This window comes from Microbacterium sp. NPDC055910, from assembly GCF_042271185.1.
Taxonomy (GTDB): Bacteria; Actinomycetota; Actinomycetes; order Actinomycetales; family Microbacteriaceae; genus Microbacterium.
In genome coordinates this window covers 84,817-127,154 of the sequence record NZ_JBHJZS010000005.1, presented here as the reverse complement: position 1 = coordinate 127,154, position 42,338 = coordinate 84,817, and the positions used below count along the sequence as shown (strand labels likewise).

General features: G+C 70.3%; 47 protein-coding genes (1 of these 47 running past the window's edge). 40 read left to right on the top strand and 7 right to left on the bottom strand.

Features of this window, described 5'->3' with window-relative positions; all coding sequences use genetic code 11:
* The 3 genes from ACFC3F_RS04345 to ACFC3F_RS04335 all read left to right on the top strand — a co-directional run.
* A partial coding sequence (locus ACFC3F_RS04345) for an ABC transporter permease (RefSeq protein ID WP_376127053.1) occupies positions 1–851 on the top strand: 851 nt, incomplete at its 5' end.
* Positions 848–1,957 carry a Gfo/Idh/MocA family protein gene (locus ACFC3F_RS04340; protein ID WP_376127051.1) on the top strand — a complete coding sequence of 370 codons (1,110 nt, stop codon included), beginning with the start codon at positions 848–850 and terminating at the stop codon, positions 1,955–1,957. The genes ACFC3F_RS04345 and ACFC3F_RS04340, both read left to right, overlap by 4 nt.
* Positions 1,954–2,967: a sugar phosphate isomerase/epimerase family protein gene (locus tag ACFC3F_RS04335; protein WP_376127049.1), complete on the top strand. Its 1,014-nt coding sequence runs from the start codon at positions 1,954–1,956 to the stop codon at positions 2,965–2,967. The genes ACFC3F_RS04340 and ACFC3F_RS04335 overlap by 4 nt, the downstream gene beginning before the upstream one ends.
* A gap of 20 nt (positions 2,968–2,987) precedes the next feature.
* Here ACFC3F_RS04335 and ACFC3F_RS04330 read toward each other — a convergent pair whose 3' ends face one another.
* The gene (locus ACFC3F_RS04330) at positions 2,988–3,383 is read right to left on the bottom strand and encodes a PPOX class F420-dependent oxidoreductase (protein WP_376127047.1); all 396 of its coding nucleotides are present in this window, start codon (positions 3,381–3,383) and stop codon (positions 2,988–2,990) included.
* 86 nt (positions 3,384–3,469) lie between these two features.
* Here ACFC3F_RS04330 and ACFC3F_RS04325 point away from each other — a divergent pair, with 86 nt between their 5' ends.
* From ACFC3F_RS04325 to ACFC3F_RS04270, 12 genes are all read left to right on the top strand, one after another.
* Entirely contained in the window at positions 3,470–4,159 is a 690-nt protein-coding gene (locus tag ACFC3F_RS04325; RefSeq protein ID WP_376127045.1) for a hypothetical protein, read from the top strand.
* Positions 4,152–4,448 carry a transcriptional regulator gene (locus ACFC3F_RS04320; protein WP_376127043.1) on the top strand — a complete coding sequence of 99 codons (297 nt, stop codon included), beginning with the start codon at positions 4,152–4,154 and terminating at the stop codon, positions 4,446–4,448. Before ACFC3F_RS04325 ends, ACFC3F_RS04320 begins: the two co-directional genes overlap by 8 nt.
* Complete coding sequence (locus tag ACFC3F_RS04315; RefSeq protein WP_376127041.1) at positions 4,445–5,368, top strand: ABC transporter ATP-binding protein; 924 nt, start codon at positions 4,445–4,447, stop codon at positions 5,366–5,368. Before ACFC3F_RS04320 ends, ACFC3F_RS04315 begins: the two co-directional genes overlap by 4 nt.
* Positions 5,365–6,168: an ABC transporter permease gene (locus ACFC3F_RS04310; RefSeq protein ID WP_376127039.1), complete on the top strand. Its 804-nt coding sequence runs from the start codon at positions 5,365–5,367 to the stop codon at positions 6,166–6,168. Before ACFC3F_RS04315 ends, ACFC3F_RS04310 begins: the two co-directional genes overlap by 4 nt.
* Before the next feature lie 88 nt (positions 6,169–6,256).
* Positions 6,257–7,123, top strand: coding sequence for an ATP-binding cassette domain-containing protein (locus ACFC3F_RS04305; RefSeq protein WP_376127037.1), 867 nt, complete (start codon positions 6,257–6,259; stop codon positions 7,121–7,123).
* On the top strand, positions 7,120–7,953 hold the full coding sequence (locus ACFC3F_RS04300) for an ABC transporter permease (protein ID WP_376127036.1): 834 nt from the start codon (positions 7,120–7,122) through the stop codon (positions 7,951–7,953). Before ACFC3F_RS04305 ends, ACFC3F_RS04300 begins: the two co-directional genes overlap by 4 nt.
* 154 nt (positions 7,954–8,107) lie before the next feature.
* Complete coding sequence (locus ACFC3F_RS04295) at positions 8,108–8,677, top strand: NADPH-dependent FMN reductase (protein WP_376127034.1); 570 nt, start codon at positions 8,108–8,110, stop codon at positions 8,675–8,677.
* A gap of 51 nt (positions 8,678–8,728) precedes the next feature.
* A complete protein-coding gene (locus tag ACFC3F_RS04290; RefSeq protein WP_376127032.1) occupies positions 8,729–9,517 on the top strand; it encodes a thioesterase family protein in 789 nt (262 codons plus the stop codon).
* 25 nt (positions 9,518–9,542) lie between these two features.
* Positions 9,543–10,316 (top strand): siderophore-interacting protein, encoded by a 774-nt coding sequence (locus ACFC3F_RS04285; RefSeq protein WP_376127067.1) that lies wholly within the window; start codon positions 9,543–9,545, stop codon positions 10,314–10,316.
* Positions 10,317–10,472: 156 nt separating this feature from the next.
* Complete coding sequence (locus tag ACFC3F_RS04280; RefSeq protein ID WP_376127030.1) at positions 10,473–12,110, top strand: DUF222 domain-containing protein; 1,638 nt, start codon at positions 10,473–10,475, stop codon at positions 12,108–12,110.
* Between the two features lie 103 nt (positions 12,111–12,213).
* Entirely contained in the window at positions 12,214–12,912 is a 699-nt protein-coding gene (locus ACFC3F_RS04275; RefSeq protein ID WP_376127029.1) for an acyl-CoA synthetase, read from the top strand.
* Entirely contained in the window at positions 12,909–13,214 is a 306-nt protein-coding gene (locus ACFC3F_RS04270) for an amino acid transporter (protein WP_376127028.1), read from the top strand. Before ACFC3F_RS04275 ends, ACFC3F_RS04270 begins: the two co-directional genes overlap by 4 nt.
* Here ACFC3F_RS04270 and purB read toward each other — a convergent pair.
* Positions 13,211–14,593, bottom strand: coding sequence for an adenylosuccinate lyase (purB, locus tag ACFC3F_RS04265; protein ID WP_376127026.1), 1,383 nt, complete (start codon positions 14,591–14,593; stop codon positions 13,211–13,213). The two genes, ACFC3F_RS04270 and purB, sit on opposite strands and share 4 nt — an antisense overlap.
* 28 nt (positions 14,594–14,621) lie before the next feature.
* A complete protein-coding gene (locus ACFC3F_RS04260) occupies positions 14,622–15,128 on the bottom strand; it encodes a low molecular weight protein-tyrosine-phosphatase (protein ID WP_376127024.1) in 507 nt (168 codons plus the stop codon).
* Positions 15,129–15,271: 143 nt separating this feature from the next.
* On the opposite strand from ACFC3F_RS04260, the gene ACFC3F_RS04255 reads away from it, so the two are divergent.
* The 3 genes from ACFC3F_RS04255 to ACFC3F_RS04245 all read left to right on the top strand — a co-directional run bounded on the left by ACFC3F_RS04255 (position 15,272) and on the right by ACFC3F_RS04245 (position 19,632).
* Entirely contained in the window at positions 15,272–17,920 is a 2,649-nt protein-coding gene (locus ACFC3F_RS04255; protein WP_376127022.1) for an ExeM/NucH family extracellular endonuclease, read from the top strand.
* A 93-nt stretch (positions 17,921–18,013) separates the two neighbouring features.
* Positions 18,014–18,265 carry a hypothetical protein gene (locus tag ACFC3F_RS04250; protein WP_376127020.1) on the top strand — a complete coding sequence of 84 codons (252 nt, stop codon included), beginning with the start codon at positions 18,014–18,016 and terminating at the stop codon, positions 18,263–18,265.
* Positions 18,262–19,632, top strand: a complete 1,371-nt coding sequence (locus ACFC3F_RS04245) for a hypothetical protein (protein WP_376127018.1) — start codon at positions 18,262–18,264, stop codon at positions 19,630–19,632. The genes ACFC3F_RS04250 and ACFC3F_RS04245 overlap by 4 nt, the downstream gene beginning before the upstream one ends.
* Here ACFC3F_RS04245 and ACFC3F_RS04240 read toward each other — a convergent pair.
* The gene (locus ACFC3F_RS04240; RefSeq protein WP_376127016.1) at positions 19,580–19,978 is read right to left on the bottom strand and encodes a phage holin family protein; all 399 of its coding nucleotides are present in this window, start codon (positions 19,976–19,978) and stop codon (positions 19,580–19,582) included. The two genes, ACFC3F_RS04245 and ACFC3F_RS04240, sit on opposite strands and share 53 nt — an antisense overlap.
* A gap of 119 nt (positions 19,979–20,097) precedes the next feature.
* Between ACFC3F_RS04240 and hisC the strand changes: the two genes are divergently transcribed.
* The 18 genes from hisC (at position 20,098) to ACFC3F_RS04150 (ending at position 36,285) form a co-directional block, all read left to right on the top strand.
* On the top strand, positions 20,098–21,210 hold the full coding sequence (gene hisC, locus ACFC3F_RS04235) for a histidinol-phosphate transaminase (RefSeq protein WP_376127014.1): 1,113 nt from the start codon (positions 20,098–20,100) through the stop codon (positions 21,208–21,210).
* 4 nt (positions 21,211–21,214) lie between these two features.
* The gene (locus ACFC3F_RS04230) at positions 21,215–22,351 is read left to right on the top strand and encodes a thiamine pyrophosphate-dependent dehydrogenase E1 component subunit alpha (protein WP_376127012.1); all 1,137 of its coding nucleotides are present in this window, start codon (positions 21,215–21,217) and stop codon (positions 22,349–22,351) included.
* A complete protein-coding gene (locus ACFC3F_RS04225; protein ID WP_376127011.1) occupies positions 22,348–23,331 on the top strand; it encodes an alpha-ketoacid dehydrogenase subunit beta in 984 nt (327 codons plus the stop codon). Before ACFC3F_RS04230 ends, ACFC3F_RS04225 begins: the two co-directional genes overlap by 4 nt.
* Before the next feature lie 104 nt (positions 23,332–23,435).
* A complete protein-coding gene (locus ACFC3F_RS04220) occupies positions 23,436–24,728 on the top strand; it encodes a dihydrolipoamide acetyltransferase family protein (RefSeq protein WP_376127009.1) in 1,293 nt (430 codons plus the stop codon).
* Between the two features lie 57 nt (positions 24,729–24,785).
* A complete protein-coding gene (locus ACFC3F_RS04215; protein ID WP_376127008.1) occupies positions 24,786–25,745 on the top strand; it encodes a metal ABC transporter solute-binding protein, Zn/Mn family in 960 nt (319 codons plus the stop codon).
* Positions 25,742–26,548 carry a metal ABC transporter ATP-binding protein gene (locus tag ACFC3F_RS04210; RefSeq protein ID WP_376127006.1) on the top strand — a complete coding sequence of 269 codons (807 nt, stop codon included), beginning with the start codon at positions 25,742–25,744 and terminating at the stop codon, positions 26,546–26,548. The genes ACFC3F_RS04215 and ACFC3F_RS04210 overlap by 4 nt, the downstream gene beginning before the upstream one ends.
* Entirely contained in the window at positions 26,545–27,402 is an 858-nt protein-coding gene (locus ACFC3F_RS04205) for a metal ABC transporter permease (protein WP_376127004.1), read from the top strand. Before ACFC3F_RS04210 ends, ACFC3F_RS04205 begins: the two co-directional genes overlap by 4 nt.
* 10 nt (positions 27,403–27,412) lie before the next feature.
* Positions 27,413–27,826: a Fur family transcriptional regulator gene (locus ACFC3F_RS04200; protein WP_376127002.1), complete on the top strand. Its 414-nt coding sequence runs from the start codon at positions 27,413–27,415 to the stop codon at positions 27,824–27,826.
* A 7-nt stretch (positions 27,827–27,833) separates the two neighbouring features.
* Entirely contained in the window at positions 27,834–28,856 is a 1,023-nt protein-coding gene (locus tag ACFC3F_RS04195) for a permease (protein ID WP_376127065.1), read from the top strand.
* Positions 28,849–29,634, top strand: a complete 786-nt coding sequence (locus tag ACFC3F_RS04190) for a TIGR03943 family putative permease subunit (protein ID WP_376127000.1) — start codon at positions 28,849–28,851, stop codon at positions 29,632–29,634. The genes ACFC3F_RS04195 and ACFC3F_RS04190 overlap by 8 nt, the downstream gene beginning before the upstream one ends.
* Positions 29,624–31,018 carry a hypothetical protein gene (locus ACFC3F_RS04185; RefSeq protein ID WP_376126998.1) on the top strand — a complete coding sequence of 465 codons (1,395 nt, stop codon included), beginning with the start codon at positions 29,624–29,626 and terminating at the stop codon, positions 31,016–31,018. The genes ACFC3F_RS04190 and ACFC3F_RS04185 overlap by 11 nt, the downstream gene beginning before the upstream one ends.
* On the top strand, positions 31,015–31,683 hold the full coding sequence (locus ACFC3F_RS04180; RefSeq protein WP_376127063.1) for a DNA-3-methyladenine glycosylase: 669 nt from the start codon (positions 31,015–31,017) through the stop codon (positions 31,681–31,683). Before ACFC3F_RS04185 ends, ACFC3F_RS04180 begins: the two co-directional genes overlap by 4 nt.
* Positions 31,684–31,790: 107 nt before the next feature.
* Entirely contained in the window at positions 31,791–32,027 is a 237-nt protein-coding gene (gene rpmB / locus ACFC3F_RS04175; protein ID WP_376126997.1) for a 50S ribosomal protein L28, read from the top strand.
* A complete protein-coding gene (rpmG, locus tag ACFC3F_RS04170) occupies positions 32,027–32,197 on the top strand; it encodes a 50S ribosomal protein L33 (RefSeq protein ID WP_165140426.1) in 171 nt (56 codons plus the stop codon). The genes rpmB and rpmG overlap by 1 nt, the downstream gene beginning before the upstream one ends.
* 4 nt (positions 32,198–32,201) lie before the next feature.
* The gene (gene rpsN / locus ACFC3F_RS04165) at positions 32,202–32,507 is read left to right on the top strand and encodes a 30S ribosomal protein S14 (protein ID WP_376126996.1); all 306 of its coding nucleotides are present in this window, start codon (positions 32,202–32,204) and stop codon (positions 32,505–32,507) included.
* 79 nt (positions 32,508–32,586) lie between these two features.
* The gene (locus ACFC3F_RS04160; protein ID WP_376126994.1) at positions 32,587–33,726 is read left to right on the top strand and encodes an alpha/beta hydrolase; all 1,140 of its coding nucleotides are present in this window, start codon (positions 32,587–32,589) and stop codon (positions 33,724–33,726) included.
* 97 nt (positions 33,727–33,823) lie between these two features.
* Positions 33,824–34,111, top strand: coding sequence for an HU family DNA-binding protein (locus tag ACFC3F_RS04155; RefSeq protein ID WP_376126992.1), 288 nt, complete (start codon positions 33,824–33,826; stop codon positions 34,109–34,111).
* Between the two features lie 188 nt (positions 34,112–34,299).
* A complete protein-coding gene (locus ACFC3F_RS04150) occupies positions 34,300–36,285 on the top strand; it encodes a cytochrome c oxidase assembly protein (RefSeq protein ID WP_376127061.1) in 1,986 nt (661 codons plus the stop codon).
* Here the strand turns inward: ACFC3F_RS04150 and ACFC3F_RS04145 are convergent.
* Complete coding sequence (locus ACFC3F_RS04145; protein WP_376126991.1) at positions 36,257–37,327, bottom strand: hypothetical protein; 1,071 nt, start codon at positions 37,325–37,327, stop codon at positions 36,257–36,259. The two genes, ACFC3F_RS04150 and ACFC3F_RS04145, sit on opposite strands and share 29 nt — an antisense overlap.
* Before the next feature lie 98 nt (positions 37,328–37,425).
* On the opposite strand from ACFC3F_RS04145, the gene ACFC3F_RS04140 reads away from it, so the two are divergent.
* A complete protein-coding gene (locus tag ACFC3F_RS04140) occupies positions 37,426–38,829 on the top strand; it encodes an ATP-dependent RecD-like DNA helicase (RefSeq protein ID WP_376126989.1) in 1,404 nt (467 codons plus the stop codon).
* Between the two features lie 90 nt (positions 38,830–38,919).
* Here ACFC3F_RS04140 and ACFC3F_RS04135 read toward each other — a convergent pair whose 3' ends face one another.
* Entirely contained in the window at positions 38,920–39,573 is a 654-nt protein-coding gene (locus tag ACFC3F_RS04135) for a heme oxygenase (biliverdin-producing) (protein WP_376126987.1), read from the bottom strand.
* A 67-nt stretch (positions 39,574–39,640) separates the two neighbouring features.
* The gene (locus ACFC3F_RS04130) at positions 39,641–39,952 is read right to left on the bottom strand and encodes a DUF2470 domain-containing protein (RefSeq protein WP_376126985.1); all 312 of its coding nucleotides are present in this window, start codon (positions 39,950–39,952) and stop codon (positions 39,641–39,643) included.
* 72 nt (positions 39,953–40,024) lie between these two features.
* On the opposite strand from ACFC3F_RS04130, the gene ACFC3F_RS04125 reads away from it, so the two are divergent.
* The 3 genes from ACFC3F_RS04125 to ACFC3F_RS04115 all read left to right on the top strand — a co-directional run.
* A complete protein-coding gene (locus ACFC3F_RS04125; RefSeq protein ID WP_376126983.1) occupies positions 40,025–41,302 on the top strand; it encodes a serine hydrolase domain-containing protein in 1,278 nt (425 codons plus the stop codon).
* Positions 41,303–41,463: 161 nt separating this feature from the next.
* A complete protein-coding gene (locus ACFC3F_RS04120; protein WP_376126981.1) occupies positions 41,464–41,787 on the top strand; it encodes a hypothetical protein in 324 nt (107 codons plus the stop codon).
* Positions 41,784–42,338 carry the 5' portion of a hypothetical protein gene (locus tag ACFC3F_RS04115; RefSeq protein ID WP_376126979.1) on the top strand. It continues 414 nt past the right edge of the window, so 555 of the gene's 969 nt are visible here — the first part of the coding sequence; it begins with the start codon at positions 41,784–41,786; its stop codon lies off the right edge, out of view. The genes ACFC3F_RS04120 and ACFC3F_RS04115 overlap by 4 nt, the downstream gene beginning before the upstream one ends.

Genomic DNA, 42,338 nt, shown 5'->3' with positions numbered 1-42,338 from the left:
CCCGGGCCCCCCGCGGCTTCGTGTCCGGCCCTCACCTGCACAATAGGGTGCCCCCGCCGGCGACTCTGGGGTTCTGGGCGTGCGCTTTCCCTTTCGGACCCGCCCACGCCGAGATCGACCTCAGCGTCGGTTCTGTCGCAGGTCTTTCATCGGTCGTCACCGCCATGGCCGTCACGCACTACGGACTGCTTCCGGGCATCCTCGCAGGACTCGCCTCGGGTGCCGTCATCGGCGCGGTCAACGGCGGTCTCGTGGCGTGGCTCAAGATCCCCTCCTTCCTGGTGACGCTCGGGATGCTGGGGCTCGCGGCTGGGCTCGCGCAATGGATCACGGGGTCAGCGCCGCAGCCGATCACTGACCCGGTCTACGTCCTCATCTTCGGTGGCGGAGATTTCGGACCCGTGCCCGGCCTTCTGGTCTGGACGGTGCTCGCCGTCGCCGTCGGTTGGATCGTGATGAACCGCACCCGCTACGGGCGGCAGGTGCTCGCGACCGGCGGCAACCCGACGGCTGCGGCCTACACGGGCATTCGCACGGCGAGGATCAAGTTCACGGTCCTGCTGACATCGGGCGTGGTGGCCGCGCTCGCGGGAATGCTCTACGCCGGCCGTCTGGAATCCGGCCATTTCCAGTGGGGCCAGGGTGACGAACTCACCGTCATCGCCGCGGTCATCCTCGGTGGGACGAGCTTGTTCGGCGGTCGCGGTGCGATCATCGGCACGCTCTTCGGTTCGCTATTCATGGGCCTCGTCAACAACGGTCTGATTCTCGCGGGTCTCGACGTCGCACAGCAGCAAGTCGTCCGCGGTGGGATCATCATCGCGGCAGTCGCCTTGTCGAGGAAGAAGTGACGGCTGTGCGTCCCGTGCGCAGCGGAATCATCGGGACAGGATTCATGGGCGCCGTGCACACCCGCGCCGTACGTGCGGCCGGTGGAACCGTGGCCGCCTATGCGGGCCGCGACCTTGATCGCGTTGCGGATGCCGCCGGGCGCGCCGGCATCGAGCGTGTGCTGACACCGGAGGCACTGATCACCGACCCCGACATCGACGTCGTGCACGTGTGCACACCGAATTCGCAGCACGTTCAGTTCACGGCTGCGGCGATCGCTGCGGGTAAGCACGTGGTGTGCGAGAAGCCCCTCGCGCTGAACGCGGACGACGCGATCGCTCTCGACCGAGCGGCGCGGGCGGCCGGCGTCGTCAATGTCGTTCCGTTCGTCTACCGCTACTATCCGGCGGTGCGGGAGGCTCGTGCCCGAATCGCCCGCACGGATGACCGCATCTGGCTCGCTCACGGACACTACCTGCAGGATTGGCTCGCCGACCGCGACGCCTACAACTGGCGGGTGGGGGAGGGTGAGTCTCGAGCATTTGCCGACATCGGCGTGCACTGGTGCGATCTGTTCGAGTTCATGAGCGGTCACCGAATTTCACGGCTGTCCGCGAGGTCCACTCGCCTTCACGACGCCCGTACCGCTCCACACGGTGAGGTTCCCGTCGAAACGGAGGACGCCGTCACGATGCTCTTCGAGACCGATCGGGGCGCTTCGGGCAGTGTGGTGATCTCACAGGCGAGCCGCGGCCGGAAGAACCGCCTCTGGATCGAGCTGGACGGTGCGGGTTCGTCGTATGCGTTCGATCAGGAGAACCCCGACCGACTTGAGATCGGCACGGCAGAGGGCACCCTCATTGTTCCCAAGGGCGTAGAGACCATGCCCGATCCCGAGGTCGGTCGCTACATCACAACTCCATCGGGACACGCGCAGGGATACCAGGATGCCTTCACGTTGCTTATGAGTGAGATGATCTCGGCTGTGCGCGGACACGCAGTCGGGGGCATGCCCACCTTCGCCGATGGAGTGCGTGCGGCGCGCATCACAGACGCGGTCATCGCCTCTTCGCGCCAGGGGGGGTGGGCCGATCTCGACATCGCCGCGCTTGGGAGGATCGCGTGACTCAGACTTCGCACCCGGTGACGTTGTTCACGGGACAGTGGGCCGACCTGCCTTTGGAAGAGGTGGCCCGCCTCGCCGCCGAATGGGGCTACGACGGGCTCGAGATCGCGGCATCCGGAGATCATCTCGATCTTCGCCGCGCCGACGAGGACGACGCCTACCTCCGGTCGCGCCGGGACGTGCTCGATCGGCACGGCTTGCGGGTGTTCGCGATCTCGAACCACCTCGCAGGTCAGGCCGTCTGCGATGCCCCGATCGATTTCCGACACCAGGCCATCCTGCGCGAGTACGTGTGGGGTGACGGCGAACCTGAGGGCGTGCGCCAGCGGGCCGCCGAGGACATGAAGCGCGCGGCGCGCGTGGCACGCAAGCTCGACGTGGACACGGTGGTCGGATTCACGGGATCTTCGATCTGGCCGTACCTCGCCTTGTTCCCTCCTGTGTCGGCGGAGATTATCGACCACGGCTACGAGGACTTCGCGGAGCGGTGGAACCCGATCCTCGACGTCTTCGACGGGGAGGGCGTGCGGTTCGCGCACGAGGTCCATCCCGGCGAGATCGCCTATGACTATTGGACATCGGTGCGCACGCTGGAGGCGATCGACCACCGCGATGCATTCGGATTCAATTGGGATCCGTCGCACATGATGTGGCAGAACATCGATCCTGTCGGCTTCATCAGCGACTTCCGCGATCGCATTTACCACGTTGATTGCAAAGACACGCGGCTCCGAGCACCCAATGGGCGTGCGGGGGTGCTCGGTTCACACCTCGCGTGGGGTGATCCGCGGCGTCCGTGGGACTTCGTCTCGACGGGCCATGGTGATGTCCCGTGGGAGGACGCGTTTCGGGCGCTGCGCGCCATAGGCTACGACGGCCCGATCTCGATCGAGTGGGAAGACGCCGGAATGGACCGTCTGCACGGTGCAGCCGAAGCCGTGCGATTCGTGCGGTCTCTGCTGTGGAAGAGACCGGACGCATCCTTCGACGCGGCATTCTCACACCAATGAGTGGGTTTCCCTGACGCGCGTCACCCCCACAGCCCGGCCGAGCCGAGCACCTTCGCGGGCGTCAGGCGGATGACGACACGCAGCGGGTTCGGACGCGGCTGCCGGTAGCGGGCGGCGTAGAGCGCGACCGCGTGGGCGACCGCGTCCGGCTCGCGCTCGATGACGGCCGTGCCGGCGATGCTCGCCCACTGCGGGCCCGCCACCTGGGCCACCGTCGCGCGCGGGTCCCGCTCGATGTTGCGCACCTTCTGGCTGCCGTCCGAGGTGATGATGCGGATCACGCCGGCGTCGTCGAGCGTGTAGCCCACGGCGACGACATGGATGCCGGAATCCGGGCCGAGCGTCGAGAGGGTCGCGAGGTGGTATTCGGTGAAGAACCGTCGTCCGTCGTCGGTCAGGGTGGCGAGAGAAGTCATCCGCCCATTCTCTCGCGGCATCCGCGAATCCCGCCGTGAATCCAAACCCCTTGCGCTCACCAACTACTTTGCAGTACAAAGTAGGTATGAACGCACACACGGAAGGCACAGACGAGGACGCACCGCTCGCCCCTGAGCAGATGCTGGCGCTTCTGGAGAACCAGCGGCGCAGCGTCGAGGGCCAGGTCGCGAGCTTCGTCCCGACGATCATCCTGACGTGGGGCATCGCCTGGCTCGCCGGGTTCGGCGTGCTGTGGATGATCGACGGCCTGAAGCCCGATCTCTCGATCCCGCTCCCCGTCGCGGCCACGATCTTCGCGATCCTGATCGTGGGAGCCATCGTGCTCTCGGCGATACTGGGCATCCGTTCCGGCCGGGGCATGCGCGGCAACGCGGGCGACGCCTTCCAAGGCATCGTCTACGGCTGCGCCTGGATGCTCGGCGGCATCGCCATCGCCGTCTTCGGACAGGGTCTGATCGTCAACGGCATGGATCCTGAGGTCGCGAACATCTACTACCCCGTCGCCTACGTGCTCTTCGCGGGGCTCATGTACGTGGTCTCGGGTGCGATGTGGCGCGCCGTGCCGGCTCTGATCCTCGGGGTCTGGACGATCATCGTGGGCCTGGTCGCCCCGTTCTTCGGCTACCCCACGCACTACCTCTTCATGGCGCTGGCCGGCGGGCTCGGACTCATCGCGCTCGCCGTGGCGGCATTCATCCATCTCGCGCGACTGCGTCGCACGATCGCCAGGGCGGGTGAGGTGCGTCGTGGATGAGCTCGACCCCGTCATACACGCACAGGCGCGACTGCGCATCACTTCGGCGCTGGCGACTCTGGATGCCGGTGAGCAGATCGCCTTCCCGCGCCTTCAGGAGCTGCTCGGCATGACCGCCGGCAACCTCTCGACGCACCTGCGCAAGCTCGAGGACGCCGGCTACGTCGCCGTCGAGAAGACGCACGAGCGGCGCACCCCCGTGACGTACATCGCGCTGACCCGCACCGGCCGGCGCGCCTTCGAGGACTATATGGACGCTCTGCGGTCCATGCTGGGAGAGATGAAATGAGCGCTTCGCGACCGCCGCTCGCATCGCTGCGCGGCGTCACCCGCCGTTACGGCGACACGATCGCCGTCGACGATGTCACCCTCGAGATCCAGCCGGGGCAGATCGTCGGCATGCTGGGCCCGAACGGTGCCGGAAAGTCCACGATCCTCTCGCTCATCCAGGGCCTTCGCCGCCCGAGCGCGGGCAGCGTGACGCTCTTCGGCGGCGACCCGCGCGATGCGCCGAACCGGATGCGTCTGGGCGCGACCCCGCAGGAGACGGCGCTGCCCGATGCGCTGCGCGTCGGCGAAGTCATCGACTTCGTCGGGCGTCACTTCGATCGACGCACGCCGCCCGCCGCCCTCGCCGAGCAGTTCGGTCTCACCGATCTGCTGCGCCGCCAGACCGGGTCCCTCTCCGGCGGCCAGAAGCGGCGGCTGGGCGTCGCGCTCGCCTTCGCCGGGACCCCCGACCTCGTCCTCCTCGACGAGCCGACGACAGGGCTCGACATCGACGGGCGCCGGGCCCTGTGGGACGCCATCCGCGCCCAGCACGACACCGGCGTCACGGTCATCGTCACGAGTCACTACCTCGAAGAGATCGAAGCGCTCGCCGAACGCGTCGTCGTCATCGGAGAGGGCCGCGTGCTCGCCGACGACCGGCTCGACGCCGTGCTGGGGCACGTCGGGCGCAGCCGGGTCGCGATGAAGACCGCGGATGCCGCGGCCATCGCACGGCTGGACACCTCCGGCTTCCACAAGACCGACGGCGACACCGAGGTGTTCACGACCACCGACTCGGACCGATTCATCGGCGACCTCGTGCGCAGCGGCATCCCGTTCCGGGATCTGACCGTACGCGGCGCGACCCTCGAAGAGGCGTTCCTCGCGCTCACGCGCACGGCCGACACCGCAACGACGACAGAGAGGCCTGCAGCATGACCACCACGATGGATGCCGCCACCCGGGTCGCCGATGCGCCACGGGCGCCCGCAGTCGCGCGACTGACGGCGCTTCACGCGAAATACACCCTGGTCGAGTTGTCCCGCACGCCGATCGCGATCATCGGGGCGATCGCGTTCCCGTCGCTCGCGCTGCTGTTCTTCGTCGTGCCGAACTCGACGGTCGCCTCGAACCCCGCGTTCGCGACGCAGGCGGTCATCTCGTTGTCGGTGTTCGCCGTCATGGCGAACGGGCTGTTCAGCTTCGGGCTCACGATCGCCGAGAACCGGCAGAAGCCGTGGGACCCGTACTTGCGCACGCTGCCCGCCCCGGGGATCGTGCGCGTGCTCGCGCAGATCTTCTCGACCGGCCTCATGGGGTTCGTCGCGATCCTTCCGGTCATCGTGATCGGCGCGCTCTTCACCGCCGCCGAGGCGTCGGCCGGCGGCATCCTGCTCGGACTCGTCGCCCTTGCCGTATCGGCGCTGCCGTTCATGCTGATCGGCATCTGCATCGGCTACGCGCTGCCCATGGCGGGGGCGATCGCCGTCGTGCAGGTCGTCATGTTCGGCCTCGCGTTCGCGGGCGGGCTGTTCCTGCCGCCCCTCATGTTCGCGGACTGGCTGAACGCGCTGTCGATGTGGTTCCCCTCGCGACAGGCGCGCGAGCTGGTCATCTGGGCCGTGCAGGGCGGTGAGCTGCCGTGGTGGGTCTGGACCGGCATCCTCGTCTGGACCGTGGTGCTGCTCGTCGCGGCGCTGACGCTGTTCCGTCGCGACGAAGGACGCCGCTACCGCTGACGCCCGCACAGGGTCGATTTCGGACGGTCGCGTATCCTTGCGCCATGACCCGCACGCGAAATCGACACGGGCGGGTGCGAGGCGTCGCATGACGGCTGGCAATGTCGTCGAGGTGCGGGGGCTGAGGAAGAGCTATCGCGACATCGAAGCCGTGCGCGGCATCGACTTCGACATCCGCCGCGGCGAGACCTTCGCGCTGCTCGGTCCGAACGGCGCCGGCAAGTCCACGACGATCGAGATCCTCGAGGGATACCGCGACCGCACGGCGGGCGAGGTCAGCGTCCTCGGCACGGATCCGCGCCGCGGCGGGCTCGCCTGGAAGTCCCGTCTGGGCATCGTGCTGCAGTCCAGCGGAGAGACGGGGACGACGACGGTGCGCGAGCAGCTCCGCCACTTCGCGGGCTACTATCCGAACCCGCGCGACGTCGACGAGGTCATCGCGGCGGTCGGGCTCGAGGCCAAGATCGACACGCGCATCTCGAAGCTCTCGGGCGGTCAGAAGCGCCGCGTCGATGTGGCGCTCGGCATCATCGGCCGCCCCGAACTGCTGTTCCTCGATGAGCCGACGACCGGCTTCGACCCCGAGGCCCGCCGCCATTTCTGGCAGCTGATCCGCCTGCTGCGCGACGAGGGCACCTCGATCCTGCTCACGACCCACTATCTCGACGAAGCCCAGCAGCTCTCCGACCGCGGCGGCATCATCGCCGGCGGCGAACTCGTCGCGATCGGCGCGATCGATGAACTGGGCGGAGCACAGGCGCGTATCCCGATCGTCCGATGGAGACAGGACGGGATGCCGCGCCAGGAACGCACGACCGAGCCCGGGCGCTTCGTGGCCGAGCTCCTGGCGCGCGGCGAACCCGAGCGACTCGAGGTCATCCGTCCGAGCCTCGAAGACATCTACCTCGAGCTCGTCGGAGAGACGGCGGCCGATGTCGAGGCGGTCATCTCGTGAGCACGACGGCGGTGCGGTTCGGACCGCTGCGCACGGTCCGGCTGGGCGTCAGGCGCGCCGGCTACGAGATCCGCTCGTACTTCCGGCAAGGCGACACCGTCTTCTTCACGTTCCTGTTCCCCCTGCTGATGCTGACGATCTTCGCCGTCGCCTTCAGCGACGCCGAGTTCGGCCGCACGCCCGACGGCGACGAGATGACGGCAGCGCAGTACTACCTGCCCGCGATGCTCGCCGCCGGTGTGCTGTTGTCGGGGCTGCAGAACATGGCGACCGACATCGCGATGGAGAAGAGCGACGGCACGCTCAAGCGACTCGCGGGCAGCCCGCTGTCGCCGGTCAGCTACTTCCTCGGCAAGATCGGGCAGGTGCTCGTGACGGGCATCCTGCAGGCGGCCGTGCTCATCGTCGTGGCGGCGACGGCCTTCGACGTGCCCCTGCCGACCGAGCCCTCGGCGTGGCTGACCTTCACCTGGGTCTTCCTCCTCGGGGTGACCACGTGCGCGATCCTCGGGATCGGGATGTCGGCCCTGCCCCGATCGGGCAAGAGCGCGACGGCCGTCATCATCCCGACCGTGCTCGTGCTGCAGTTCATCTCGGGCGTCTACATCCAGTTCTCGCTGCTGCCCGACTGGCTGCAGCAGATCGCGAACATCTTCCCGCTCGCGTGGCTCGCGCACGGCATGCGTGCCGTCTTCCTGCCCGAGAGCTACGCCTCGCTCGAGGCGGGGGAAGTGTGGAACCTCGGGGGCGTCGCGATCGTCTGCGGCATCTGGCTCGTCGCCGGACTCATCGTGACGCGACTCACCTTCCGCTGGATCCGCAAGGACTGACGCACGCCGGTCCGCGGCATCCGAGTGGGCAGACGCCGAAGCGCAAGGGGGTTCCCTGCGCGGCTGCCGCGGCGGATGCTGGCACTCAGGCGAACTCGTCGGTGACCGCACCCCCGCGTCATCGTGCCGAGTCGCAGCAACGAATGGAGCAGTGATGGCCACGCACAAAGTCGGCTACTTCGTCGGCAGCCTGTCGTCGACGTCGATCAACCGGACACTGTCGAAAGCCCTGATCCGTCTGGCGCCCGACGGCCTCGAGTTCACCGAGATCCCGATCGGCAACCTTCCGCTGTACAGCCAGGACTACGACGAGAACTACCCGCCCGAGGCGACCGCGCTGAAAGAGGCGATCGCCGCGTCGGACGCGGTGCTGTTCGTCACTCCCGAGTACAACCGATCGATCCCCGGCGCGCTCAAGAACGCGATCGACTGGGCCTCACGGCCGTGGGGTCAGAACTCGTTCGACCACATCCCCGCCGCCGTGATCGGCGCCTCGATCGGGCAGATCGGCACGGCCGTCGCCCAGCAGAGCCTGCGCGGTGTGCTGACGTTCTGCAACGCGCGGCAGATGACCGCTCCCGAGGCGTACATCTACTTCAAGCCCGACGACTACACCGAAGAGGGCGAGGTGACCTCGGAAGAGACCGCCGGGTTCCTGCGCGACTTCATGAACGAGTTCCGCGACCACATCGAACGGGTGCTCACGGTGCTGCCCCGCGACTGAGCGCTGGGCTTGCGCCATGCTGGGAGGAGCCCCCGACTCGAGAGAGACCGCATGCCGCGCGACAGCTACTTCGTCCCCGCTGGACCCGACCGCTACTTGCCGACGGATCACGTCGGCGGCGCGTGGAGCGATGAGGACCTCCACGTCGCCACCGTCGCGGGCCTTCTCGTGCACCACATGGACCGGTGGCGCCGAGAGCACGGCGACGCCGACAAGGTGTTCGGCCGGATCAGCATCGACATCCTGGGCAGACTCACCCGCGGCGACATCGAGCTCGAGACGCGCCTGATCCGGCCGGGGCGCACGATCGAACTGCTCGAGACGACGGCCACGATCGCGGGACGGCCGACCCTGGCTGCTCGCGCGTGGCTGCTGGCGACCGAGGACACGCAGCAGGTCGCCGGTGGAGAGTGGATGCCGCTCCCCGCGCCCGACGCGCAGGCCGTGTACCCGATCGCCGAACTCTGGCGCGGAGGCTACATCAGCAGCATCCGCGCGCTCGCCGTCGGGCCGCGACGGCCCGGTCGTGCCGCGGCCTGGCTCACGACGGAGCTGGATCTCGTGGCGGGGGAGGAGACGAGCGAGCTGGCGCGATTCGTCGCGCTCGTCGACACGGCCAACGGCATCGCCGTGCGCCAGAGTCCCGACGAGTGGCTCTTCCCGAACCTCGACCTGACGCTGCACTTCTTCCGCTCGCCGTCCGGCGCATGGGTGGGGCTCGACACGACCGTGACCTACGGGCCGGCGGGGCTCGGGCTCACGAGCACCGTGCTGCACGATCTCGACGGTCCGGTCGGGACGGCGCAGCAGATCCTCACGGTTCGGAGCCGCGCCACGTAGGCGCGGGTAGCGTGGGATCGTGGCCCTGGCATCCCGTACGTCTCCGCGTCCTCCCCGTCCGTCGGTCGATCTCGTCGTCGTCGCGACCGAGCGGCTCAGCCCCCAGCTCGTGCGCGTGCGCCTCGGCGGTGAGGGTTTCACGGCGTTCGAGAACCGGCCCGAGACCGACAAGTACGTCAAGCTGAAGTTCACCGCTCCCGAGGGGCATCCCGTCACGCGCACCTACACGGTGCGCAGCGTCGACGTCGCCGCCGGCACGCTCGACATCGATTTCGTCGTGCACGGTGACGAGGGCATCGCCGGTCCCTGGGCGGACTCCGTCCAGCCCGGAAGCGCGCTGAGCCTCACGGGGCCCGGCGGCGGATACTCCCCGAATCCGGATGCCGCGTGGTACCTCTTCGTCGGCGACCTGTCGGCGGTTCCCGCGATCGCCGCGGCCTTGGAGGCCCTGCCCGCCGACGCCGTCGGCACGGTGCTCATCGAGGTCGACACCGAGGACGCCGTCATCGAGCTGACGGCCCCGGACGGCGTCGACGTGCAGTGGATCGTCGACCCGGCGCACACGGTCGATCTGCTGGCCGCCGCCGTGGGCCGGATCGACTGGCGCGAGGGGCCCGTCGACGTCTTCGCGCACGGTGAGCGCGAATCGATGAAGGCTCTGCGGCGTGTGCTGTTCGACGAGCGGGCGCTCGAGCGCACGCAGGTGTCGCTGTCGGGCTATTGGGCGCGCGGCCGTGCGGAAGACCGCTTCCAGGCCGAGAAGCGCGAACCGGTGGGGCAGATCTTCCCGTCGATCTGATCGGAGAAATCTTCGAGAAAGTCTTGCGCTCCGGGGAACGGATGTACTATCCTGTGTTCAGGACAGCGTGTCAGGTGAGTAGCGGAGTCTCGATCCACGGGTGTACGGCGACGGAGTTGACGGGGCGGATCATTCTCCACTGATCGGAGTGCGCCGATGTCCTCTCCCACCGCAGCGCTCGAGGCGGCCGTCGCCGTTCTCGCGCGAGCGTGGAGTGACGCGGCCCTTCCTGCCGGCCTCGCTCCCGCCGATGTGCAGACCGCCGTCGACGCGATGTCCGAACCGGGCCTTCTCGCGGTCAACGACGCGCTCGCCGCCCTGCGGCGACAGGTCGACGGCCTCCACGCGAGCGTTGCGGCCGGTATCTCGCGGCGTTCACGACCCGAGCTCGGCAAAGAAGGCCTCGCGCGCAAGACAGGGCACCGCACGGCCGCGAAGCTCATCGCCGCCGCGACAGGCGGCCACGCCGGTGACGCCGCTCGGCTCGTTCAGGTCGGCGAAGCCACGCGCGAACGCGAGCAGCTGTCCGGTGAGCGTGCGCCGGCCCGCCATCCCCACGTCGCCGCCGCCGTCTCAGACGGCCGGGTGAGCATCGCCGCAGCCGCAGCGATCATCGCCATGCTCGACCGCGTGAGCCTGCGGGCCGGACTCGAACGCATCCTCGAGGCAGAGGCGGCGGTCGTCGCGCAGGCGCCGCTGCTGACGCTCGATGAGCTCGCGGTCGTGCTGCGGCGCGCTGAAGCGCTGCTCGACCCCGACGGACTCGAGCCGGTCATCGAAGAGATGCACGCGGAGCGGTCACTGCGGATCTCGCGGGACCGCGCAGGCATGGTCGTGATGACCGCTCGACTCGACCCCGAGACAGCGGCGCCGATCAAGGCGGCTATCGAGTCGATCGTGACGCATCAGCTGCGCACGAGTCGCGGTTCGAACGCGGGCGGCCCGGCGGGCGAGTCGGCCGGTCCGGCCGGCGTCGCGGGCGGCGTGGCCGGCGGCGTGGTCGGGGCGGTCGGCGAGTCGGTCGGTGCGGTCGGTGCGGTCCGTGCGGTCGGCGACGCGGGCGGTCCGGCAGGCGAGTCGGTCGGCTCGGCAGGCGAGTCGGCCGGTCCGGCAGGCGTCGCGGCGGGCCCAGAGGACGGCGCGGGTGGCGTCGCGGTCGGGCCGGCAGCGGTCGCGCCCGAGACGCGTTCGATCCCGCAGATGCAGGCCGACGCGCTCGCGATGATCTGCCGCCACCTGCTCGGGTGCACCGATGACCGCGTACCGGCCGCGGCGACGACCGTCGTCGTGCGCATGCCGCTCAGCGCGCTGACGACGGGCGAGGGAATCGGCGAGATCGACGGGATCGATCAGCCGATCGACGCGGGAACAGCGCGCCGCATGGCGGCCGCGGCCTCGATCGTGCCGTGCGTGCTGGGCGGCGACAGTGAGATCCTCGACATGGGGCGCGCGAAGCGCCTCTTCACGACGGCACAGCGTCTTGCTCTCGCCGAGCGTGACGGGGGCTGCGCGTTCTGCCACCTGCCACCGTCGACGACCGAAGCGCACCACATCCTCTGGTGGGATCGCGACCGAGGCCCGACGGATCTCGGCAACGGCATTCTGCTGTGCGCGTCGTGTCATCACCGGGTCCACGCCGACGGCTGGGAGATCCGGATCGACCCGCCACCGGGCGGCGATCCGACCGGCGGCACCGTCTGGTTCATTCCCCCGTCCCACCTCGACGCGACCCGCACCCCACGACTGGGTGGCCGACGACGGTTCGATCCCGACGGCTGGGCACGCGCGGCGTGACCACTGCCGCCGGGTGACCGCGCGGCGTGACCGCTGCCGCCGGGCGACCGCGCGGCGCACCCCGGTTAGACTGGACACGCCGCTCTTCTTTCTGAGGAACCCCGTGACCACCGCCAATTCTTCCCGTGTCTTCGACGCGCGCCACGTTCAGCTCGCGCGCGCCGCTTTCGCGGCGATCGCGGCGATCATGGTCACCTTCTCGCAGGACCACTCCGCGGGAGTCGGCCTCGCCGTCTTCGGGGGCTTCGCCCTCGCGACGGGCATCGTGCACGTCCTCGCGGCGTGGCTCGTCCAGCCCACCGGCCGGCGCTGGCCCTCGATCATCCTCGCGGCGCTGACGATCGCGGCGGGCATGGTCGCGAGCGTCGGCGATCTGCGCACCTCCACCGGCTTCTTCGCGATCGTCATCACGTGGGCGTTCACGACGGGACTCGTCGAGGCGATCGACGGCTTCGTCGCCCGTCGCGGTCCGCGCGCGCTCAAGCCGGGCGACGTCGCGCCGTGGTCGGACGGCACGCCCGCGGCATCCGTCTCGCCGCTCGCGGCCCGCGAATCCATCGTCGTCGGAATCGCCGGCGTGGCCCTCGCGGTCGCGCTCCTGCTCGTGCCCGCCGAATACGCCCTGCCCTATACGGTCGAAGAGGCGAACGCGTCGTACACCCTCACCGGCATCACGATCGCCGTCGGCCTCTTCGGCGTCTACGCGGCGATCGTCGCGGTCTATCTCGGCATCGCCGGGTTCTCGCCGCGTCGCACGCCGGTGGACGCCGCGAACCGCCCCGAATCGGAGGATCAGTCATGACTGAACGCCCCACTCGTCGTGACCTCATGAAGCCGATTCAGCTCCTCGGCCTCGCATTCGGGTCCGCGCTGTTCGCCGGCGTCGTGACCCTCGTCTCGATGGGCTTCTTCCAGCAGCGCTTCGACGGCCAGTCCGAGCACGCGCTCGTCGTGGCCGCCGTCGTGGCGGGCATCACGTTCGTCGTCGTGCTCGTCGTCGTCGCGCTGCTGCTGCTCGCGATCGATCCCGCCCAGATCACCAAGACGGTCGACCGCGCCGTCCTGCTGCCCGAAGAAGAGCAGGACGACGACGCGAAGAGCTAGTTCAGCTCGTCGACGAGGCGCGAGGCGATGCCGGTGTAGCCGGCCGGTGTCAGCGCGATCAGGCGCTCCTTCGCCGCGTCGCCGATGTCGAGGCCGCGCACGAACTCCGCCAGCTCGACCGCGCCCACCCGGCGGCCCCGCGTGAGGTCCTTCAGGAGGGCGTACGGGTCGGTGATCTGCGAGCGCCCGGCCGCGATCTCGGCGCGCACGACGGTCTGGATCGCTTCGGCGAGGACCTCCCAGTTCGCGTCGAGGTCCGCGTCGAGAACGGGCTGCGCGAGGGAGATCTCCCCGAGGCCGCGCAGCAGGTTGTCCAGCGCGAGCAGCGAGTGGCCGAACGCGACGCCGATGTTGCGCTGCGTCGTCGAGTCGGTGAGATCGCGCTGCAGGCGTGAGGTCACGAGGGTCTGCGCGAGAGTCTGGAACAGCCCGCCGGCGATCTCCAGGTTCGCCTCGGCGTTCTCGAACCGGATCGGGTTGATCTTGTGCGGCATCGTCGACGACCCCGTCGCACCGGCGACCGGGATCTGCGAGAAGAAGCCCAGCGAGATGTACGTCCACACGTCGGTCGCGAGGTTGTGCAGGATGCCGCCGGCGTGGCGCGCCCTGTCGTAGAGCTCGACCTGCCAGTCGTGCGACTCGATCTGGGTCGTCAGCACGTTGAACCCGATGCCGAGTCCCTCGATGAACGAACGCGAGATCTCGACCCAGTCGGCGTCGGGCTCGGCGGCGAGATGCGCCGACCACGTGCCCGTCGCGCCGGAGAACTTCGCGAGGTACTCGCCGCCCTCGATCTGGCGGGCGACGCGCTCGAGGCGCCACGCGAACACGGCGAGCTCCTTGCCCATCGTCGACGGCGTCGCCGGCTGACCGTGGGTGCGGGACAGCATCGCGGCATCCCGGTGCTCGATCGCCAGTTCTCCGAGCCGCGCGATGACGTCGCGCAGCTTGGGCAGCCACACGTTGACGACGGCACGCTGCACCGTGAGGGCGTACGAGGCGGAGTTGATGTCCTCGCTCGTGCACGCGAAGTGCGTGAGCTCGGCGATCGCGTCGAGTCCCAGCGTCGACAGGCGATCGCGCACGAGATACTCGACGGCCTTGACGTCGTGGCGGGTGACGGCCTCCTTCTCGGCCAGCCAGTCGATCTCGGCCTGCCCGAACTCGAGGTACAGCGCGCGCAGCCGCGCCTTGTCGTCGTCCGGCAGTGGCGACGTGCCGAAGAGCGACCGGTCGGTGAGGGCGATGAGCCACTCCACCTCGACCTCGACGCGGGCGCGGTTCAAGCCGGCCTCGGACAGGTAGTCGGCGAGCCCCGTGACGGCGGCGCGGTAGCGGCCGTCGAGGGGGCTGAGCGGCTGGGGAGGCAGAGAGGTCACGGGTCTCCCGTCGGCGACAGCGCGGACGTCAGACGGCCGGGCGGATCGCGGGTTCGAGCTGCCGGAAGAGCGCCCGGCTCGCAGTCTCGATCATACCGAGCACGTCATCGAACATTCCGGCGCTGGCGTAGTAGGGGTCGGGCACGTCCATGACGTGCGGCGACGAATCGAACGACATCAGCAGCGCGATCTTGTCGGTGTCGGCCTCGCAGCGCGCCCACCCCCGCAGGATCCGCTCGTGCGAACGATCCAGCGCGACGATGAGGTCGCTGCGTTCGAAGTCGGTGTGCGCGAACTGCCGCGCGCGGTGCCGCGCGCCGTCGTAGCCGCGGCGCTCGAGGGCCGCCAGAGTGCGGTGATCGGCGCGCTCGCCCACGTGCCAGTCGCCCGTGCCGGCGCTCGCAGAGCCGACGCGGGCGCCCAGGCCCGCGGCATCCGCGAATCGTCGGAAGACGACTTCGGCCATGGGGGAGCGGCAGATGTTGCCGGTGCAGACGAAGACGACGCGGAAGGGATCCACGGCGGTCGCAGTCATGGCCTCCATTGTGGCGTGCCGTCCGCGCGCACGCATCATCCGATTCGACGACGGATGTTCCGCCGCAGGGTCTTCCGCGCGGATGCCGCTTCCCCTAGCGTTACCCCTGAAAACCGCTCCCCGCGTCTCTGCTGGAGGTTGCCGTGCGTCGTCTTTCCGCCCTCATCGCCGCTGTCGCACTCGTGCTGGTCGGCTCCGCCCCCGCGTCGGCCGCGCCGCCGCCCGAACTCGTCATCAACGAGTTCTCGGCATCGACGGCCGGCGCCGACGTCGAATACGTCGAGCTGCTGGTTCCCGCGGGCGTCGACCTCGTCGGCTACGCGCTGCTGGGCGTCGAGGGCGACGCTCCGGCCACGGGCGTCGTCGACAACGTCATCACGTTCCCCGCTCCGGATGCCGCGGGCCGGTCGCTCGCCGAACTCGCGGCCAACACGCTCGAGAACGGCAGCCTGAGCCTGCTGCTCGTGACAGGGACGATCCCGGCGGTCGGCACCGACATTGACGCCGACGACGACGGCGTCATCGACGACGGGTTCGGATTCGAGGTCGTCGACGCCGTCGCCGTGCACGACGGCGGCGCGACCGACCTGACCTACGGCGGTGTGACGCTCGGCGTCGCGTACGACGGTCTCGCCTTCGCTCCCGGAGGGGCGTCGCGCATGCCCGACGGCGCCGCGGACTGGGTGCGCAACGACTTCGATCTCGCCGGCATCCCGGGGTTCACGGGCACTCTCGTGGCCGGTGAGGCCGTCAACACCCCCGGTGCGGCGAACACGACGACGCTCGAGCCGACCGAGCCGGGTCCGGGTGAGGCGGGATGCGACCTCGACGCCGTGACGATCGGGTCGATCCAGGGCGCGGGCTCGGCGACGCCCGTGCCGGGCACGACGGTGCGCGTCGAGGGAACCGTGGTCGGCGACTTCCAGGTCGGCGGGTTCGACGGCTACTACGTGCAGGACGCCGGTGATGCGGACCCCGCGACCTCGGACGGCATCTTCGTCTACGCTCCCGGCGGTGCCGACGTCGCGGCGGGCGACGTCGTGAGCGTCGCGGGCGTCGCCGACGAGGCGTTCGGGATGACGCAGATCACGGCCGGCGGCATCGAGGTGTGCGGCACGGCCGAGCTGCCGGCGGCGACGCCGCTCACGCTCCCCGCGACGCCCGAGCAGCGCGAAGCCCTCGAGGGCATGCGCGTGACGCTGCCGCAGCAGCTCGCGATCGGCGAGCACTTCGAGTTCGGCCGGTTCGGCACGATCACCCTGACGCTCGGCCGCCAGATGCAGCCGACGCAGCTGTACGACGCCGGCTCACCCGAAGCCGTCGCGCTCGCCGCGCGGAACGCCGCCGAGTCGATCACGGTCGACGACGGCCGCGGCATACAGAACCCCGACCCCGCGATCCACCCGAACGGCGCCGAGTTCACGCTGCAGAACAGCTTCCGGGGCGGCGACCTCGTCGCGAACGTGACGGGCGTGCTCGACTACCGCTTCGACACGTGGGCGGTCCAGCCGACGCAGGGAGCCGACGTCGAGGTCGCGAACCCGCGCCCGCCCGCGCCCGAGGTCGAGGGTGATCTGACGGTCGCCAGCTTCAACGTGCTCAACTACTTCACGACGCTCACGGGTCCCGACGCGCGCGGCGCCGACGACCCGGTCGAATTCGAACGCCAGCAGGCGAAGATCGTCACGGCGCTCGCCGAGATCGACGCCGACGTGTTCGGGCTCGTCGAGATCGAGAACAACGGCACCGCCGTCGCCGCCCTCGCCGCCGCGCTCAACACCCGGCTCGGCGCCGACGTCTACGACCACATCGAGACGGGCGTCATCGGCACCGACGTCATCGCGACGGCGATCCTGTACAAGCCGGCATCGGTCACCCCGGCGGGCGCGTTCCAGCTCATGGACCAGTCCCAGGACTCGCGCTGGCTCGACGACTTCAACAGGCCCGGCCTCACGCAGAGCTTCACCGACGCGCACGGTGCATCCTTCACGGTCGTCGTGAACCATCTGAAGTCGAAGGGCTCGACCTGCGCCGCCGTCGGCGATCCGACCGATCCGAACGGGCAGGGCAACTGCAACGGCGTGCGCACGCAGGCGGCCGCGGCGCTCGCCGACTGGCTCGCGACCGATCCGACCGGTCAGGGCGCGGGGCGCGAGCTGATCCTCGGCGACCTGAACGCCTACGCGCAGGAAGACCCCCTGCAGGTGCTCTACGGCGCGGGCTATAGCGACGTCGTCGGAGGTGACAGCTACACGTACGTGTTCGACGGGCAGCTCGGCTCGCTCGACCACGCGCTGGCCGGCAGCGACATCGTCGACGAGGTCGCCGGCGCCGCCGTGTGGAACGTCAACGCCGACGAGCCGAGCCTCATCGACTACGACATGACGTTCAAGGCCGACGCGCAGGATGCCCTGTATGCACCGGACGTCTACCGCTCGAGCGACCACGACCCCGTCGTCGTGGGGCTCGACCTCGAGGCGCCTGACACGACAGCGCCGAGCATCACGGTCACGCCGTCGCAGCGGTGGATCGTCCTGCCGATCGGCGACCGCCGTGTCGACATGACGGTGCGCGCGACCGACGACAGCGGCGACGTCACGGTGACGCTCACCTCGGCGACGGCGACCGGCGCCAAGAGGGCGGCGATCACCACGCTCAGCGACACGTCGTTCCGCGTCCGCGCCGTGAACGACGCCGTCTACACGTTCACCTATACGGCCACGGATGCCGCGGGCAACAGCTCGACCGCCACGGCGAAGGTCTACGTGGGAACCGCGATCTTCCGCCGCTGACCCGGTTCCTCCCCAGCCGGGGCAACAGCCCGGGAGTGCACGGATGCCGGTGGGCGCCGGTCGTGCGATGAGTGACGCGCCGATCATGGCTGGGTGACGCAGCTCGACATCATCATCCGGGAGCTCGACGCGCTGGCCCGCCGGTTCGTCGACGCCGCACAGCACGCGCGCACCCTCTCGGGCCTCACCGACTGGCAGTCGAGCGCGGCGACGGCGTTCCACGAGCGCGCCGAACGCTGGGCCGGCGACGTCGCGAGCCTGGCGGCGCTCGCCGACACGGCGAGAGCCGCGGCGGTCCACGCTCGCGCGCTCGAGTGGGCGCGCCTCGATCGAGGCCCGCTGTGACAGGCGAGCTCGACATCCGCGGCGGTGGTGCCGTCGCCGTCGACACCGAGACGCTGCGTGCGACGGCGGCACGGTTCGTCGGTGCCCGCGTCGAGCTCGATGAGCTGGCGGCACGCCTCGGTGCGGTGCAGAACATGCTGTTCGCCGAGCGTCATGCCGGGGCTCAGAGTGCGGCATCCGTGCTGTCGAGGCGGCTCTTGCACGTGCAGTTCGATGCCGACGCGATCGCCGAGCAACTGCGGGCGGCCGCGGCGATCTACGAGCTCGTCGACCTCGATGCGCAGCACGCGGCAGCCGTCGCGACGGGGGACGAGGCCGCGCTGGACCGGATCGCCCGCCGTCGCGCCGCGCTCGGGGCGGAGTACTCCGGCATCGGCGAGCAGGCGTCGCTGCTCGCGTTCGAGCGCGCGATCATGTGGCCGTCCGAGCTCGTACGCCAGGCCACCGAGACGGGCTTCGATCTGGGCGGCATCTTCAGCGCTCCCGCTGCCGTCGTCGGAGGAGTCGTCGGCGGGCTCGGCACGATCCTCGGAGCGGGCGTCGTCGGGTTCAGCCGCTGGGGGCAGATCGGCCGGCATGAGCGACTCGCTCCCGCGCGAGACGCGGTCACGGTGGAGCGCGTGTCCACCGGCACGACGACGGCTCCGGCGAGCCTCGCTGCTGCGGCATCCCGCATGCCCGGCGACGGTGCGACGCGCGTGCGGGTCGAGCGGTACGCCATGCCGGGCGGATCGGCGCAGTACGCCGTCTACGTGTCGGGCACGAAGTCGGCCGGCGCCGGGGGGCCGGAGGCGTGGGATGCGCGGTCGAACGTCGACCTCGCGGCGAAACGGGCGTCGGCCTCCTACGAGGCGACCCTCGCCGCGCTCGAATCCGCCGGAGCGCGCCCCGGCGACACGGTGCACGCCTTCGGGCATTCGCAGGGCGCCATGATCACGTCGCACCTCGCTCTCGAGGGAGGGTACGACACGCGCACGCTCGTCTCGTTCGGCTCTCCCGTCGAGGCCGATGTGGGGCACCGCACGCTGAGCGTCGCGCTGCGCCACACCGATGACCCGATCGCCGGGCTCGCCGGCGGCGGCAGTATGGCGCCTGTCGGGGCTCCCGGCAGCTTCGTCGTCGAACGCTCGACCGACCCGACGCCCGATGTGATCGACGCCGCGACGCCGTCGCACGGCATGAGGTACTACGCCGAGACGGCGGCGATGGTCGACGCGTCGACGGATCCGCGCGTCGAGGCCGTGCGTGCCGTCTTCGCCGAACTCGGCACGGCCGAGCGGGTCGACGTCGTCGAGTTCGGTGCGGAACGCGCCGTCAGTCCCGCCGCTTCTGCTGGGGGCGCAGCAGGATTCCGAAGAGCCAGTTGATGAGCGAGATGAGGATCGCCGCGAGCACACCCCACCAGAAGCTCTCTACCCGCAGGCCCCAGTCCCAGAACGACGTGATCCACCCCGTCAGCCAGAGGAGGAAGGCGTTGATGATGAGCCCGATGAGTCCGAGGGTCAGGACATAGAGGGGAAAGGCGAGCACTTTGATGACCGTGCCGATGATCGTGTTGACGATCGCGAAGATCGCCGCGACGAGCAGCAGGGTCAGGACGAGCTGGAGCGTCTCGCCGGGAGGGAACGCGATGACGCTGACCTGCAACGCGGGGATGAGCGTCACGATCCAGATGGCGAACGCATTGATGACGACGCGGATGATGAAGCGCATACCCGGCAGTCTCGCACGCGCTCCACCCGCGCGAGCGAGAACAGCGCTGCCGCCCGGTTCCGAAATGGTATCAACGGCCGACTGACGCGGCATCCGCTCTCGCTCGTAGACTCTGCATCGTGACCGAAGCCTCCGACCTCCCCATCCGCGTCCGTGCCGAGATCGCCGCCCTGCCGCCGTACAAGCAGGGCCGGCAGGCCGGTGGCGAAGCGTTCAAGCTGTCGAGCAACGAGAACCCGTTCGACCCGTTGCCGGGCGTGCTCGAGGCCGTGCAGTCCGCGACCTCGCTCAACCGCTACCCCGACGCGTCGGCGGCGCGTCTGCGTGAGCGCATCGCCGAGCGCTTCGGCGTCGGGCCGGACTCCGTCCACATCGGCGCCGGCAGCGTGTCGATCCTCGCCCAGCTCGTGCAGGCGACGTCGGGTCCCGGCGACGAGGTCGTCTACGCGTGGCGCTCGTTCGAGGCCTACCCGTGGCTCGCCGTCGTGGCGGGGGCGACCGCCGTGCAGGTGCCGTTGACCGCCGATGCGCGCCACGACCTGCCGGCGATGGCCGCCGCGATCACCGACCGCACGCGGGCCATCATCGTGTGCAGCCCCAACAACCCCACGGGCCCCATCGTGACCCAGGCGGAGTTCGACGCGTTCGTCGCGCAGGTGCCCGCCGACGTGCTCGTGGTCCTCGATGAGGCGTACGCCGAGTTCGTGACCGACCCCGACGCCGTCGACGGCGAGCGCGTCCTTCGGGCCGCCGACCGCCCGAACGTCGTCGTGCTGCGGACGTTCTCGAAGGCGTTCGGTCTCGCGGGTCTGCGCGTCGGCTACGCCGTGGGGCACCCGCGCATCCTCGATGCGGCACGGAGCACCGCCATCCCCCTGTCGGTCACGAACCACGCCGAGGAAGCCGCGCTCGCGAGCCTCGACGCCGAGGCGGACCTGCTCGAGCGTGTGCGCACGATCGCCGAGCGTCGCGATCGCCTCGCGGCGGCGCTCCGCGACACGGGCTGGGCCGTCCCGCAGGCGCAGGGCAATTTCGTCTGGCTGCCTGCGGGCGACGAGACGCTCGCGATCGCCGAGGCGTTCGACGCGGCCGGACTCATCGTGCGACCCTTCGCGGGCGACGGGATCCGTATCTCGGTCGGCGAGGAAGCCTCTGTCGAGAACGTCCTACGGATTGCGGCATCCGTTGTGAAGGACCTCCCAGAAGGGCACTCGGGCCGGTCGATAGCGTAGAACGATGACGACGCCCCTCAGCGAGGAGTCCGAGGTCGTCCGCGTTCTCGCGGCCGACGGAACGTTCGCCCCGACCGCCGCCGCCGAACCGTACCTGGCGCTCATCGACGCGCTCCCCGAGACAGAGCTCGAGCGTCTCTACCGCGACATGGCGGTCATCCGCGCCTTCGACCGGCAGGCGACGAACCTGCAGCGTCAGGGGCAGCTCGCCCTGTGGCCTCCGAGCTTCGGGCAAGAGGCCGCACAGGTCGGCTCGGCGCGCGCGGCCAGGCCGCACGACCACCTCTTCCCGTCCTACCGCGAGCACGTCGTGACCAAGATCCGCGGCGTCGACCCGATCGACATCATCCGCCTCATGCGCGGCGTGACGCACGGCGGGTGGGACCCGACGGATCCTGCGAACGGCAACACCCACATCTACACGCTCGTGCTCGGTGCGCAGACGCTGCACGCGACGGGCTTCGGCATGGGACTCGTCTTCGACGGCCGCTGCGGCACGGGCGATCCCGACCGTGACGAGGCCGTCCTCGTCTACTACGGCGACGGCGCCTCGAGTCAGGGCGACGTGCACGAGGCGATGGTGTTCGCCGCGAGCTATCGCACTCCCGAGGTGTTCTTCCTGCAGAACAACCAGTGGGCGATCTCGGTGCCCGTCTCGACGCAGTCGCGCGTTCCGCTCGTGCGCCGCGGCCACGGCTACGGCATCCCGAGCATCCAGATCGACGGCAACGACGTCCTCGCGAGCTACGCCGTCACCCGCACGGCACTCGATGAGGCGCGCAGGGGCGCCGGTCCCCGAGTGATCGAGGCGCTGACCTACCGCATGGGCGCGCACACGACGAGCGATGACCCCACGAAGTACCGCACGTCCGAGCAGGAGCAGTCCTGGGCCGAGCGCGACCCGATCGCGCGGATGCGCACGTATCTCGAGGGCCGGGGTGCATCGAGCGCCTTCTTCGCCGACGTCGACGCCGAAGCCGAGGCGACGGCCGACGACATCCGGGTGCGCACGACCGAGCTGGGCAGCATCCCGAACGACGTGATGTTCTCGCACGTCTACAGCGCGCAGCATCCGCTCATCGACGAGCAGCGGGCGTGGCTGGCCGATTACGAGGCATCGTTCGAGGAGGCCGGCGCATGAGCGAGACGACCACCATGGCGTTCAGCCGCGCCCTCAATGCGGGACTGCGCGCAGCGCTCGCCGACAGCGACCGCGTGCTGCTGATGGGCGAGGATATCGGTCCGCTCGGCGGCGTCTTCCGCGTCACCGAGGGGCTGCAGGCCGAGTTCGGCGACCGCCGCGTGATCGACACGCCGCTGGCCGAGTCCGGCATCGTCGGCACGGCGATCGGCCTCGCGATGGCGGGCTTCCGGCCCGTGTGCGAGATCCAGTTCGACGGTTTCGTGTTCCCCGCGTTCGATCAGATCACGTCGCAGCTCGCGAAGATCACGAACCGGCACGAGGGCGCGATGTCGTTCCCCGTCGTCATCCGCATCCCGTACGGCGGGCACATCGGCGCCGTCGAGCACCACCAGGAGAGCCCCGAGGCGTACTTCACCCACACGCCCGGCCTGCGGGTCGTGAGCCCGTCGACGCCGAACGACGCGTACTGGATGATCCAGGATGCGATCGACTCGCCCGACCCCGTCATCTTCCTCGAACCGAAGGCGAAGTACTGGCAGAAGGGCGAGGTCGACACGACGACCCGCCCGCTGCCGCTGCACGCGTCGCGGCTCGTGCGCCCCGGCACCGACGTCACGCTCGTCGGGCACGGCGCGATGGTGACGACGCTGCTGCAGGCGGCGGCGCTCGCCGAGTCCGAGGGCACGTCGTGCGAGGTGATCGATCTGCGCTCGCTGTCGCCGATCGACTACGGCCCGATCCTGGACTCCGTGCGCCGCACCGGCCGCATGGTCTACGCGCAGGAGGCGCCGGGCTTCACGTCGCTCGGCTCCGAAGTGGCGGCGACCGTCATGGAGCGGGCGTTCTACGCGCTCGAGGCGCCCGTGCTGCGGGTGTCGGGCTTCGACACGCCCTTCCCGCCCGCGAAGCTCGAGGCCACGTACCTGCCCGACGCCGACCGCATCCTCGAGGCCGTCGACCGCGCCCTCGCCTACTGACCCCCACCCATGACCGCGAGACTGCACCGGGAGGCCGAGACAGCGGGTGAACCCCGCAGTCTCGGCGCTCCGTTGCAGTCTCGCGGGTTCGGAGAGGAATGAGCATGAGCATGCAGACCTTCACGCTGCCCGACGTGGGCGAGGGACTGACCGAGGCCGAGATCGTCTCGTGGCGCGTCGCGCCGGGCGACACGGTCGCCGTCAACGACGTCATCGTCGAGATCGAGACGGCGAAGTCGCTCGTCGAGCTGCCGTCGCCGTTCGCCGGCACGGTCGGCGACCTGCTCGCGGCCGAGGGCGCGACGGTCGAGGTCGGCGCCGCGATCATCACGATCACGGATGCTGCGACCCCGCCCGCACCGCCGGCGGCGGCGCCGTCCCCCGCAGACGACGGCGGCTCGGTCCTCGTCGGGTACGGGACCGGCGGCGAGGTGACGTCGCGGCGCAAGAAGCCCGCCGACCAGGCGAAGCGCATCGAGGCGTCGACCGGGGTCGTGGCGAGGCCGCCGATCCGCAAGCTCGCGCGCGATCTCGACGTCGACCTGTCGACCGTCACGGCGACGGGCCCCGCCGGAGAGGTGACGCGCGACGACGTCGTGACCCACGCGTCGCAGGCCTCGGTGTTCCGCAACATCGCGACGCCCGAGCGCAGCGCCGTGCGCGAAGAGACGATCGCCGTCGGCGACGACGGCGCCGGCCGCGAGGAGACGATCGCCGTCAAGGGCGTCCGCAAGGCGACGGCGTCGGGCATGGTCCGGTCGGCGTACACGGCGCCGCACGTCTCGGTGTGGACCGACGTCGATGCGACCCGCACGATGGAACTGGTCAAGCGGCTCAAGGCCTCGCCCGACTTCGCCGACGTCAAGGTCTCGCCGCTGCTGATCATGGCGCGCGCCGTCATCTGGGCCGTCCGCCGCACGCCCATGGTCAACGCGGCGTGGGTCGAGGTCGACGGCGGCGCCGAGATCCGCGTGCGTCACTACGTCAACCTCGGGATCGCCGCCGCGACGCCGCGGGGCCTGCTCGTGCCGAACATCAAAGATGCGCAGGACCTCAACCTGCGCCAGCTCGCCCGCGCCCTCGAGAAGCTCACCGCGACGGCGCGCGAGGGTCGCGCCACTCCTGCCGATCAGCAGCACGGCACGATCACGATCACGAACATCGGCGTGTTCGGAATGGATGCCGGCACCCCGATCATCAACCCCGGTGAGGCCGGGATCGTGGCCCTCGGCACGATCCGGCAGAAGCCGTGGGTCGTGGACGGCGAGGTCCGCCCGCGCTGGGTCACGACGGTCGCGGGGTCCTTCGATCACCGTGTCGTCGACGGCGACGGCATGTCGCGTTTCATCGCCGATGTCGCCTCGGTGCTCGAGGAGCCCGCGCTGCTGCTCGATTGAGGCCGCGCGGCCGCACCCGTGTTGAGAACGATTCTCATTAGCTGTTAGAGTCTGCGAGTGACTTCGACGCGACGCATCCTGACCGCTGTGGCCCTGACCGCCACCCTCGCCCTCGCGGGCTGTTCGACCGGCGCCGAGGCCGAGGACGGTCGCATCTCGGTCGTCGCCTCGACGAACGTCTACGGGCAGATCGTCGAGGCGATCGGCGGCGACGCCGTGAGCGTCGTGTCGATCGTGTCGTCGGCCTCGCAGGATCCGCACTCGTTCGAGGCGAGCGCGCGCGACCAGCTCTCGGTGTCGCGCGCCGATCTCGTCGTGATGAACGGCGGCGGGTACGACGCGTTCATGGACGCCCTCGTCGACGGGGCGGGAGCTGTCCGGCCCGTCGTGCCCGCCGTCGAGTTCTCCGAGGCGACGCCCCCCGCCGACCACGGCGACCACGACCACGACCACGGCGACGACGACCACGATCACGACCACGACCACGACCACTCGGTCAACGAGCACGTCTGGTACGACCCGCACGTCATGGCGCACCTGGCCGAGGCCATCTCGATGGAGCTGAGCGCGCTCGATCCCGACAACGCCGACGCGTTCGCGGCGAACCTGGCCGAGTTCACGAACGGCATCGACGAGATCGAGTCGACGCTCGGGACGCTGTCGACCGAATTCGGCGGCGCCGAGATCTTCGTGACCGAGCCCGTCTCGCTGTACCTGACCGAGGCGGCCGGCCTCGTCAACATCGCACCCGACGACTTCACGCACGCCGTCGAAGACGGGCGCGATGTGCCCGCGGCGACGCTGCTGGCTGCGACGAAGCTCCTGCAGACCGGGCAGGTCGCCGCCGTCGTGGTCAACCGCCAGACCGGCGGGGCCGAGACGACCGCGATCACCGACGACGCCGCGTCGCTCGGCATCCCGGTCGTGGAGTTCAGCGAGACGCTGCCCGAGGGCCAGACGTACCTCGAGTGGATGCAGGCCAACGTCACCCTGCTCGGCGAGGCGCTGCGCGGATGACCCACCCGCTCGTCATCCGCGACGCGTCGCTGCACCGCGGCGACCGTGAACTGTGGTCGGGTCTCGACCTCGACGTCGCGCCCGGCGAGCTCATCGCGGTGCTCGGGCCGAGCGGAACCGGCAAGACGACCCTCCTGCGCGCCATCCTCGGGCTCGAGCCGCTCAGCGGCGGTGGGATCGAGGTGTTCGGCCAGCGCGTGCACCACCGCGGCAACCGCGGCGTCGGATACATCCCGCAGCAGCGACCGCTGCCGCCCGAGACGTCGCTGCGTGGCCGCGACCTCGTCGCCCTCGGCGTCGACGGGCACCGCTTCGGCCTGCCCTTCCCGCGTCGCGGCGATCGCGCGCGCATCGACGCGCTCGTCGACGCCGTCGGCGCGCGCGCGTTCGCCGACCGGCCCGTGGGCCTGCTGTCGGGGGGCGAGCAGCAGCGCCTGCGCGTCGGCCAGGCGCTCGCCGACGATCCGCGACTGCTGTTGTGCGACGAGCCGCTGACGAGTCTGGACCTCGCCAATCAGCAAGCCGTCATCGGGCTCATCGACCGCCACCGCCGCGACGCCGGTGCCGCCGTCCTGCTCGTCACGCACGACATCAACCCGCTCCTGGGCAAGGTGGATCGCATCCTGTACATCGCGAACGGCCGGTTCATGCTCGGCACACCCGGCGAGGTGCTGCGCTCGGACGTGCTCACCGACCTGTACGGCGCACACGTGTTCGTGCTGCGCGCGGGCGACCGGCTCGTCGTCGTCGGGGCCCCCGACGCCGAGAGCGCTCACCACCACCACGACGGAGAGCACGAATGAGCTGGTCCGACATCGCCGACGCCATGTTCGGGGGTCTGGGCGACTACGCCGAGATCCTCGGGCTCGTGTCGAACTCCGTCATCGCGGGCGCCGTCCTCGGCCTCGTCGGAGGTCTTGTCGGAGTCTTCGTCATGCAGCGCGACATGGCCTTCGCCGTGCACGGCATCAGCGAGCTGTCGTTCGCGGGCGCCGCGGCGGCGTTGCTCATCGGCGTCGACGTCGTGACGGGCTCGATCGTCGGATCGGTGCTCGCCGCCGCGATCGTCGGCTGGCTGGGCGCCCGCGCGCGCGACCGCAACTCGATCATCGGCGTGCTCATGCCGTTCGGTCTGGGGCTCGGCATCCTCTTCCTCTCGCTCTACGACGGCCGCAGCGCCAACCGCTTCAGTCTGCTGACGGGTCAGATCGTGTCGGTGCAGACCGGTGAGCTCGGCTGGCTCATCGGCATCAGCGTCTTCGTGCTGGTCGGGATGCTGCTCATCTGGCGGCCCCTGCGCTTCGACTCGCTCGACCCGCAGTCCGCCGCCGCACGCGGAGTGCCGACGACAGCGGTGTCGCTCGCGTTCATGCTGCTGCTGGGCCTCATGGTCGCCGTCGCGGTGCACATCATCGGCGCCCTGCTCGTCATGGCGCTCCTGGTGACTCCCGCCGCCGCCGCGATGCGCGTCGCGACGGGACCCGTCGCGGTGCCCGTGCTCGCCGCCGTCTTCGGCTTCGTCTCGGCCGTGGGCGGCATCCTGCTCGCGATCATGGGCACGCTCCCCGTCAGCCCCTACATCACGACGATCTCGTTCGCGATCTACCTCGTGTGCCGGTTCCGCGGCTCCCGGGCACCGCTCAGAGCCCGCGGGTAGACTCCCCGGCATGGCCCAGCGGAACACGTGGCAGCGCGAGCGCGTGCGCGAAGCCCTCGCCGACACCCCGGGTTTCGTGAGCGCGCAGACGCTGCACGCGACGCTCCGCGAAGACAACACCGGCATCGGCCTGGCGACCGTCTACCGGGCTCTGGCGGGTCTCGCCGCGCAGGGCGAAGCGGATTCGCTGCAGAGCCCCGAGGGCGAAGCCCTCTACCGCGCGTGCACGACGACGGCGCACCATCATCACCTGATCTGCCGTTCGTGCGGACTCACGGTCGAGATCGAGGCGTCCGACGTCGAGCAGTGGGCCCGCCGCACCGCCGAGAGCCACGGCTTCGCCGAGGCCGAGCACGTCGTCGACATCTTCGGGCTGTGCGCGACCTGCGCGCGGTCGCGGACGAGCGAGCGTGTCGCGGGCTGATTTCGCGCTGCGCCCCGGCGGTTCGACGGATCGCCCGCGCGCAGGACGCCTTCTCGTCCCCCTCGTCATCGGCGCCGCCGTCGTCGTGGGCCTGTTCGCGATCGACCTCTTCGTGCCCGAGCTCTTCCCGGCGCGCCTGCCTGCCCGCGCGCAGGACGGCCTGACCCTCGCGATCAGCGTCCTGATCGAGTCGCTCCCGTTCGTCGCGCTCGGCGTCGTGCTCTCGATCGTCGTGCAGGTGTGGATCCCGCCCGGTGCGATCGAGCGATGGATGCCGCGGCGCGCGTGGGCGCGACGGGCTGTGCTGTCGCTTCTGGGCATGGTCGTGCCGGTGTGCGAGTGCGGCAACGTGCCGTTCGCGCGCGGACTGATGATGCGCGGCTTCACGGTGCCCGAGACGCTGACGTTCCTGATCGCGGCGCCCATCGTGAACCCGATCGTCATCATCACGACGCACCAGGCGTTCGGCTACTCCGACGGCATCCTCGTCGTCCGGCTCGTCGGCGGATTCCTCATCGCGAACCTCATCGGCTGGCTGTATTCGCGGCATCCGTCGCCGGACGGACTGCTCACGGACCGCTTCCGCAGCACGTGCGCCCGCCAGCACGCACACGCGCACGGCGCGGCCGAGCGAGGCCGTCGCACCCTCAGCCAGTTCATCGTCGAGCTGCGCGCCGTCATGCCCGCCCTCGTCATCGGCTCGGCGCTCGCCGGCGCCGTGCAGGTGCTCATCCCGCGCGAAGCGCTCCTGGCCATCGGGTCGAATCCGGCGCTGTCGATCGTCGCTATGATCGCGCTCGCGATGGTCGTGTCGATCTGCTCGAACGTCGACGCGTTCTTCGCGCTGTCGTTCGCGTCGACCTTCACGCCGGGCTCGATCATCGCGTTCCTCCTCGTCGGGCCGCTCGTCGACGTCAAGATGCTCGCGCTGCTGCGCACGACCTTCACGACGCGCGCCCTCGCGGGGATCGTCGTCATCGTCGTGCTCGCGGCCTTCGCGATCGGGGCGGGGGTGAACCTCATTGGCTGACCCCTCTCGCGCGCTCCTGACCCGCTGGCTCGGCGTCGGCCTCGCCTCGGTGCTCGCGGTCGTCACGATCGCGCTCGCGGCGACCGATCGCCTGGCCCTGTATGTCAATCCCGATTCCGCGTGGTTCGCCGTCGGGATGGCGGTCATCGTGCTGATCGGCGCGGTCGCGAGCTTCGCGCTGCCGCTCGGCGCCGAAGACGACCACGGTCACGACCACGGTCACGACCACGCGGATCCGTCGTCCGCGCACCCGAAGAGACCCGCGCGGCAGCGCGCCGGTGCCGCCGCGGGGCGGGTCGCCATCGCGACAGGGGGCGTCGCGGCGTCGGGGGTCGTGCTGCTGACGCTCGTGCTGCCTCCCGCATCCCTCAGCGCCGAACTCGCGATGTCCCGCGACATCGGAGCGCCGCCGCTGTTCGCGGGAGCCGACGCCGTCACGCTCGCGGAGACGGGCGACACCTCGACGTTCGGGGTCGGGGAGTGGTCGGCGGTGTTCGCGACCGCGACGAACCCCGACGCGTTCGACGGCGACCCGGTCACCCTGACGGGCTTCGTCACCCCCGGCGACGACGGCTTCGATCTGACGCGCCTGGTCATCACGCACTGCGTCATCGATGCGCAGCCGGCGAACGTGCCGATCACGACCGGGAGCGTGCCGGACACGGGCCAGTGGGTCACCGTGACGGGCACGGTGAGAGCAACCGGCGACGGGCGGCTCGCGATCGCGGCGAGCGACGTGACGGCGATCGACGAACCCGGTGACCCCTATGAGTACTGACACGCGTCGGGGCCGCTCCCGCGCGCGGCGCGGCCGGGCGTTCCTGGTCTCGTTCGTCGCGGTCGTCGCGGCGCTCGCGGTCGCCGGCGCCGGAGCCGCGGCGATCGGCGTCGTGCAGGGTCCGCGCATCACGGATGTGCAGGTGGATCCGGCGGCCTCGGTGGCGGCATCCGGCTCGCGGATCATCGTGACGACGTCGCAGTCGCTCGCCGAGGTCGACCCCGCACAGGTCACCGTCACGCCCGAGACGCCGTTCGCCGTCGACACGTCCGGCCGCAGCGTGGGCGTGCGGTTCGGCGTGCCGCTGCGCGACGACACGGAGTACACCGTGACGATCGACGGGGTGCGGGGCCTCGGCGGCGGTCCCGACGGATCGATCGTCGAGACGTTCCGCACACCGCCCATCGCGGTGCACCTGCTGCAGCGCGGCGGCCCGAGCGACGACACCATCTTCCGCACCGACCTCACGGGCGATGAGGCGGTGCCGGTGTTCAGTCATCCCGACATCGAGGACTTCCGCGCGACGGCATCGCAGCTCGTCGTCTCGGTGCGCACGGCCGACGATCGCCCCGCGCTGCTGGTGACCGACCTCGACGGCTCGGGCGAGCGCGCGCTGCCGCTCCCCGGCGACGACGGCGTCGTGACGCACCTGCAGGCGGCCGACCGCGGCGATCTGATCGGCTTCACCTACTCGGATGCCACCCTCAGCGACGCGGGCGGCCTCGAGAGCGCCCTGTTCACGGTTGCGGGCGACACACCCACCCGGATCGAGGTCGCCGGCACCGATGCGCGGATCGCGCAGTGGCGGTTCGTGCCCGAGACCGACAGCATCCTGCTGCTCACCTTCGACGGGAACCTGCTTCTCACGGGCGCGGAAGGCGGCGAGGCGACCTCGCTGGGCACCGCGATCTCGATCGACGGCGTCGCCGGCACCGCGGCGATCGTCGAGCGACTCGACGGCATCGTCGTGCTCGACCTCACCGACGGCACCCAGCGCCCGCTCGTCACGCCCGACGAGGAGCTCGGCCTCCTCGGCACGGCGCTGCCCGTGCCCGGGGGCGGCACGCTGCGCTCGTCGGTCGTGCTCGACGAGACGGGCACGCGCTCGCTCGGCACGTCGGTCGCGCTCGTGGACGGCGACGGCGCGAGCCGCGGCATCGCCGACATCGGCCCCACCGATGCGCTCATGCAGACGTGCGTCTCGCCCAGTGGGCGCTATGCCGCCGTGACCGTCGCCCCCGACGCCGTTGACAACCCCTACGACGGCTACCTGCTGCCCCTGCCGGAACGGCTCGAGACGCGGATCTTCCAGCTCGACGACGCCGAGCCCGTCGTGTCGCTGGAGGGCTTCGCGCTCTCGTGGTGCCGGGTGCCGACCTCATGACGGCGGCGCTGCATCCCGCCGCTCGCGACGAGCTGGCCGCCCTTCCGCTCGCGGTCGCGCCGCGTCTGCTCGGCGGAGTGCTGCGCACGGTCGTCGAGGGCGAAGAGGTCGCCGTGCGCATCACCGAGGTCGAGGCCTACCACGGTCGCGGCACGGGCGACGTGCCCGATCCCGGCTCGCACGCGCGCATGGGGCGCACGGCGCGGAACGCGACCATGTGGGGCGAGCCCGGGCACCTCTACGTCTACCTGAGCCACGGCATCCATTCGTGCGTCAACGTCGTGTGCGGACCCGACGGCCTCGCCGGCGGAGTCCTGCTGCGCGGGGGAGAGGTGATCGACGGAGCGGATGCCGCATCCCGGCGTCGCCCCGCCGCGCGCGTCGCGCGCGACCTCGCCCGCGGTCCCGGCCGGCTCGGCGACGCCGTCGGCCTGCGGCATCCGCTGCATGACGGCATCGACGTCGTCACCGGCGCGGCGCTGCACGGAGCCGTCGCGCGCCTCGCCCTGCGCGACGAGCCCCTCGCCGAGGTCGCGACGGGGCCGCGCGTCGGCGTCGCGGGCGTCGCGGGCACGGCCGTCTTTCCGTGGCGCTTCTGGATCCCGGGGGACCCGACCGTGTCCGCCTTCCGGTGGGGGCGCGGCGCCGGCCCTGTGCTAGGCTGACTCTTTGTCTGCGTGCACTCCAGTACGCAGTACGTATCCTCACGAGGATGCAGACAAGGGATCTTGGGTGACACCGTCCGGTGTCACGGTACTAAGGAGACATCACTATGGCAGCAGTGTGCCAGGTGACTGGAGCAGTTCCCGGCTTCGGTCACAACATCTCGCACTCGCACCGCCGGACGAAGCGCCGCTTCGACCCGAACGTGCAGAGGAAGACCTACTTCGTGGCTTCGCTCGGCCGCAAGATCACCCTCAACGTGTCCGCTAAGGGCATGAAGGTGATCGATGCGCGCGGTATCGAGTCGGTTGTGAAGGACCTGATCGCGAAGGGTGTGAAGCTCTGATGGCCAAGAAGTCTCAGGACGTCCGTCCGATCATCAAGCTGCGTTCGACCGCCGGCACGGGGTACACCTACGTGACGCGCAAGAACCGCCGCAACAACCCCGACCGCATCGTGCTGAAGAAGTACGACCCTGTCGTGCGCAAGCACGTCGACTTCCGAGAGGAGCGCTGATCGCATGGCCAAGAAGAGCAAGATCGCGCGCAACCAGCAGCGCCAGGCGGTCGTCGACCGCTACGCCGCGAAGCGCGCCGAACTGAAGAAGGCGCTCGTTTCGCCGACCTCGACCGACGAAGAGCGCGAAGCCGCCCGCCTGGGTCTGCAGAAGCTGCCCCGCGACGCGTCGCCCGTGCGTCTGCGCTCGCGCGACGTCATCGACGGCCGCCCGCGCGGCATGCTGACGAAGTTCGGCATCTCGCGTGTCCGCTTCCGCGACATGGCGCACCGTGGCGAGCTGCCCGGCGTGACCAAGTCGAGCTGGTAAGCACCACCGCAGCAGAAAGGCCCGGAGTCCGCTCCGGGCCTTTCGCCTTTCCCGGGGCGCGTCGTGGTCGAATGGACGCGTGCCGCTGGATCCCTTCTTCGCCGAGCGACTTCGAGTGCACCGCCGGTACCTGCTCGGTCAGGCGGTCGGTTCGGCGCGCTCGCGGCTGGCGGCGCTCTGGCCGTTCTCACGCCCATCGGCACCCCCGAGTCCGAAAGCGCCGCTGAGCCCGCGCGCGCGTCATCGCCGGGCCGCACTCGCGTGGGACCGCACCGAGCTGCGCACGGTCGGCACCCCCGGACCCGATCTGCCGACGAGCGAGCACGAGGTCGCGGCAGAGCCGTCGTTCCGTGTGCGCGTATACCGGCCGACCCTCGCCGAGAACCCCCTGCCGGCGGTGCTCGCCTTCTTCGGCGGGGCGTTCCGCATCGGCGGCATCGACTATCCCACGACGGATGCCGCGTTCCGCCGCCGTGCGCAGGATGCGGGCGTCGTCATCGTCGCCGTCGACTACGCGCTCGCCCCCGAGCAGCGCTACCCCGTGCAGGTCGAGCAGGCCTATCGTGCGCTCGAGTGGCTCTTCGCGCAGGCCGACGACCTCGGCATCGACCGTGACCGGATCGCCGTCGCGGGCACGTCGGCCGGAGCGAACCTCGCCGCGGCGCTCACGCTCGTCAACCGTGACCGCGCCGCGATGCCGCTGCGACTGCAGCTGCTCGAAGTCCCCGTCACCGACCTCACCGGAAGGCACCTCGACCTGCGCGCGACCCGGGCGCTCGGCATCCCGAGCATCATCGCGCTGCGCGAACTGCGCTCGGTCGCCCGGACCTACCTGGGCGAGGCCGGGAACGCGCGCGAACCGTACGCCTCACCGCTGCGCGCACCGTCGCACGCGGGGCTGCCGCCCGCCGTCATCCTGACCGCCGAATACGACCCGCTGCGCGGCGACGGGGCGGCCTATGGCGCGGCGCTGCGCGCGGCCGGCGTCGACGCGAGCGTGGCGCAGTATCTCGGCGTGACTCACGACACTCCCCTCTTCACCGGTGCCCTCCCGGCCGCCCGTCGCTGGCACGACGACGTCGTCGCGGCGCTGCGCCGTCTGCACGCCGGAACCCCCGAAACGGTCGCCACAGCGGCCCCAACAGCCACAGAAGACCCCGACACGCCGTCACGAACGTCGAAAAGCGGCAGAAATCCGCGTGATTCCGCGGATTCGTGACTATAGTCAAGGCGGTCGATCCGACCAGCCGGAAGGCGCTCGCCAACCGGTCCCAGCAATAGGGGCGGTGCTCAAGCCGCCTTGGAGGACAACCCAAATGGCTGACAAGTCCATCACCAAGACCGAACTCGTCGCGAGCATCGCCAGCGCGACCGGCCAGAGCCAGTCCGCCGTGTCGGGCATGCTCGACTCACTCTTCTCGACCGTCTCCGAGGCCGTCGCCAAGGGCAGCAAGGTCTCGATCCCGGGCTGGATCTCGTTCGAGCGCGTCGAGACGTCGGCACGTACGGGCCGCAACCCGCAGACCGGTGAAGAGATCAAGATCCCCGCGGGCCAGCGCGTCAAGGTCACGGCCGGCTCGAAGCTGAAGGCCGCCGTCAAGTAACCGCGATCCCGGGTCGACGCTGCCGCGGGCAGCGTCGAGGCGGATCGAGACCTCTGTCTCTCGAAGGGGGATGCCGAACGCTCGCCATCCCCCTTCTGCGCGCCTAGGCTGGGATCGTGACCCCCGCGCCTTCTTCCCACGTCGCTGCTGCGCCGCCCGGAGCCGCGCGGCGAGCGCGTCCGCGCAGCCTGCGCTCCGTCGGCCCGGCGATCCTCGTCGTGGCCGCGTTCGTCACCCTCGCCTGGGCGCTCGCCTTCGGTGGCGGCGCGGAGCCGCTCGCGATCGCCGACCCCGGTCCGATCGTGCGCTGGGGGCTTCCGATCTCGAAGCTGCTCGTCAACCTCTCCGCCGCGGGCGTCGTCGGGGTCCTCGTCACGGCGCTGTTCGCGCTCAAGGCGGGCGAGCGCCCCTTCGACACGGCGCTGGATGCGGCATCCGTCTCTGCCGCCGTCTTCACCGTGGCCGCGGGCGCGACGGGCTTCTTCACGTTCGTCGACGCGTTCAACCCGGCGATCAGCGCGAGCCCCGAATTCGGGGCCCAGCTGGGGCGCTTCTTCACCGAGACCGAAGTGGGCCGCACGTGGCTCATCACGACGGTCGCGGGAGCGCTGCTGACGGTGCTGACCTTCGCCGTCCGGTCGTGGACGGCGACGCTGCTCGTCGCGGCACTGTCGATCGCCACGCTCGTGCCGATGGGCACGCAGGGACACTCCGGCGAGGCGGCGTTCCACCACGAGGCGATGACGGCGATCATCATCCACATCATCGGCGCCGCCGTGTGGCTCGGCGGACTGATGCTCATGGTGTTCGTGCGGCCGCTCCTCGATCGCGACGGTGTCGCCACGGTGCTCGGCCGCTACTCGAGCATCGCGCTCGCGGCTTTCATCGTCGTCGCCGCGAGCGGCACGGTGCGGGCCATGATCGGGCTCGGCGAATGGTCGATGCTCGCCTCGGCCTACGGCGTCATCCTCATCGTCAAGATCGTCGCCCTCATCGCGATCGGCGCGCTCGGTGCCTGGTACCGGCAGCGGCTGATCGCACGGCTGCGCGAAGACGGCGCGTCACGGCGCTTCTGGGGGCTCATCGCCTTCGAGCTCGCCCTCATGGGCATCGCCAGCGGCGCCGCCGCGGCACTGGCACGCACGCCTCCGCCCGTCGAGCCCGTCATCCCCGCCGTGCCGACGCCGGCGCAGATCCTGACACTCGCTCCGCTGCCCCCGGAACTGACCCCCGAGCGCTGGCTGACGTCGTGGAACCCCGACCTCATCTGGGTCTTCGCCGTCGCGTTCGGCCTCTTCTTCTACTGGGCGGGCGTGCGACGCCTGCACGTGCGCGGCGACCGCTGGCCGCTCCTGCGATCCGTGTCCTGGACGCTCGGACTGCTGCTGCTGTTCTGGGTGACGGCGGGACCCATCAACGTCTACCAGGACTACCTGTTCAGCGTGCACATGATCGGGCACATGCTGCTCGGGATGGCGATTCCCCTGCTGCTGGTCGTGGGCGCCCCCGTGACGCTCGCGGCGCGGGCGATCCGCAAGCGCGAGGACGGCACGCGAGGCGGCCGCGAGTGGATCCTGTGGGCCGTGCAGACGCCGGTGTCCCGCGTTCTGACGAACCCCTTCGTCGCCGCGGGCATCTTCGTCGTGTCGCTGTGGGTGTTCTACTACACCGACCTCTTCCGCTGGGCGCTGTACGACCACCTCGGCCACGAGTGGATGGTCGCGCACTTCCTCATCTCGGGCTACCTCTTCGTGCTGACGCTGATCGGCATCGACCCCGTGCCGTGGCGTCTGCCGTACCCCGGCCGCCTGCTGCTGCTCGTCGGCGTCATGGCGATGCACGCGTTCTTCGGCATCTCGATCATGATGCAGTCCGGGCTCATGGTCGCGGAATGGTACGGGTCGATGGGCCGCGAATGGGGTGCGACACCGCTCGAGGACCAGTACATCGGCGGTGGCGTCGCGTGGTCGGTCGGCGAGATCCCGACGCTCATCCTCGCCGTCACGGTCGCGATCCAGTGGTCGCGCTCCGACGCCCGGGTGCAGAAGCGCAGCGACCGGCACGCCGACCGCACGAATGACGCCGAGCTCGAGGCCTACAACGCGCAGCTGGCGCAGCTGGCCGAGCGCGACGCCCGCCGCAGCGTCAGGGAAGACCAGGCCCGCCGACGGTGATCGTCGCGGTGCCGTCGGGCAGCACCGTGATGAGCGCCGTCAGCACGAACGGCACGTCTTCGCTCACGGACCTGACCGATCCGTCGAAGAGCGAGCGGATGTCGACATCGATGTGCGCGATCGCCTCGGTGTCGGGGATCACCCACGCCGCGCCGTCGGGCACGAGCGTGATGACGGGCTGCGCGACGATCGACCACACCGGCTCCGACGCGATGCGCTCCTGCACATAGAACCCGAAGGGGCATGCCGTCGGCTGCAGCACCTGCTGCGTCGCGCACGACGTCAGGAACTCCTCGACGCGCTGCTGCACGACCGCCACGAACTCCTCGGTGGGCTCGGCCTGCACGTCGACCGCGACGGCCGAGAACGGGCTGTCCGAGAGCACTCCCACGCCGGCGGTCGACGAGATCGCGGTGTCGACCGACACCGAGTAGAACGCGGGAGAGAAGACCAGCAGCGACACCGGCGCGAGGGGGTCGGCGTCGAGACCGTCGGGCGAGACCTGCCGCTTGTCGATCTCGAAGCCGTTGACGTCGAACGACATCGACCCGCGCACGACGAGGTCCATCACGGCCAGCGGGCTCTCGGCGAACCGCCACGTCGGGGCGACGCCGATCGTGCCGTCGCGCTCGATCGAGAAGGTCGTGCGTCCGTCGACGCCGCCCGCGCGGTAGGTCACCGCGACGCGCGAGACGCCGTCCTGCTCGGTCTCGGACACGACCTCGACATCGCTGAGCGAGGCCAGGGCGTCACGGCGCAGCAGGGCGTCCGACGCGGTGGGCGGAAGACCGGCGCCTTCGAGGTCGGGGGTGTCGACGGCGACGCCCGGAAGAGCCAGCGCCTCGGCGGCGTGGCCGTCGGCGAGGAGGGAGAGGTAGCGCTCCACGAACGCCGTCGGCGAGTAGAACTCGCGGTACAGCGTCGCGACGCCCGCCGCGACCGCCGCGACGAGGAGCACCCCGACCAGACCGAGCAGCGTGAGGTCGACCGCGAGGCGGTTGCGGGATCGCCGCGCTCGTGTGCTGCCGGCCGCTTCGTTCACGACACCCAGTCTAGGAAGAGTGCTTTCCCCCGCGGAATCTGTGCACAGATGAGCGGCTGCCGGGCCGGGGTGCGGCATCCGATGGCTACCATGAATCGGTGACCACGCCGCCCCTGTCTGCCGAACAAGAGGCGCTGTTCCGTCTGATCGAAGACACGAACGAGCACGTGTTCGTGACGGGCCGCGCCGGGACGGGCAAATCGACGCTCCTGCAGCACCTGGCATGGAGCACGTCGAAGCAGATCGCGGTCTGTGCGCCGACGGGCGTCGCCGCGCTCAACGTCGAAGGGCAGACGATCCACTCGCTCTTCCGGCTGCCGATCGGCCTGATCGGGTCGAGCGACGAGAAGCAGACGGATGCCACGCGCAAGATCCTCAACGCCATCGAGACGCTCGTCATCGACGAGATCTCGATGGTCAACGCCGACCTCATGGACGCGATCGACCGGTCGCTGCGCCTCGCGCGGGGGCGCCGGCACGAGCCGTTCGGCGGGGTGCAGATCGTCATGTTCGGCGACCCGTACCAGCTGGCTCCCGTGCCGCCGCGCGGCGACGAGCTGCGCTATGTGCGCGATCACTACCGGTCGTTCTGGTTCTTCGACGCGCACGTGTGGGCGGGTGCTTCGACAGGCTCAGCAACCGGTGAGGGATTCGACGGGCTCATCGATCTCGGCAGGCACGGCGCCGAGCTGCACATCCGCGAGCTGGTCGACATCCACCGGCAGTCCGATGACGGGTTCAAGGCGATGCTCAACGCCGTCCGGCACGGCGTCGTGACAGCCGACATCGCGCAGGCGCTCAACGACACGGGGGCCCGCAGACCGCCGGATCCCTCGGACGACGAGCCCCCCATCATCACGCTCGCCACCCGCAACGACATCGTCAACAACATCAACCGCCGGCACCTCGCCGAACTGCGCGGCCGCGAGCAGACGGCACAGGCCGACGTGAGCGGCGACTTCGGCCGGGGCGAGGCCGGATACCCCGCCGACCCCGAGCTGAAGCTCAAGGTGGGCGCGCAGGTCATGTTCCTGCGCAACGACCGCGGCGCCTTCCCCGATCCGCCGCGGTGGGTCAACGGCACGATCGGGCGGGTCACCCGGATCGCGGGCGGCACGGTGCGCGTCGACGTCGACGGCGACGAGGTCGAGGTCGAGCCGGCGGTGTGGGAGAAGTACCGCTACGCGTACGACCCCGGATCGAAGGCGCTCACGCGCGAGATCGTCGCCGAGTTCACGCAGTTCCCGCTGCGCCTGGCGTGGGCGGTGACGATCCACAAGTCGCAGGGAAAGACCTACGACCGCGCGATCGTCGACCTCGGATCCGGGGCGTTCGCCCCCGGCCAGACCTACGTCGCGCTCTCACGGCTGACGTCGCTCGAGGGCCTCTATCTCACGCGGCCGCTGCGCCCGAGCGACATCCGGGTCGACCCGGATGTGCGGCGCTTCATCGCCGGCGCCCGGCGCCAGGCATCGACGCCGACGCTCCCCACCGGTCCCTGAGCCTGTCGCTGTCCCTGAGCCTGTCGCGGTCCCTGAGCCTGTCGCGGTCCCTGAGCCTGTCGCGGTCCCTGAGCCTGTCGAAGGGGGGGGTCAGGCGACGGCGGTCGACTTGGCGGCGCCGAGGTCTTCGAACAGCTCGGTGTTGAAGCGGTATGCGAGCAGCACCTCGTCGATGACGCGCTCCTGCTCGGCGGCATCCCAGGGCGCCTGGTCCATCTGCTCGCGGTAGACGTCCTTGAAGGCGGCGGGGTCGGCGATGTCGTCGAAGACGTAGAAGCCGATGCCGTTCGTCCCGAAGCCGAAGCGCCGGGCCATGAGGCGTCCGATGAACTGGCCGCCCGACAGGTCGCCGAGGTAGCGCGTGTAGTGGTGCGCGACGAAACCGCCCGCCCACGTCGCACCGACCTCGTTGATGCGGTCGACGTAGCGCTTCGTGGCGGGAAGCGGTTCGATCTGGTCGCGCCAGTCGCTGCCGACGAGGAATTCGAGGTCGGCTTCGAGGGCGGGCAGGCGCGTCAGCTTGTCGCTGATGAAGACGGATGCCACGGGGTCGTTGCGCATCTGCGCTGCGGTGCGCTCGAGGGCCTCGTAGATGAACCAGTGCTGCGCGACGAGGGCCGTGTAGTCCTCGCGGGTGCCGTCGCCCTTGAGCAGGTCGGCCATGAAGCCGGAGTGCTCGCTTCCCGAGTGTGCGCTCGTGGAGCGTTCCCAGAGTGTTTTCGAGAAGGGGATGACGTCGCTCATGCTCCCCAGTCTAGGCCGGTGAGGCGTGCCTAACCTACTCGGAGGGCTCGGGATGATACTCCCGCGGTCACGCGTGCGGACGCGGTTCGATGCCCAGGCGCTCGCACGCGGCGTCGTACAGTGCGACGATCTCGCGCCGCACTTCGGGGCGCTCGCTGATGGCGCCGCCGGGCCACGGCACGCGGAAGGAGACCTCGGTGCCGTCGGCGAGCCGGGCGATCCACTCGCCTCCGTCGCCGTCGAGGCCCGTCATGGTCGCCGAGGCGGGGTCACCTGCCGGTCCGAACGCGCGGGCGATGAGCAGGTTGTCGTCGCTGTGGTCGTCGTTCATGTGGTGGAGCACCGCAGTGCGCACGGAATCGTCGAAGGTGTGCGTCATGCGTCACAGCCTACGGATCGGCGTGACATCCTCGTGACCTGGGTGTGTTTGAATCTCTTGTCGGGGGTGGCCATGCGGGCAGTCAGGAAACCGCGGCGCGCCGCGGGTGCGGTCGCGGCCGCGCTCGTGCTCGCCGTCGCGTTCAGCGGCTGCTCCGCGCCCGAACCGACCGTCGAGCTGCCCACGCAGGTCGAAGGGGCCTTCGCCGACCAGACGCAGCAGCTGCTCAGCGATGCCGTCACTCACGCGATGGGCACGATCGGCGCGACCGGCGCCGTCGTCGGCGTGTGGGCGCCGTGGAGCGGCTCATGGGTCAGCGGAGTCGGCACCCAGACCCCCGGGGGTGCGGCCGTCACGACCGACATGCCCTTCCGCATCGGGCAGCTGACGCGGCCCATGACGTGCGATCTGCTGTATTCCGCCGTCGATGACGGGCTCGTCGAACTGGACGCATCCGTCTCTCAGTACGTCTCGGGCGTCGCCGACCTGAAGGACGTGACCCTCGAGCAGCTGTGCGACGGCACGTCGGGCATCGGCTCGTACGCGGGCAAGCTGCGACCCGTGTGGACGAAGAACCCGCAACGCGTGTGGAACGCGCGTGAGCTGGCCAGCTACGGCCTGGGTCAGCCGCGGTCGACGGAACCGGGCGAGAAGTTCGTCAGCTCCGACGCCAACTACGTTCTGCTCGGGCTCGCGATGGAGCGGGTGATGGGCGGCTCCGCCCGTGCCCTGCTGCAGGAGCACGTCGCCGAACCGCTCGATCTCACGGCGACCCGCCTGCCGGCGGGTGCTGCTGCTCCGGTCGCGGGCGGCATGACGGGTCTCACCCTCGAGAAGGACGAAGCCGGCGCGTGGATGTGCGCCGAGCCTGTCGACGTCTCGGCGATTTCCGCGAGCATCGGGTTCACCGACGCGGGTGCCGTGTCGACGGTCGATGACATGCGTCAGTACGTGCAGGCCCTCGCGACGGGCGCGCTGCTGTCCGAGCAGCTCGCCGAGAGCCGCTTCGCCGACGCCAAGCCGCTCAGCGACTCGGCGCCCTCGTGGCTCACGACGGCCGGCGGCGCGGTGATCGCCGGATCGCTCGTCGGCAACTACGGCTCGATGCCCGGGTACGCCACGGCGGCGTTCGCCGATCCCGAAACGGGTCTCACGGTCGTCGTCGCGCTGAACAACTCGGTGCGTGGCGCGGCACCTGCCCAGGAGCTCGCGTGGGAGCTCGCCGCGATCGCATCGAAAGCGCCCGCGGCATCCGGGGAAACCGCCCCCGAAGCAGGACTGCCGTGGACACCCGAGCAGTATCGCGAACAGCTCACCGCGAAGGCCGTCTGCGCCCCGCCCGCGGAGTGACACTCGCGCCCGAACGCGTCGGGCTCTAGGCTGGGCTGTACCCATGCACAGGGGGGCGTGGTCGGCTCGCCGGCCACCGGTTCCGGGGCGGTCCCCAACGCCGCGGGAGCGGAGCACCCGCTGTGCGCCGCCACTGGGTTCGTCGAAGGCAGGCCACGCCAATGGCCCAGTCCATCCCGTCACCGGCTTGGAGTCCACCGTCCGCCGTCGCGCTGCGTCGCGTACCGCTCCTCGTGCGTCCACGCTGGCTCGCCGCGGCCCTCATCGTCGCCGCCACGGCGGCCGGCGTGCTGTTCGTCGAGGTGGCCGAGCAGGATCTCGCCCGCCAACGCGACGTCCTCATTGCCGAGAGCATCCTGGTGCAGGACTCCCTCGCTGCGGCACGCAACGCGAACGCGCTCGCGCGAGTGCGCGAAGCAGACCTGCGCGTGCGCCTCGCCGAGCAGGGAAGGACGCTCGCCTCGACGTCGGGGTTCCTCAAGTGAGCCCCGCAACCCGTCGCTCGCTCGTGGTGCTGACGGCGTGCGCCGTCGTCGTCATGGGCGCGCAGATCGCCGATGGATCGGCCGTGCGGCACGAGCGGGACACGGTCGCCGCCGAGTTCGAGGCGCTGCAGGCCGAGAGCGCCCTCGTACGCGGCGAAGCCGTCGTGCTCGCCGAGCGTGCGGGCGGTCTGCGTGCGACGTCGTCGACCTATGACGTGCTCATCGACGCGCGCGAGGGCTTCGTCGCTTCGCTCGAGAAGGCGGATGCCGCCCTGTCGGCCGCCGACGGCAAGCTCGAGACGGCGGCCGAGCGTGCCGGCATCCTGAAACTGCAGCAGAAAGTGCTCGCCGAACGCACCGACGTCGCCGTCGTCGCCCGCGCCCGCGCCGACGTCGACGAGTACGCCGGCGATGTCACGAAGGCCGTCGAGGAGTACGACCGCGAACAGGCCCGCATCGCGGCCGAGCGGGCGGCGGCGGCATCGCGCGGCTACTCCGGGGGATCCGGCGGGGGCGGGGGCGGGTATTCCGGTGGCGCCTCGGCGGGCGGC

Excerpts from the sequence above, each read along its gene's own strand:
- ACFC3F_RS04330 (WP_376127047.1), bottom strand. The coding sequence starts at position 3,383 with ATGACTTCTCTCGCCACCCTGACCGACGACGGACGACGGTTCTTCACC.
- ACFC3F_RS04325 (WP_376127045.1), top strand. The coding sequence starts at position 3,470 with ATGAACGCACACACGGAAGGCACAGACGAGGACGCACCGCTCGCCCCT.
- ACFC3F_RS04315 (WP_376127041.1), top strand. The coding sequence starts at position 4,445 with ATGAGCGCTTCGCGACCGCCGCTCGCATCGCTGCGCGGCGTCACCCGC.
- ACFC3F_RS04310 (WP_376127039.1), top strand. The coding sequence starts at position 5,365 with ATGACCACCACGATGGATGCCGCCACCCGGGTCGCCGATGCGCCACGG.
- ACFC3F_RS04305 (WP_376127037.1), top strand. The coding sequence starts at position 6,257 with ATGACGGCTGGCAATGTCGTCGAGGTGCGGGGGCTGAGGAAGAGCTAT.
- ACFC3F_RS04295 (WP_376127034.1), top strand. The coding sequence starts at position 8,108 with ATGGCCACGCACAAAGTCGGCTACTTCGTCGGCAGCCTGTCGTCGACG.
- ACFC3F_RS04290 (WP_376127032.1), top strand. The coding sequence starts at position 8,729 with ATGCCGCGCGACAGCTACTTCGTCCCCGCTGGACCCGACCGCTACTTG.
- ACFC3F_RS04280 (WP_376127030.1), top strand. The coding sequence starts at position 10,473 with ATGTCCTCTCCCACCGCAGCGCTCGAGGCGGCCGTCGCCGTTCTCGCG.
- ACFC3F_RS04270 (WP_376127028.1), top strand. The coding sequence starts at position 12,909 with ATGACTGAACGCCCCACTCGTCGTGACCTCATGAAGCCGATTCAGCTC.
- ACFC3F_RS04260 (WP_376127024.1), bottom strand. The coding sequence starts at position 15,128 with ATGACTGCGACCGCCGTGGATCCCTTCCGCGTCGTCTTCGTCTGCACC.
- ACFC3F_RS04240 (WP_376127016.1), bottom strand. The coding sequence starts at position 19,978 with ATGCGCTTCATCATCCGCGTCGTCATCAATGCGTTCGCCATCTGGATC.
- ACFC3F_RS04230 (WP_376127012.1), top strand. The coding sequence starts at position 21,215 with ATGACGACGCCCCTCAGCGAGGAGTCCGAGGTCGTCCGCGTTCTCGCG.
- ACFC3F_RS04225 (WP_376127011.1), top strand. The coding sequence starts at position 22,348 with ATGAGCGAGACGACCACCATGGCGTTCAGCCGCGCCCTCAATGCGGGA.
- ACFC3F_RS04220 (WP_376127009.1), top strand. The coding sequence starts at position 23,436 with ATGAGCATGCAGACCTTCACGCTGCCCGACGTGGGCGAGGGACTGACC.
- ACFC3F_RS04210 (WP_376127006.1), top strand. The coding sequence starts at position 25,742 with ATGACCCACCCGCTCGTCATCCGCGACGCGTCGCTGCACCGCGGCGAC.
- ACFC3F_RS04205 (WP_376127004.1), top strand. The coding sequence starts at position 26,545 with ATGAGCTGGTCCGACATCGCCGACGCCATGTTCGGGGGTCTGGGCGAC.
- ACFC3F_RS04200 (WP_376127002.1), top strand. The coding sequence starts at position 27,413 with ATGGCCCAGCGGAACACGTGGCAGCGCGAGCGCGTGCGCGAAGCCCTC.
- ACFC3F_RS04185 (WP_376126998.1), top strand. The coding sequence starts at position 29,624 with ATGAGTACTGACACGCGTCGGGGCCGCTCCCGCGCGCGGCGCGGCCGG.
- ACFC3F_RS04180 (WP_376127063.1), top strand. The coding sequence starts at position 31,015 with ATGACGGCGGCGCTGCATCCCGCCGCTCGCGACGAGCTGGCCGCCCTT.
- rpmB (WP_376126997.1), top strand. The coding sequence starts at position 31,791 with ATGGCAGCAGTGTGCCAGGTGACTGGAGCAGTTCCCGGCTTCGGTCAC.
- rpmG (WP_165140426.1), top strand. The coding sequence starts at position 32,027 with ATGGCCAAGAAGTCTCAGGACGTCCGTCCGATCATCAAGCTGCGTTCG.
- rpsN (WP_376126996.1), top strand. The coding sequence starts at position 32,202 with ATGGCCAAGAAGAGCAAGATCGCGCGCAACCAGCAGCGCCAGGCGGTC.
- ACFC3F_RS04155 (WP_376126992.1), top strand. The coding sequence starts at position 33,824 with ATGGCTGACAAGTCCATCACCAAGACCGAACTCGTCGCGAGCATCGCC.
- ACFC3F_RS04135 (WP_376126987.1), bottom strand. The coding sequence starts at position 39,573 with ATGAGCGACGTCATCCCCTTCTCGAAAACACTCTGGGAACGCTCCACG.
- ACFC3F_RS04130 (WP_376126985.1), bottom strand. The coding sequence starts at position 39,952 with ATGACGCACACCTTCGACGATTCCGTGCGCACTGCGGTGCTCCACCAC.
- ACFC3F_RS04125 (WP_376126983.1), top strand. The coding sequence starts at position 40,025 with ATGCGGGCAGTCAGGAAACCGCGGCGCGCCGCGGGTGCGGTCGCGGCC.
- ACFC3F_RS04120 (WP_376126981.1), top strand. The coding sequence starts at position 41,464 with ATGGCCCAGTCCATCCCGTCACCGGCTTGGAGTCCACCGTCCGCCGTC.